Source organism: Bacillus sp. TE8-1 (assembly GCF_008368855.1).
Classification (GTDB): domain Bacteria; phylum Bacillota; class Bacilli; order Bacillales; family Bacillaceae_G; genus Bacillus_A; species Bacillus_A cereus.
In genome coordinates, this window is the sequence record NZ_QPET01000015.1 from 1 (window position 1) to 57671 (window position 57671).

Sequence of the window (57671 nt, forward strand, 5' to 3'; positions counted from 1 at the left end):
ACTTCCTTATGTTAACATCTTCGTTTTTCGATGTCAACTAAGTTTTTTAATTTCTTTTTTGTCGTTTTCTGCGTTTCCGCATCAGCGACGGTTATTAATATATCATGGTGAAAAATGAAATGCAACACCTTTTATAAACTTTTTTTAAAACTGCCCACATTTCTTTTTTTATATCATATACTTAAACGAAATATCTCTTTCATGTATGAGCAATTCCTACATATATTTTATATAAAGTTACTCTATCAAAAGACGTTTCTTTCTATAATAAGCGTTTTATTCATATAGCATATCATACAGGGAGGAATATATATGGACTATACCGATTTATTAATCAAACTAGGTCTCTCGGCTATTTTAGGATTTGCCATTGGTTTAGAACGTGAATTAAAACGGAAACCACTTGGTTTAAAAACGTGTTTAGTTATTTCTATTATTAGTTGCCTCCTAACGATTGTTTCTATTAAAGCAGCTTATAACTTACCACATACCGATCATATGAATATGGATCCACTTCGACTTGCCGCTCAAATTGTATCAGGAATTGGTTTTTTAGGTGCTGGCGTAATTTTAAGAAGAGGCAACGATAGCATTGCAGGGCTCACGACTGCCGCTATGATCTGGGGTGCTTCTGGTATTGGTATTGCTGTTGGGGCCGGATTCTATATTGAAGCGATATTCGGAATGTGTTTCCTTATGATTAGTGTCGAACTTATACCACTCGCGATGAAATATGTAGGCCCTAGATCATTTCGTCAACGTGATATCGCTGTGAAACTTGTTGTACGAAATATGGACAATATCCCAATCGTAATTGAAGAAATAAAAGAAATGGATATAAAAGTTAAGAATATGAAGCTTAAAACATTAGAAAACGGTTCTCACTATTTACATCTTAAACTGTCCATTGATCAAAAAAGACATACTGCTGATGTTTACTATGCTCTCCAGCATCTTGAAAGTGTCCAACAAACTGAAGTGGAAAGTATGTAACGTAAAACAAACTCTCTTTAATTAGAGAGTTTTTCTTTTTTCTATAATGGCAACAATGAATGTAGTCCTACAAAGTAAGGAGGAATAGGCAATTGAAATCCCGTCCGAATTTAGTAGATACATTTCGTGATTCCATTATTTTTCGTTTAATTTGTTTTATTATTGTACTGACTGCTTTTTCCGGTTTTCTTATACATAGATTAGAACCTTTTCATTTCACTACATGGTTTGACGGAATTTGGTGGTCAATCGTTACCATTTTTACAGTTGGATATGGCGACTTTGCTCCCCATACAACGATAGGAAAACTAATAGGTATAAGTATTATTTTATTAGGAACTGGCTTTTGTTCTTATTATATGGTGCTGTTTGCTACTGAAATGATTAATAAACAATATATGAAAATTAAAGGTGAAGAAGCCGCTACTTCTAACGGTCATATGATTATCGTTGGCTGGAATGAGCGCGCAAAACATGTTGTAAAGCAAATGCACGTATTACAACCAAACCTTGATATCGTTTTAATTGATGAAACACTTTCTTTACTCCCAAAACCATTTCATCATTTAGAATTTATAAAAGGTTGTCCGCATCACGATCAAACTTTATTAAAGGCCAATATTGCAACGGCACACACCATATTAATAACAGCTGATAAAGAAAAAAACGAAAGCTCAGCGGATACACAGTCCATTTTAAATATTTTAACTGCAAAAGGGCTCAACCCAAACATTCACTGCATCGCTGAACTTCTTACTTCTGAACAAATACAAAATGCAACGAGAGCTGGCGTGTCAGAAATTATAGAAGGAAATAAATTAACGAGCTATGTATTTACCGCTTCTCTTTTATTCCCTTCCATTTCAGGTGTACTATTTTCACTTTACGACGAAATCTCTGATAATAAATTACAACTGATGGAGCTTCCCCCATCCTGCACCGGACAAACTTTTGCCAATTGTAGCTATACTCTTTTAAAGCAAAACATTCTCTTACTAGGTATAAAGCGCGACGAACAATATATGATTAATCCAGTTCATTCCTTTGTTCTCATTGAAAGCGACATACTCATTGTTATTCACCATTAGTAAAATGACGCTCTAATTCTTGCATGAGCACTTTCCCAATATTGATATATTTTCTTTTCACATCTCCATCTGGATCTTTCGGCTCAGCAAATTGATCCATTCCACTTGTTCCAGCTGTTAAAGTATTCACATTATCATCTAGTTCGTCTTGATATACGTGCGAAAGAATATACGGCGTTCCAAGACGAACTATTACGCCTGGTACATCTAGTTCTCCATCAATGGCTGTAAATGGAACTCTTAAAAATTGATACCCATCTTCTTCATCAATTTTGTAATCGAAGCATCCTTTATCATAATCCCAATTACCACCAATGCTATATCCAAGTGGTTTCATAATCTCTTCTAACTTATATAACGCATATGTACGTCCTTCTAAATTTGATTGAATCGGAATCAAGCCCATCCCTCCTAGACTTTTCCTTTAGCATACCCACTTTAGTTTGAATATACTGATGAACTTTTCGATAAAATAATAAAAAGCGACCGGAATCCGGTCGCTTTTTATTATTTTAAACGCTCTTCTAATTCTGCTTTTAATTCTTCAAATCCTGGTTTACCAAGTAAAGCAAACATGTTTTTCTTGTATGCTTCTACTCCAGGTTGGTCAAATGGATTCACGCCTAATAAGTAGCCGCTCATCGCACATGCTTTTTCGAAGAAGTATACAAGGTAACCGAATGTGTACTCATTTAATTCAGGAATATTTACGATTAAGTTTGGTACTCCCCCGTCGCTATGTGCAAGTAATGTACCTTCGTATGCTTTTGTGTTTACGAAGTCTACAGTTTCACCAGCAAGGTAGTTTAATCCGTCTAAATCGTTTTCTTCTGATTCGATTGTTAGTTCATGTGTAGATTTACCTACTTTAAGAACTGTTTCAAATAAGTCACGACGCCCTTCTTGAACGTATTGACCTAATGAGTGTAAATCAGTTGAGAAGTTTGCTGAAGATGGGAAAATACCTTTTTGATCTTTTCCTTCACTTTCACCAAATAACTGTTTCCACCACTCAGCGAAGTATTGAAGTGCTGGCTCATAGTTAACAAGCATTTCAATTGTTTTTCCTTTATTGTATAAAGCGTTACGAACTACTGCGTATTGGTAAGCTGGATTTTCTTCTAGTTCTGATGTTCCGAAGTCATCATGACCAGCAGCTGCACCTTTCATCATCTCTTCAATATTTAAGCCACTTACTGCGATTGGTAATAAACCAACTGGCGTTAATACAGAGAAACGACCTCCAACATCATCTGGAATAACAAATGTTTCGTAACCTTCGTTATCAGCTAATGTTTTTAATGCACCACGCGCTTTATCTGTAGTTGCATAAATACGTTTGCGAGCTTCTTCTTTTCCATACTTTTCTTCTAATAACTTACGGAAGATACGGAATGCTAGTGCTGGTTCTGTTGTTGTACCTGATTTGGAAATAACGTTAATAGAGAAGTCTTTACCTTCTAATACGTCCATTAAATCTTTCATGTAAGTGGAGCTAATGTTTTGTCCAACAAATAGCACTTGTGGAGTTTTACGTTGTTCTTTAGAAAGCGTATTGTAGAAAGAATGGTTTAACATTTCGATTGCTGCGCGTGCTCCTAGGTAAGAACCACCAATACCTACAACAAGTAAAATGTCAGAGTCATTTTTAATTTTTTCTGCGCATTTTTGAATGCGAGCGAATTCTTCTTTGTCATATTGAAGCGGAAGGTCTACCCACCCAAGGAAATCGTTCCCAGCTCCAGTTTTTTCGTGGATTGCGTGATGTGTTACTTTCACTGCATCACGTAAATAAGTGATTTCATGTTCACCGATGAAGGATAACGCTTTAGAATAGTCGAACGTTACATGTGTACTCATCTTTTTCCCTCCAATTATGGATATGTATTTCTGTATTCACTTTAGCGAAACTGAAGTTGTAAATCAAGCGATTCAAACATTGTAAACGTAACCAATATATATTTTTTAGAAAAAGTTCATTTTTTGCATAAAAATTCGCATTTTTCGGTATAGATGTATATACATCTTCTTTCAAACATTTTTTATGTATAAAAACAACATAACTACCCCATTCTATAAAAGAGTTAATTAACTCATCGCTTGCTCATGCTTCACAATTAAGGGGGGCTTTTTCATGAGTACTTTACAACGTATCGCATTAGTCTTTACTGTAATTGGCGCTGTGAACTGGGGACTAATCGGGTTTTTCCAGTTTGACTTAGTAGCAGCCATTTTCGGTGGACAAAATTCAGCTCTTGCACGTATTATTTACGGCATCGTTGGTATATCTGGGCTTATCAACCTTGGTTTACTGTTTAAACCATCTGAAAATCTTGGTACGCACCCAGAAACAAACGAAATTCGATAATCAGTATGTCCTTTCACCTCCGACATACGAATATGATTGCATGCAATCATATTTGCAAATATATATCATAAGATAAAGTAAAAGAGGAACGCTCATATGCGTTCCTCTTTTACTTTGTTAACTCGGACTCTTCAATCCATTCTGCCAACTTTTCTCGCAGCGTATTAAATCCGTTTTCAGATGGGTTCGGTATAAGAATCCTTCCTTGTTTTCTTTTCGCCGCTTTTAACGATAAACTCATTTTTCTGTGCTCTTCATCAATTGAAAGTACCTTTACTTCTACTGTATCGCCGACCTTTAAAAAGTCATGAATATCCTTTACATATCCATTTGTAATTTCAGATATATGCACAAGTCCTTGTGTTTCTGCATCTAACGCTACAAACGCACCGTAATCTTGAATTCCAGTCACTTTCCCTGTTACAACCACTCCTGTTGTATATTGTTCTGACATATGAAACACTCCCATACGTTTACCATTCTCTCTACAATTATAGAGAGCAAAGCAGATATATTTATTTTAAATATCCGATTGGTTAGTACACATTCTAGATAACAATATCTAGAATGTGCATACCTTATATTAGTAAATTATACCACTATGACAGAACTCATTCAAAATTCATGAAAAATTTCCCTTAAAGAAGTATAATTCTCCAATATTGGGATAGACTACTAACACATGGCTTTCTAGTATTCCCCCCCTTTTATGGACAAAACGTATTACGTTTTGTCCTTTTTTTATTTTCAACAAACCGTTCCATTCTCTTCATTGCTTCCATAAGTTGTTCAAGCGACGTCGCATAAGAACAACGAATAAACCCTTCACCACTTTCGCCAAATACGCTACCAGGGACAACAGCTACTTTTTCTTCCAGCAATAACTGTTCTGCAAATTCCGCTGAAGATAATCCTGTTGAAGATATAGAAGGGAAAACATAAAATGCTCCGCCCGGCACATGACACGTTAAGCCCATTTCATTGAAAGATGTCGTCATAAAATTACGACGCTTCTTATAACTATCTCTCATCCGAATTACTTCATCATTCCCCGCACGTAACGCTTCAAGTGCTGCGAACTGAGACATCGTCGGTGCACACATCATGGAATATTGGTGAATTTTGAGCATCAATTCTGAAAACTGAACAGGAGCTGCAATCATACCGAGACGCCATCCTGTCATCGCAAATCCTTTTGAAAATCCTGAAATTAAAATCGTATGCTCGCGCATATTTTTAATACTCGCGAAACTTGTATATGCTTCGTCGTATACAAGCTCTGCATAAATTTCATCAGATAATACAATTAGATTGTACTTCTCAACAATCACTGCTATTTCTTCAAGCTCGAATTTATTTAGCATTGCACCTGTCGGGTTATTTGGTGAACAAAGTAAAATCGCCTTTGTTTTCGCTGTAATAGCTGCTTCAATTTGTTCTGGTTGTACTTTAAACTCGTTTTCTAGCTTAGTCGCCACAGGAACAGGAACTCCTCCAGCTAATGTCACAAGTGGTGCATAAGAAACGAAGCTTGGTTCAACAATGAGCACTTCATCATCAGGATTTATAATGGCACGCATCGCTACATCTAACGCCTGGCTCGCTCCAACTGTAACAATGATTTCATCACTTGGATCATAAGATACTGCAAATTGTTTTTTTAGATACTTTGCTATTTCTTGACGGAGCTCCAATAATCCTGCATTTGCTGTATATGACGTATACCCTTGTTCCAAAGAACGAATACATGCTTGCCTTACATTCCAAGGAGTAACAAAATCCGGCTCTCCTACCCCGAGGGAAATAACACCTTTCATATTTGCTGCTAAATCAAAAAATTTTCGAATACCAGATGGTTTTAAAGATTCTGCTGATCTAGATAGTTCAAATTGCTTCATGGTGTCACCACAATTCGCTTATCATCATCGTCTTTTTCATAAATAACGCCCTCATGTTTATACTTCTTCAAAATGAAATGAGTAGTTGTAGAAACGACAGATTCAATTGTTGCTAATTTCTCAGAAACAAACATCGCTACTTCCCCCATCGTTTTACCTTCTAATGTAATAGAAAGATCATATGTCCCTGACATTAAATAAACGGATTTCACTTCTGAATAACGATAAATTTGCTCAGCAACCGCATCAAACCCAACGCCGTGCTTTGGCGTAACTTTCACATCGATCATTGCCGTTAAACCTGTATGTTCTTTCACTTTCGTCCAATCGATATGTGTTACATAATCCACAATAATCTTTTCATTTTCTAATCTCGCAACCATCTTCTTTACTTCTTCTACTTCTATATTTAACAGCTTCGCTAATGTATCTACAGATAATCGACTACTCTTTTCAAGACAAGCTAATAATTCTAATTCTTTTTCTGTCACCATATAAATCATCCTTCCTTTTCGTTTGTGTCTAAATTATACAAATACCCTTTCCAGTTTGAAAAGAAGATTTTTCTATTGAATTATGTCAAAATAAAGTGAAACTTTAATCAGTGGAAAAATGCGTGATAAAGCGAAAGGGGATGGAACCGTGAAACCAAAAATTTATATTGCTGAACCAGTTCCGACATTTGTAGAAAACTATTTATCAGAACACTGTGATTATGAAAAATGGGATCAAAATGAGAAAGTACCTCGTGATGTTCTATTAGAGAAAATACAAGATAAAGATGGGTTATTAAATTTTGGATCTGCTATTAATGAAGAATTACTGACAGTGGCTCCTAACTTAAAAGTAGTGAGCAACATTTCTGTTGGTTACGATAATTTTGATTTACAAGCGATGAAAAATCGAAAGGTTATCGGAACGAATACACCATATGTATTAGATGATACAGTAGCTGATCTCGTTTTCGCCCTTATGCTATCAGCTGGGCGCCGCGTTTGCGAACTCGATTCTTACGTAAAAAATGGTGAATGGAACGCTGAAATCGGAAAAGAACACTTCGGACTAGATGTACACCATAGCACAATTGGTATTATCGGTATGGGCCGAATTGGAGAAGCCGTTGCAAAACGAGCAAAATTCGGATTTGATATGAATGTTCTTTACTATAACCGCCGTCGTAAAGAAGAAGCTGAACAAAAATTCGATGCTACATATTGTGATTTACAGACGCTACTGAAGCAGTCTGACTTTATTGTTCTTCTTACTCCATTAACAGATGAAACATATCACCTTATCGGAGAAAAGGAATTTTCATTAATGAAAGAAACAGCAATCTTCATTAATGCTTCTCGGGGGAAAACAGTAGATGAAGAAGCGTTAATCCATGCTTTAACAGAAAAGAAAATCTTTGCAGCAGGCATCGATACTTTTACACAAGAGCCAATTCAAAAAGATAATCCACTCTTATCATTACAAAATGTTGTGACTTTACCGCACATCGGATCTGCAACATTAAAAACTCGTCAGCAAATGGCCATGACCGCCGCTGAAAATTTAGTTGCAGGATTACAAGGAAAAACACCGCCTAATATTGTGCGCGGGTAATACTGAATAAACGAAAGGCAAGATGACATCGTCATCTTGCCTTTTTTTGTTAACATATTTTCTTCTTCCTTGGAGATGATATGAACAAAAATCAATGGAGTGACAAAAAATGAATCATAAATATACTTGTCCTTATTTCACTTTTTCCACTCGCGGCACTACTGTTCATTACGAATTGTATGAACATGATAATAAAACAGAACGCCCTACTTTCGTACTCGTTCACGGCTTTTTATCTTCCTCATTCAGTTACCGCCGTCTCATTCCTTTACTAGCGAAGGAAGGAACAGTCATTGCTCTTGATTTACCACCGTTCGGAAAAAGTGATAAGTCTCATCTGTTTAAGTATTCTTATCACAATTTAGCAACGATTATTATTGATTTAATTGAACATTTATCTCTCTCAAACATTGTATTAGTTGGGCATTCTATGGGTGGGCAAATTTCTCTCTATGTAAACCGTATACGTCCTGAACTCATTTCAAAGACGATTTTACTATGTAGCTCGAGCTATTTAGCGCGCGCAACCTTACCTTTACTATACTCTTCTTATTTACCGTTCTTTCATTTATACGTAAAGAACTGGATTATTAGACGCGGCATTGTTCATAACTTAATGAATGTCGTTCATGATCACTCATTAATTGACGATGAAATGAAAAAAGGTTACTCCGCTCCTTTTTATGACAACCGTATATTTCCCGCTTTAACTCGCATGATACGAGACCGTGAAGGTGACTTATCTTCAACTGAATTACAAAAAATTGAAACACCTATCCTACTCATTTGGGGTGAAAAAGACCGCGTCGTCCCTGTACATGTAGGTCATCGTCTACACAAAGATTTACCGAATTCAAAATTTATTTCTTATGAAAATACAGGACATTTACTACCTGAAGAAAAGCCTGAACATGTTTATGAAGAAATTATCGCTTTTTCCGCGCAATAAAATGAAACTTTAATCAGCCCCCACCTAACTTCTTTGCTTCCGTTGAATTTTGAGGTGAGGGTCTTACTCCCCAGCAAATAGCGGGATAATATAAAAAAGGCTGTCGGAAATTCCGACAGCCTACAATGAACAACTTCCGCCTTCTTTTATTACAAGTAATTCCACAGCTAACTTCTCACATTTTTCAAGCGCAGGTACTTCCTCAAAAGACATAAAGTATATATGTTGAATCTTCTTTGCGATGTATTTTGAATCATCAAACACACTTGCGACGTTCACAACATCGCTCGCTTCTGTTTCATAAAACTCCGGTCCCATTTGAAACGGATCCCAATTCTTCACAACCTCTATCATCTTTTCATATGTACCCATTCGCTTCCCGCCTTTTCACTTTTTAATACTTTTCTTTATCCTATCACATCAGCTATTCTATAAGAAGAGAGAGAACTTTCATAACTTATTGGTTTTACAGAAGAAGGGAGCAAACTTATGCAACTATTTCATAAAGCAATCAATCGACGTGGAACGCATAGTATAAAATGGGATACATATAAAAACGAAGAACTTATCCATGCTTGGATTGCTGATATGGATTTTGAAGTACCAAAACCAATTCAAACTGCCTTAAAACAACGAATCGAACATCCGATTTTTGGCTATACACTTCCTCCCGAAAATATTGGGAATATTATTTGTAACTGGACAAGACAACAATACGACTGGGATATTCAAAAAGAATGGATTGTCTTTAGCGCCGGAATCGTTCCAGCTCTTAGTACGAGCATACAGGCTTTCACAAAAGAAAACGAATCCGTTCTCGTACAACCACCTATTTATCCTCCATTCTTCGAAATGGTCACAACAAACAACAGACAGTTATACGTGAGTCCATTACAGAAACAAAATGATACATATGTGATAGACTTCAAGCATTTAGAAAAGCAGTTTCAGCAAGGCATCAAACTCATGCTTCTTTGTAGCCCTCATAACCCAATCGGGCGCGTTTGGACGAAAGAGGAGCTTTTGCAGCTCGGATCGTTATGTACTAAATATAACGTAATCGTTGTGGCGGATGAAATTCATTCCGATATTATTTACGCAGATCATACACATACACCATTCGCTTCTTTATCTGAAGAATTAGCAGCTCGCACGATTACTTGTATGGCTCCAAGTAAAACATTTAATATCGCTGGATTACAAGCATCGATTATTATCATTCCTAACGAAAAACTGCGTCAAGCCTTTACATCTATCCAATATAGACAAGGCTTCCACGGATTAAATATCTTCGCTTATACAGCGATGCAAAGTGCCTATACAGAATGTAACGATTGGCTAAACGAAATTCGATTATATATAGAAGATAATGCTCAATTTGCTTGTGAATATATTAAAACTCACATACCTGCTCTTTCCGTAACGAAGCCAGAAGGTAGCTTTTTATTATGGATTGATTGTTCTCGTCTAAAGCTTTCTCAAAACGAGCGTACTGCATTACTTGAGGAAAAAGGAAAAATCATTGTTGAACCTGGTGAGAAGTACGGATTAGGCGGCGAAGAACATATTCGAATTAACATCGGCTGTCCAAGATCTGTTTTAGAAGAAATTTTAAATAGACTGCGCCATACGTTTTCATAATAAGAAAGGAGTCTGTCCCCTAATGATTCTTGGACAGACTCCTTTGTCATATTTTGTCGGTAAGTCGATATATTTCAAGTTACGGTCGATATATTCCAATAATCGCTGATATATTTTCAATTACATTTCACAAAGAAAGCTACCATTCACGGTAGCTTTTACTTTTTCTTCATATCCGATGCTTTTTTTACAATTACGCCACAAGCAATTCGATCCCCTGATTTACCTGTCGGTTGAGTCATACCATCATCAGGGTTTTCTGTAATAATAATAGACGCTCCATCTTTTCTATGAATCGTCGTTTTTCCTTCTTCAAGTGTGATGTGTGGGGCATTAATTTCCGCCTTAATCTTTCCAGAACCATCTGCAACTACGTTCGGTAAATCACCGTTTTCTGCACCCTTCGGATTAAGAAGACCATGTTTTTTATCATCTGGATTAAAATGATTTCCAGCTGATTCAAAACGAGGTGCTTTACACTCTCCAATTTCGTGTACATGTAGTCCGTGCGGGCCTGGCGTGAAACCTTCCCCTTTAATCGTAATTTTCACTCCACTTGTTTGCTGAACTACTTTCGCAGTCCCTACTTCATCTCCTGAAGCATTATGTAATTTCACTTCAATTTCTTTCGGCTTTCCTTGGTCACAACCTGCCATCAGAAATAATAAACAACAACTGAAAAAAAGCCGTTTCTTCATTTTATTCCCTCCAAAATATATTCTGCCCTTAGATTGTCCGAGCATAGAGGGAAACATACAAAAATGCATTACTGTTTCTTTTCAGCTAATAGTTTTTCTTCAACTTTCTGCAATCGCTCTGCTTCTCTTTTTGATACACGAATAAACATGCGCCACGTGGCAATAGCACCGATAATAAATAGAACGCAAACAATCCCTGGAATAATATATTCTGTTTTATCTTCCGGAAAATATAAAGGCATCATATAGAACACTCCTTATTATAGGATTTATAAAACATCAGAATTTTCTGTTATATCATTTTAAATTATAGTGGAACCTATCCATATTCTCAAGGGGCGTTCTGAAAGCAAATGATTTCTTTGACTCCTTCTCCTACTTTCCTTACTATAAACTTGAGGTGAAAAATATGAGAGAAACATTTGAAATTGGCGAAATCGTTACTGGTATTTATAAAACAGGAAAATACATTGGCGAAGTTACAAATAGCCGCCCTGGCAGTTACGTCGTAAAAGTATTAGCTGTTTTAAAACATCCGGTGCAAGGTGACTTACATAACGTAAAACAAGCTGACGTACCATTTTTCCATGAAAGACGCGCTTTAGCTTTCCGTGAACAGACGAACATTCCAGAGCAAATGGTGAAAAAATATGAGGGAGAAATTCCGGATTATACCGAGTCACTAAAATTAGCATTAGAAACTCAAATGAATTCATTTTTTGAAGATGATTCACCTTTTGCAGAGCGTAGTCTAGAAACATTACAACAGTTAAAGAAAGACTACAAACTCTAAAAAACAAAACGACCAAATTACATAATGTGCAATTTGGTCGTTACTGTGTGCTCACTTTCTTTAACACTTTTGAAAAATCAACGAGTTCTCCTAATGTTGGAGGTGCTGGCTTTACTAAATACTCTTTATCTTTTTCTACTAGTTTAAAAATATTGTACGTCGTCATCGCATCATCAAGCGCACAATGATGCTTCCCTGTCCCTACTTTTCCATACGCCTCAATTGCTTTCCATAATCCTGTTTGATTTCTTTCTCCAAAAAACTTCTTATACTCAAGCGATAAATCACGACACTGTCCGAAGAATGGAAAAGCTATCCCTGCCATCTCACAATTATGCTTCAGCACTTTCATATCCATATTTCCCCACGTTACAATTGTCGGTTTACATTTCGTTTCGTATTCTGCAAGCTTCTTAACGAGTTCAGGAAATGAAATCCCTTTATCTACGACTTCTTGTTTTATTCCCAAAAACTTCTTACATCGATCCGTTAAAGAGGGAAATGTTTTCGGCCTGACATGTGATGAATACGTATCTTCTACCTTACAGCCAGCAACTGAAACGAGTCCTACCTCAATAATCTCTGGAAAAAATCCTTTCGGTTTCTTTCTATGCTGGGGCATCGTAAACTCAAAGTCTAAAAATAAAAATCGTTGTTCATCCATACGATCCCTTCCTTATCATTTTTGTCATTCCTTTCTATTTGACACTCCTACACGAACAAGCTCGAATGCTAATTCCATTTTAAATATTCAGATTGGATGTATCTTATATATATGTCAAATGCCCACAAATATTTTAAAAAATAAGAAAAAATGACCTATGCAGAAAATATGACAAAATCTCTCCTTTCATTTACATCCGCAGTTTTTCTACTTTATAATGACGTTATGTGTGTTTCATCTAGTTAATATTTGACACACTAAGAAAAATGAATGAAAGGAGATGAGATCTTTGCACGAAACAACGCAAGAACTCGCTAACTGGCAGTATTATTTTGCTATCGCAGTCTTTTTAATTACATATGCCATTATTATTTCTGAAAAAATTAATCGCGCTGTCATCGCACTTCTCGGTGCAGCATTCATGGTAATTGTGGGGGTCGTCGATTTACATAACGCCTTTACGAAACATATTGAATGGGGAACGATTACGCTACTCATCGGTATGATGATTTTGGTGAACATTACGAGTAAATCAGGTGTTTTCCAATACGTTGCCATTAAAGCAGCAAAAGGGGCACAAGGAAATCCAATTAAAATTTTAATTTCCCTTTCCCTACTTACCGCGCTTGGCTCCGCATTTTTAGATAACGTTACAACTGTACTTCTTGTTGTTCCAGTTACTTTATCTATTACGCGCATACTGCAAGTAAATCCTGTTCCTTATTTACTTTCTGAAATTATTTTTTCAAATATAGGAGGAACAGCAACATTAATTGGTGATCCACCTAATATTATGATTGGTTCTGCAAATAAGCATTTAGACTTCAATGCTTTCCTATTGAATCTAGCACCAATCGTAATTATTATTATTGCAGTTACAGCGATAATACTTTACTTCATGTATCGCAAACAATTAATTGCTGATCCTGTACAAGTTAAAAAATTAATGAGCTTAGATGAAAAACAATACATTAAAGATCCAGTATTAATGAAAAAATCTTTAACGGTACTTGGACTTACAATTGTAGGTTTCATGACTCATTCTATTTTCCATATCGATGCCGCTATTATCGCCTTAACTGGTGCTACTGTACTTATGTTAATTGGTGTGAAAGAGCATGAAATTGAAGAAGTATTTGCAAGCGTAGAATGGGTAACAATCTTCTTCTTCGCAGGGCTATTCGTACTTGTTGGAGGACTTATCGATATCGGTCTTATCAAAATGTTAGCTCAAAAAGTAATTGGTATAACAGGCGGAGATATTTCTTACGCATCCATCCTTATTTTATGGGTATCTGGTATCGCCTCTGCAACAATTGATAACATCCCATTCGTTGCAACAATGATTCCACTTATTAACGATATGGCAGTTGGGCTAGGCTTATCACCATCTGACGCACAAATCGATGTATTATGGTGGGCATTAGCACTAGGTGCTTGTCTGGGCGGAAACGGAACATTAATCGGAGCTTCTGCTAACGTAATCGTTGCAGGTATAGCGAGCCGCGAAGGACATAAATTTAGTTACATGGACTTCCTAAAAGTCGGTTTCCCAATTATGATCGTTTCATTAATCATTTCTCACATTTATATTTATTTACGCTACCTTATGTAGTAAAAAAAGCGCTCTGATAATCAGGGCGCTTTTTTACTTATATCTAAAATATATCGACTTATCAACAAAACGAAAAATCTACTCTTTATATCTCACCGGTTCATTCCGAATAATAAATAAATGAATCGGTAAGAACACCGAAAATGTGATTACATGAATAATCGTAAATAATATAGAGTTCGTTCCGTATCTGTCTAAAATAGCGTAGATAAGATAAATGGACAATACAATCGATACAGCTGTTGCTAGTAAACTTATAATTGGTACGAAATTAAAAATAAAACATGCAACGTATATACCGAATACTTTCCACCCTGCCTCTTCTTTCAAAAAATCTGGTAATTTATCTTTCGCTAAGTCACCCCATGTCTTACTATTCAAAAACGGAATAAACGCAAGCACCCCGTCCGTTGCACCATCATTTTTCGCCATCGAATAAAGTGCAAAAGCCGTTAACAAATATGAAATAATTGCCCAAATCAATATAACAAGAATAAACGCAAAACTAAGAGCAAAGAAACCTGCTAATACGCCTTGATCCTCCATCTTATCCTCTCCTCTCTACTTTCAACATATTTCATTACATTGCAAGTTATGTTTTAAAATTTATCCAAACTCTTTGTATAATAAGAGAAGAAAGAGAATAAGAGAGGAGCAACACTTATGCATCCATTTGTAAAAGCATTACAAGAGCATTTCACAGCTCATCAAAATCCTGAAAAAGCAGAACCTATGGCTCGTTATATGAAAAATCACTTCCCATTTCTAGGTATTCAAACACCGGAAAGACGCCAATTATTAAAAGACATCATTCAAATACATACTCTCCCAGATCAAAAAGACTTCCAAATTATCATACGTGAGCTTTGGGACTTGCCAGAACGTGAATTCCAAGCGGCCGCACTTGATATGATGCAAAAATATAAAAAGCATATAAACGAAACTCATATCCCCTTCTTAGAAGAACTGATTGTCACAAAATCTTGGTGGGACTCTGTCGATAGCATCGTCCCTACATTTTTAGGCGATATCTTTTTAAAACATCCAGAATTAATTTCTGCCTATATTCCAAAATGGATTGCATCAGATAACATATGGTTACAACGTGCCGCTATTTTATTCCAACTAAAATATAAACAAAAGATGGATGAAGAACTTCTTTTCTGGATTATTGGACAACTACATTCTTCAAAAGAATTTTTCATTCAAAAAGCGATTGGCTGGGTCCTTCGTGAATATGCAAAAACAAATCCGGATGTAGTTTGGGAATACGTTCAAAACAATGAGCTCGCTCCATTAAGTAAGCGTGAAGCAATTAAGCATATTAAAGAAAATTACGGAATAAATAATGAAAAAATAGGCGAGACTCTATCATAGATAGACGCGTTCCTCTATTGAGATTTAAAAAAGAACGTGTTAGAATATGTTCATTATTATTAATATAAGTAGCGATGACGGACTTATAAGTACTTGCATAAAAAGCGATTCAGGGATAGTGAAAGCCTGAAGCCGCAAGGAAACGGCAGTCCCGAGCAATACATGATAAAGTGGATGCACCTTTTGTGTATCAACTAGGGTGGAACCGCGGGCAAACGCTCGTCCCTAGGCAAATAAGCCTTGGGATGAGCGTTTTTTTATGTTCTTTTTAGCATATACTGCTCATTTCCAAAGTATCAGAGTATGTCATCGCCAATACGTTAACTTTCAAAAGGAGGATTTTCTTATGTATTCAATGGAACAAGTTGTAAACTTAGCGAAACATCGCGGTTTTGTTTTCCCTGGTTCTGAAATTTACGGTGGTCTTGCAAACACTTGGGATTACGGTCCACTTGGAATCGAATTAAAAAATAACGTTAAAAAAGCTTGGTGGAAAAAATTCATTCAAGAATCTCCACACAACGTTGGTTTAGACGCAGCTATTTTAATGAACCCTAAAACTTGGATCGCTTCTGGTCACGTTGGTAACTTCAACGATCCAATGATTGACTGTAAAAAATGTAAAGCTCGTCACCGTGCTGACAAATTAATTGAAGATGCTTTAGATGCAAAAGGCATCGAAATGGTTGTTGACGGTCTTACTTTCGACCAAATGGCTGACTTAATGAAAGAACATGAAGTAAAATGTCCTGATTGCGGTAGTGAAGAATTCACTGAAATCCGTCAGTTCAACTTAATGTTCAAAACATTCCAAGGTGTTACAGAGTCTAGCACAAACGAAATCTTCCTTCGTCCTGAAACAGCACAAGGTATTTTCGTAAACTTCAAAAACGTTCAACGCTCTATGCGTAAAAAGCTTCCATTTGGTATCGGCCAAATCGGTAAGAGTTTCCGTAACGAAATCACGCCTGGTAACTTCACATTCCGTACACGTGAATTCGAACAAATGGAACTTGAATTCTTCTGTAAGCCTGGTGAAGATTTAGAGTGGTTTGCATTCTGGCGTGAAACTTGTAAAAACTGGTTACTTTCACTTGGTATGTCTGAAGAGAGCATGCGTCTTCGTGACCACGGTGAAGAAGAGTTATCTCACTACAGTAATGCAACAACTGACATTGAATTCAAATTCCCATTCGGTTGGGGCGAACTTTGGGGCGTTGCATCTCGTACAGACTTCGACTTAAAACGTCACATGGAACATTCAAACGAAGACTTTAACTATATTGATCCACAAACGAATGAGCGTTACGTGCCATACTGCATCGAGCCATCTTTAGGCGCAGACCGCGTAACATTAGCATTCTTATGTGATGCATATGAAGAAGAGCAATTAGAAAACGATTCTCGTACAGTTCTTCGTTTCCACCCTGCTTTAGCACCATACAAAGCAGCTATCTTACCATTATCTAAGAAGCTATCTGAAGGTGCTACTGAAGTATTCGCAGAATTAGCTAAAGACTTCATGGTAGACTTTGATGAAACTGGTTCTATCGGTAAACGTTACCGTCGTCAAGACGAAATCGGTACACCATTCTGTATCACATACGACTTCGACTCAGTTGAAGACAAAGCTGTTACAGTACGTGACCGTGACACAATGGAACAAGTTCGTATGCCAATTAGCGAACTAAAAGGTTTCTTAGAGAAGAAAATCCAGTTCTAATTATAAGAAAAAGAGGCTGCTCATAAGAGCGCCTCTTTTTTACTTTTCACGTTTTTCTTTAATTGCTACTGTACATCTTGATATACATAGTAAATCATCATTTTCATCAATAATACGAACATCCCAAACCATTGTCGATTGTCCTCTATGTATCGGTGTTCCGATCGCTGTTACAATTCCATCTTTCTTTGAGCGAATGTGGTTTGCATTAATTTCTAATCCGAAACAAATACATTTTTCTTGATCAATTAAATTATATGAACCAACACTTGCCACTGTTTCCGCTAATGCAACCGATGCACCTCCATGTAAAAATCCAAACGGTTGATGCGTACGCTCATCAACAGGCATCGTAGCAACTACCTTATCTTCTGTCATCTCTAACAACTCAATTCCAAGTGAATCCATTAAAGTTTTTGCCATATCGCTTCCCCCTTCTCTTACTTTAATTAAATGTATAATTTTACCTATTTATTTTCAAACTACTTATAACACTTATATAAGGAGGCTTCACCTAAATGAAACAGAAATTTTGTATATTACTGCTTATGTTCTCCTTGCTGACTATTGTACCAAATTGTGCAATAACAGCCAAAGCATCTAACCTGACAATCGATGTTAAGACTGTAACGCAAAAAGGTAAGAAACCTTATATAGAATATCAAATAAATAGGCCTTCTTTTCACAACTTTTCTGATTCTAAATTTCAAAATAAACTCAATTTATACTACAAAAAATCCACTGACAAATTTAAAAACAAATTAGAAAAAGAAGCAAAAAAATATTATAAAGAGACAGAAGGATCTATTACACCCTTTCATCCGTACGTAGCAAATGTTGATTATAAAGTCTCTTTAAACAAACCACCTTTTCTTAGCCTATATGTGAATTACTATCAATATACTGGCGGAGCACACGGTCTTTATACGTGGAAGGCAAATACATTTGATTTAAACGAAAAAAAGGTGCTGCACTTAGACGATTTATTTCAACAAAAGGATAAATATAAAGATGTAATCCGTGCAGAGATTGTACGACAAATTAAACAAAATGAAAGCATTTATTTTCCTGATGCAACTGAAAAAGTAATGAGTATGAAAAAATTTCACTTCTTTTTAGAGCCAGACAATCTCGTCATTTATTTCCCTTTATATGAGATTGCTCCCTATTCAAGTGGAATTCCGCAATTTCGTATTCCATATACGTTGCTAAGAGACTATTTAAAGCCTTCTTATCAAAATATTTTGATTGACAACAAGTAAATATTTTCGCTACGATAATGTTAACCTAAAAACAACAGGAGGTTAACATTATGAGAAGATTTCATGTTTTAGATTTAGCATTAGCTGCCATGTTCGTTGCTCTTATGGCCATCGGTGCAAATATTGTATCTTGGGCACCTTTCTTACAAGTAGCAGGCATCCCATTATCTATGCAACCATTTTTCGCAATTTTAGCAGGTCTTCTTCTTGGAAGTAGACTTGGTGCCTTATCCATGACTGTATATATGCTCGTTGGCTTAGCCGGCGCACCAATCTTCGCTAACTTCAAAGCTGGATTTGGAGCACTTTTAGATCCTACTGGTGGTTTTATTATCGCCTTTATTATTGTTGCTTACGTATCAGGAAAACTAGTAGAACAAAAAGAAAGACCAACTTTCATTACATTTGCAATTGCCTCTTTCACTGGAATTATTTTAACTTATATAATCGGTACTACTTACATGTACGGAGCAGTCAATATCTTTATGGGCGGTAATATGAGCTATAAAGCTGCTTGGATGATTATGATGTGGTTTGCAGTAAAAGATATTGCATTTACAATTATCGGTGCTATTATCGCACCTCGCATATACTATGCTGTGCGACGTTTCATAATAAAAAAATGAGTTATTTCAGTATACTGAAATAACTCATTTTTTATTATGACTCTTGATTCGCTTGTTCTTCTAAAATTTTCTTCATCATTGCAACCATGTCATCACGTAATTCTGGGTGTTGCAGGGCCATTTCAATTGTCGTTTGAACGAATCCTAGCTTTTCACCTACGTCGTAGCGCTTTCCTTCGAAATCGTAAGCAAATACACGTTGGATTTCATTTAAGCTTTGGATTGCATCTGTTAATTGAATTTCACCACCAGCACCGACATGTTGCTGTTCTAAGAACATAAAGATTTCAGGCGTTAAAATGTAACGGCCCATAATTGCTAAGTTTGAAGGAGCTGTACCTTGTGCTGGTTTCTCAACGAAATTGCGAACTTGGTAACGACGACCTTCTTGTTCTAATGGATCGATAATTCCATAGCGATGTGTTTCCGACTCTGGAACAGTTTGTACACCAATAACAGAAGAAAGTGTTTTTTCATACTCATCCATTAATTGACGTAAACACGGTTTCTCAGCTTGGACAATATCATCACCTAGTAACACTGCAAACGGCTCATCACCAATGAATTTACGCGCACACCAAACAGCATGCCCTAGTCCCTTCGGCTCTTTTTGACGGATATAATGAATATCTACCATTTTTGAAGAAGCTTGTACTTTTTCAAGCAACTCATATTTTTTCTTCTCTAATAAGTTTTGTTCTAGTTCAAATGCATTATCAAAATGATCTTCAATAGAACGCTTTGTTTTACCAGTAACGATAATAATATCTTCGATACCCGATTTCACTGCTTCTTCTACAATGTATTGGATCGTTGGTTTATCTACTATCGGTAACATTTCTTTCGGCATTGCTTTCGTTGCTGGTAAAAAACGTGTTCCTAATCCAGCTGCTGGGATTATCGCTTTTCTTACTTTTTTCATCACAAAATACCCTCTCTCCTGTCGGAATCAATAGCAATTATTTCCTACATAAAACAAAAGGGAGATTTCGCTCCCTTTTGTTCCTTACTACTTAAAATTACTTTGTATTATAAACGATTCATAATGTCTTCTTTAATAGTAAGTAACTTTTGTTCACTATTTTGTAAAGAACTATCTTTTACACCAAAGTAAAACTTAATCTTCGGCTCAGTTCCAGATGGACGTAGGCAGAACCATGAACCATCCTCTAATTGATATTTTAACACATTTGATTTCGGTAAGTGAATCTCTTCTTTATGTCCATCTTGTAAAGATGTAACGATGCTTGCTTTATAGTCTTCCACTGCTACGACTGTTAAGCCCGCTACTTCTTTCGGAGGATTCTCACGGAACGTTGCCATCATCTCTTGGATTTTTTCCGCTCCATCTTTTCCTTTTAACGTTAACGATACAAGGTCTTCACGGAAGAAGCCGTATTTCTCAAATACTTCTAATAGACCGTCATATAACGTTTTCCCTTGTGATTTGTAGTATGCAGCTACTTCACATGCAAATAGGACAGATTGTACTGCATCTTTATCACGGCAGAATGGGCGGATTAAATAACCATAGCTTTCCTCATAACCGAATTGGAATTCATATTGTCCGCTTTCTTCATACTGCCTAATTTTCTCACCGATAAATTTAAATCCAGTTAACGTATCAACTGTATCTAAACCGTATGCTTTCGCAATTGTACGGCCAATCTCAGACGTTACGATTGTTTTTAATACGACACCGTTCTCCGGAAGCGTTCCGTTTTCTTTCTTTTGAGATAGTAAGTAATCAAGCATTAATGCACCTGTTTGGTTTCCTGTTAATACTTGGAACTCACCATTATGATTGCGCACCGCTACACCTAGACGATCTGCGTCAGGATCAGTTGCGATTAATACATCTGCGCCTACCTTTTCACCGTCACGAATGGCATACTCAAACGCTGCGTGCTCTTCTGGGTTCGGTGATTTTACTGTAGAGAAGTTTGGATCTGGTAACTCTTGCTCTTTTACAACTGTTACATCTGTAAATCCAACTTCTTTTAAACCACGGCGTACAGAAATATTTGATGTTCCGTGTAATGGTGTAAAGACGATTTTTAAGTCTTTACCAACCTTTTGCACCATTTCTTTATTAATGATGACATTGTTCAATTCTGCAGCATATGCATCATCTACTTCTTGTCCAATAATATGTAATAAACCGTCAGCTTTTAATTGCTCTACATCAGCGACTTCAACTGTTAATTCATCTTCTACTGCATTTACGTAGCTAATTAACTCATCTGCTTCTTTTGGAGGTAACTGTCCACCATCTTCACCATATACTTTGTATCCGTTATATTCAGGTGGATTATGGCTTGCCGTAAGAACGATTCCACTTACTGTATGTAAATGACGAACTGCGAAAGAAAGTACTGGCGTTGGACGTAAGCTTTCAAACACATATGTTGTGATACCGCGTGCCCCAAGTGTAGCAGCAACTTCCATTGCGAACTCAGGTGATTTATGACGAGAATCATAGGCTACAACAACACCGCGTTTTTTCGCTTCCTCACCTAATTTTTCAATAAAGCTTGCTAATCCTTTTGTTGCTTTACGAACTGTATATACGTTTAAACGGTTCGTACCAGCACCAAGTTCACCACGCATACCACCTGTGCCAAACTCTAGATTTTTATAAAAGCTATCCTCGATTTTCTTCTCATCTTGCTTCATATTTTCTAGCTGTTCTTTTAATTCTGCATCTAATTGTGCGTAAGAAAGCCAGCGACTAAATTCTTGTTTCCAATTCATTCTTCTCTCTCCTCTCGCTCGTCATACCTTTATTATATGAAAAAAACATGCTGTATCTCAATATTTTATAAAATCTAGTAGGATTTTACTAGGAATATTTGTATACACTATTGTTAAATACTCCACTAAAGGGAATGAGGATTATGCACGAATGGGGCTTGTCAGAAGAGCTCAAAATACAAACAAAGCAAATGATTGAAATTGCTGAAAAAGAACTATCGATTATGAGGAACGCAATCGATAAAGAAGACGAATGTATTTTATGCAAAATGGAAGATATTCATCATATGTTAGCAAATGTACAAACATTGGCAGCTACATACTACATTCAGGCATATTTATCACCTTATACGGAAAGTTCATCTTTTATTACGACAGCTATCCAACATTTAAGCGCCAGAAAACATGGTGCTCTTATCGTTGTGGAACGAAACGAGACGCTTGAAGCTCTCATTCAAACTGGAACGACATTAAACGCTCATTTAACTGCACCATTACTCGAATCAATATTTTATCCAGGTAACCCTCTTCATGACGGTGCCGTTCTCGTAAAAAATAATCATATTGTCTCAGCTGCTAATATTCTTCCTTTAACGAAAAGTACAGAAGTTGATCCTGAGCTAGGAACACGTCACAGAGCTGCAATTGGCTTATCAGAAAAGAGTGATGCACTTATATTAGTTGTCTCTGAAGAAACGGGCCGTACTTCTTTTGCTTTAAACGGGATTTTGTATACGATTTCTTTATAAAGTGAAACTTTAATCAGCCCTCACCAATCGGGCTTTTACCAACAACCCCACCTAACTGCTTTGCTTTCGCTGAATTTTGGGGTGCGAGTCTTACTACCCGGCAAATAGCGGGGTAAACAAACCTATAAAAAGAAGACTGTTCCAAAATATTGGAACAGTCTTCACTTATACTCTTATTCTTCTCCGAAGCGCTCCACAAGTGTTGCAAGTGTACGTACCATTGCACCAGTTGCTCCAGCTGGACCTAAGTCGTGCGCGCCTTTTGTTTCTGATGTTCCAGCGATATCTAAGTGTACCCACGGTGTATCTTCAGCGAATTCGCCTAAGAATGTACCTGCCATAACCGCATGTCCTTCACGGCCTGGTGAGTTATTTAAATCAGCAAACTTACTGTTTCGAACGCGTTCTTTATCACGATCAAAAATCGGTAGTTGCCAAATTGGCTCATCTGTTTCCATAGAAGCCTCTAGCACTTGCTCAAATAACTCTTCATTATTTGTCATTGCGCCTGTCGTATAGTTTCCAAGCGCAACAATTACACCGCCTGTTAATGTTGCAACATCAACAAGGTAGTTTGCACCAAGTTTTTTCGCATACGTGATACCGTCAGCTAAAGCTAGACGACCTTCTGCATCCGTATTTAATACTTCAATTGTTTTTCCGCTCATAGATGTAATTACATCGTCTGGCTTAAATGCCGTACCACTTACAACGTTATCAGTTGAAGGAATAACAGCGATCACATTTTGTTCTGGGCGAAGTTCACCGATAATTTCCATCGCACCTAATACAGCAGCTGCACCGCCCATATCACCTTTCATACCGACCATGCCTTCACGTGGTTTTAAAGAATAACCACCTGTATCGTATGTAATACCTTTTCCAACGAATCCAATGACATCTGTCCACTCTTCTTTTCCTTTATAAATAAGAGCAATCATTTTTGGTGGCTCTACACTACCTTGGTTTACTGCAAGTAACGCACCCATACCAAGATCTTCCATCTCTTCTTTCTCAAGAACTTTATAGTCCATATCATACTTCTCCGCTAATTCAACAGCATACTCAGCAAGCTTTGTCGCTGTTAATACGTTTGGCGGCATATTTACAAGTGTACGAGCTGAATTTGTTGCACGTCCATGTACGTAGCCAACTGTTAATGCGGCTTCAATTTCTTGTGCATCTTCCGCTGTAATAGCCGTGAACTTCTCTAACTCTACACGATCCTTTTTATCTGATTTATACGTTTGTAATTCATATGTACCAAGGCCTTGTACCTCTGCTGCAATATGAGCGACATCAATCGCGTCTAATTTCTCTGTTACGAAAGAATCAAGTAAGATTGCTGCATCTTGTACTTTTGCTGCTTGCAGTGTTTTAAATGCCTTACCAAGAGCCGCACGTAACGTTTCTGTCGTGTAAGACTCTTTCTTGCCTAAACCAACAAAGTAATAACGTTTCACATTTGTTTTTCCTAAGCTATGTACTTTCGAAATGGCCTTTTTCTTCGTAGATAATTCTTTCTCTTCTAGTAAAACTTGTAATTGTCCTTCAAACGCTTTGTCCAGTTCTTGTACAAAACTACTCATTTTCTCTTCTTCAAATAAAGCGACAATTACTGCTTCGTGACCTGCTAATTCTTTTTGTACTTGAAACATGTTCAGACCCCCTAAATTTCTCTAACACCATTATAACTTTATTTTCGATAAAATGCGACAATTCTAACTACAGTTATATGTCGTGTAAAATCCCCTCCATTATGAAATAAGCCAAGAAAAAAAGTCTAGCGTAATTACGACTAGACTATCTTTGTTTTAAATATTGACCACGAAACACTTGCATCGTTTCGTCTTGATTTAACATCGTTAACTCTTCTTCTGTAAACTTACCATTTCCTACTTTTACTACGTACACATTTACTTTTTTCTTACCCCATTGGCTATAAACATCTTTCACCGTATCATAATATAGATCAAGACGGTTTCCTTTTATTGCACCGCCCTTATCAGCTACTACACCATACCCATAACCTGGTACGAATAAAATTGTTCCAATTGGGAATACGCGTAAGTCTGCTGCGATTGTGGAATATAAATCCCTTTTCGCCTTAACACCTGAATATGTAATACCATACTCCGGATGTCCCGGCCTCTTACCAGTTGACTCAATTCCCGACGTATAACCTGTTGCAGTCATTTCAATTGAACGATATTTAGACCAGTCGTTTGCCTGCTCTAAAGCATTTATCACTTCTTTACTCGGAGCAACATTTCTCTTAACTTCTGCTGCATGTACTTCTTTTGCACTCGTTCCCTCATACTTCTTTACAATCTCTAATAAAGAAACTCCTGTGAAAGCATTCCATGTTACGCATAATGCAATTGCAAGTAAACAAGTCATCATAATGCGAATACAATATCGTTTTAACATTTTTATATTCCACACTCCTTCATCGTTAATCATTCCCTATACCATGAAGGAATATGCAAAAAAATAATCTCCAACTTAATTGGAGATTAAAACATTTGATATCCGCTTTTCCGAAGTTTCTTGATTACGACTCCTGCTAAAGCAGCCCCTACTAATCCAGTAGATAGAATAAATACGTCTGCTTGTCCTAAGTGCGATACACTTGTCCCAAATGAAGAAAATGTTTCTTTCGGTCTTGAAAAATAATCCCACATACTCGCTTTATTAATAATAAGCATACAAACAATCGGATACACAATAACCATTACCCAAGTAGCTCGCAAAATCATGTTGAGTAAAAATCCAATTCCAAAGAACAAAATAAAGAATAACATCATTGAAATAAGTAGTACCGGTATACTCACTCTTTTCCCCTCTCCTTCGCACGTGCCGTAAATACGTGATAAGCTGTATAACCAAATGGTTCGCCTGGATTTAATGTTTTGTCCACTTCAAGATGTAGTTCTGATCTTCCTTCTAACAAATATTTAATAAGCACAGACGTATTCGGATCGTCTACAATCTTATCCGGATGTAAGAACGCCACTTCAGACAATTCTTTCTCCTGTATAATAATATTTTCTCCTTCAGGCTCCAAAAGAAAAATAATCATATTATCACTAATCTCATTACGAATAACACCCGATCGAACACCAATGATCCCCTTCACATGAGCGACAATGCCTGTCTCTTCTAACACTTCGCGTTTCACAGCTTCATCAACCGTCTCACCTTCATTTACAAAACCAGCTGGTAAAGACCATTTCCCTTTTAATCCACTGTATTTCTTCTTAACAAATAGCCACCTACCATCTTTTGTAGCTACTAAACCACTAACAGCTAGCCATACCTTCCCTCGTTTCTCCATGATGTAATAACCTCCTCTTTCAGAACGGACAGAATATTCTTTCTTTTTATATTATACTATATTTTTAATATGAAAAAAGCAGAAACAGCTCTTAGCCGTTTCTGCTTTTTCTAATATATATTAAAAGAACTTTAATTTACCTTTTTTAAGAACTAATAAAGGTCCACCTAATAAGAATAGGTAACGGTTATCGATTACTTTCTTCATGAAGGAAGCTTTCCAACCTGTTAACTTTTTACCCATAACAACGCCCATTGCATCGTCATGACCTAAAGAACATACAGATCCTTTATTATCAAATGCGAATTTCTTCATTTCGCCTTTACCACGAACTAATACAGTTAAGTTGTGTGCAATATTGTAACCTTGTTGAATTGCGATTTGTGCTGTTGGTGGGTATGGACGGTTAATTTCTTCATTAATGATTAACGCTGCGTCACCAACCATGAATACATCTTCGTATCCTGGAGCATGCATGTACTCATCAACTTTTACACGTCCGCGCATTGCTTCAAATCCAGACTCTTCCACAATACCGTTACCACGAACACCTGCAGCCCAAACTACTGTTTCAGACTTAATTAATTCAGTGTCATCGCCATTCGCAACGATAATACCTTCTTCAGTTGCTTCTTTAATTGCTGTACCGATGCGGAATTCTACACCTTTTTTCTCAAGTTGTTTTACAGCGTATTCTACTAACGCTGGATCGAAACCTGGAAGTGCTGTTGGAGCAGCTTCTACACAGATGATACGTGCTTTTTCACGTGGTACATTGTACTCTTTGCAAAGTTCAGGAACACGGTTTGCAAGCTCACCTACGTACTCGATACCAGTAAATCCAGCACCACCAACAACGATTGTTACTAACTCATCGCGTTGTTCAGTTGCATATTTAGAGAAACTAGCTTCCATATGCTCACGAATTTCACGAGTTGCATTAATGTTAGCGATTGAGAATGCATGCTCTTTTAATCCTGTAATTCCGAATGTTTCTGATTCGAAACCAAGACCAATTACTAAGTAGTCATACTCTAACTCGCCGTCTTTTAAGATAATGCGTTTTTCAGCAGCTTTAATTTCTACTACTGTGTCTTGTACAAAGTTCACTTTATTTGTATCAATAACGTCTTGAATATCTAGACAGATTTTTTCATCTTGTAATGTACCAGCTGCGCTCTCGTGTAACCAAGTCGCTTGGTAGTGATAGCTGTTGTTGTTTACTAGCGTAATTTCAGCTTCATTTACAGATAATGCTTTTTGCAGACGAACAGTCGTAATCATCCCGCCATAACCTGCACCTAAAACTACGATTTTTGGAGTCTTCACCAAATCACAACCCTTTTCTTTATATAATAGTAATGAAAAATAATACCAAGTACTAAAAACTCTATTTGTCAAGAATGTGGAATTTATCACATTCTATATCATAACAAAACGCAGTCAAAAAATCGTACGAATTTTGTCATAGAAATTTAACATAATACTTCCCTATATTAGTCGGTTTTATTCCAGAATTCAAGCGTCTGGAGAATTATCAATATTTTAAAATAACATAGCGTTTTCAAGGGTTTTTTAGCCTTTTTTTCATGTATTTTCCTTTCTGTATATTTTATACAATAAAAAAGAACCTATGCGAAAACTTACACACAATTCAGTCGTTTTCAGAAGTATTATGAACTCAAATATGCTATCATTTATTTGAAAGTATCATCATTTGCAGGATTTTCTTGTACATATGAACAATATATGAAATCAATATCAAAATTCCATCTATAGGGGGAATGAAAGTGGCAGAAAATCAAAAAGTTTACGACATAACAATTATTGGTGGTGGTCCAACGGGACTGTTCACAGCATTTTATGGCGGTATGAGACAAGCAAGTGTAAAAATCATTGAAAGCTTACCTCAACTTGGAGGACAATTATCCGCACTCTACCCTGAAAAATACATTTATGATGTAGCTGGATTCCCAAAAGTGCGCGCACAAGAATTAGTTGATAACTTAAAAGAGCAAATGAAGAAATTTGACCCAACCGTTTGTTTAGAAGAAGCTGTCGATACGCTTGAGAAACAAGCTGACGGTATATTTAAACTTGTTACGAATAAGCAAACTCACTATTCTAAATCAGTTATTATTACTGCTGGCAATGGTGCTTTCCAACCACGCCGCTTAGAATTAGAAGGTACAGCGAAATACGAAAAGAAAAACTTACATTATTTCGTTGATGATATGAATAAATTTGCTGGTAAGCGCGTCGTAGTATTTGGCGGCGGCGATTCAGCTGTTGATTGGACAATGATGTTAGAACCGATCGCTGAAAAAGTTACAATCGTTCATCGCCGCGATAAATTCCGTGCGCATGAACATAGCGTCGAAAACTTAATGAATTCTCGTGCAGAAGTAAGTACACCGTATGTTCCAGTTGAACTCATTGGTGATGACAAAATTGAACAAGTCGTTCTTCAGCACGTAAAAACTGAAGAAAAAGTTATCATCGATGTTGATGACGTAATTGTAAACTATGGCTTCGTTTCTTCTCTTGGCCCAATTAAAAACTGGGGCTTAGATATACAAAAAAACAGCATCCTTGTAAATTCAAAAATGGAAACAAATATTCCTGGCATTTACGCTGCTGGTGACATTTGTACATATGAAGGAAAAGTAAAACTCATTGCTTGCGGCTTCGGTGAAGCACCAACAGCAGTAAACAATGCAAAAGCTTACTTCGATCCAAATGCAAAACTTCAACCAATGCATAGCTCAAGCATGTTTTAATATGTAAAAATAAAAGCTCCTTCCATACGTGGAAGGAGCTTTTATTTTATATACCACGAAAGCACACTGAATTCGATAAACTATCGAACTCAGTGTGCTTTTCGTCTAAAAAAATTATTGTTTTCTTCTTCTACCTAATACGAATAATACTCCGCCAACTAAGAATGAAATTCCAGCACCAACTGACATCATCCATGGAGACGCTGCCCCTGTTTTCGGTAATTCTCTTTCTGTTTTTACTTGCGGCTCTTTAATTAATTTTTCCAATCTTACTTCTGGTTTCACTTCTGGCTCTTTCGGATCCTCCGGTTTCACTTCTGGTTCTCTTTCGGATCTTCCGGTTTCACTTCTGGCTCTTTCGGTTCTTTCGGCTGGTTTCACTTCTGGTTCTGTCGGTTCTTTCGGTTCTTTCGGTTCTTTCGGTTCTTTCGGATCTTCCGGTTTCACTTCTGGTTCTTTCGGATCTTCCGGCTTCACTTCTGGTTCTTTCGGATCTTCTGGTATCTTAAAATCTTCTTTTGTTTTCGGTAAAATTGTAACTGTAGGCTCAAGTGGTGGATTTATTCTATCGTCCACTATCGCTCTATTTGTTATCCCTTTACTTGGTGCTGCTTTTACCTTCGCTTTAAAAATAATACTACGTTCTTTTGTATCTGTAATTTCTAGATACTTCGCTATTACTTTTCCAAACTCCATTTTTAACTCTACTGGATTTGGTTCAGCCCCTTCAAATCGAATACTATCTTGCACGTACTCTAAACCGGCTGGAATTTCATCTTCTATCTTTACCTCTGCTATTTTTCCGTTTTCTACCGTATTTTCAAAGCTAATTCGGTATTCGATTTCTTCTCCTAGCTTCGGTTCTTTATTACTTACTGTCTTCGTTGCTTTTACCTTACCATCTTTATATTGTGGCTTTATTGTCGCTGTCGGTTCCATAACTGGATGATTTGGATCATCTACGTGAATAATCGCTTTATTTGTTATTTCCTCTCCAACTTTTACTGATTCTTTTACCTTTACTTTAAAGATGATACTTCTTTCTTTCGTATCCGTAATTTCTGGATACTTCACTGTTACTTTTTCATTTTCAACTTTAAGTTCTGTTGGTACAGGCTTATCACCTACAGCCTTCAGACTATCTTTCACATACTCTAAACCAGACGGAATTTCATCTTCAATCTTTACATCAACTAACTTCCCGCCATCTACTATGCCGTTAAAAGTAATTCGATATTCGATTTCTTCCCCTAGCTTTGGTTCATGATTACTTACTTCTTTCCTTGCCTCTAGTTTCCCATCTTTATATTGCGGTGTAATTGGTACAAGTGACTCAATCGGTGGATTTGTCGGATTATTATCATCCACAACCGCCTTGTTTATAATTTCTTTTCCTACTTGTACCGTTTCTTGTACTTTCGCTTTAAAGATGATACTTCTTTTTTTCGTATCCGTAATTTCTGGATACTTTGCTGTTACTTTTCCATTCTCTACTTTAAGTTCCACCGGATGTGGTTCCGGCCCATCAGACTTTATACTATCTTGTACGTATTCTAAACCGGCTGGAATTTCATCTTCTACCTTTACCTCAGTTAGTTTTCCGTTCTCTACCGTATTTTCAAAGCTAATTCGATATTCTACTTCTTCTCCTAACTTTGGTTCATGATTACTTACTGTTTTTTCTACTTGTAATGCACCATCTTTATATTGAGGCTGAATAGAGATATTCGGTTGCTCTGGTGGATTTATTGTATCTTCCACAATCGCCTTGTTCACAATCTCTTCGCCTACTTTAGCTTTTTCTTTCACTTTCACTTTAAAGACGATACTTCTTTCTTTCATATCCGTAATTTCTGGATATTCCGCAAGGACGATTCCGTTTTTCACTTTCACATACAACGGTTTCGGATTCTCTCCCTCGGCTCTTTCACTACCTTCTACAAACTCTAAGCCAGTTGGTAATTCATCCTTAATCTTCACCTTCGCTACTTTTCCATGCTCTACTACGTTACGGAAAGTAATTCGATACTCTACTTCTTCTCCTAATTTTGGAGCTGGATTATTTACTGTTTTCTCAGCTTTTAGTTTTCCGTCCTTATACTCCGGCGTAATAATCGCTTCTGGTTTTTGCGGAGGATTCTTCGGATTGTCATCATCCACAATTGCCGTATTCACGATTTTCTTACCGACTTTTGCTACTTCCGTTACTTTCACTTTAAAGCTAATACTACGCTCAGCTGTATCAGTAATATTTTCATACTTCGCTGTGATTTTTCCAGCTTCTTCTTTTAGCTCTACTGGATTCGGTTCATTACCTTCTGATTTTAAACTATCCTTCACATACCCTAAGCCAGTTGGTAATTGATCCTCAATTTTCACTTCTGCTAGTTTTCCGTTTTCTACCGTATTTTTAAAACTAATTCGGTACTCTACTTCTTCTCCTAGCTTTGGATCTTTTTTGCTTACCTTTTTATCAGCTTTAAATTTACCAGCTTTATACTGCGGTGTAATATCTACTTCTGGTCGCTCTGGTGGATTTTTTGTATCATCAACAATTGCTTTATTTACAATTGCTTTGTCCACTTCAACAGAATCTTTCACCTTCACTTTAAAGATAATACTTCTTTCTTTCATGTCAGTGATATTTTCATACTTCGCACTAACCTTACCAGCTTCTTCTTTCAACTCTACTGGGGCTGGCTTATCACCTTCTGCTTTTAGACTATTTTTCACATACTCTAAACCAGACGGAATTTCATCCTCAATTTTCACTTCTGCCAGCTGTCCATCTTTCACCGTATTATTAAATGAAATTAGGTATTCGATTTCCTCACCTAGCTTCGGTTTATGATTATTCACCTTTTTATGAGCAGCAATTTTACCGTCTTTATATTGCGGTGTAATTTTCGCTGTCGGTTCAGTTATAGGGTGGTTCGGATCATCAACGTGGATAATCGCTTTATTTGTAATGTCCTTACCTATTGTAACCGAATCTTTCACCTTCACTTTAAAGACGATACTTCTTTCTTTCGTATCCATAATCTCTGAATACTTTGCCATTACCTTACCATTTTCTACTTTCAACTCCACTGGTTTTGGCTCTTCACCTTCAGCCTTTTCGCTTCCTTCTACAAACTCTAATCCAGCTGGAATTTTATCTTCTATCTTTACCTCTACTAGTTTTCCATCTTTCACCGTATTATTAAAAATAATTCGATATTCGATTTCCTCACCTAACTTCGGTTCACGATTACTTACTTCTTTTCTTGCCTCAATTTTTCCATCTTTATATTGTGGTGTAATCGATACATAAGGCTCTTCTGGTACATTCTTTGTATCATCCACAATCGCCTCATTTACGATTTCTTCTCCCACTTTTGCGCTTTCTTTTACCTTCGCTTTAAAGACAATACTTCTTTCCTCTGTATCTGTAATAGCTGGATACTTTGCCATTACTTTATTATTTTTCACATGTAGCTCTACTGGTTTCGGTTTAGAACCTTCTGCTGTGATGCTGCCTTCTACATACTCTAAACCATTTGGTAAGGCATCCTTTATATTTACCTCTGCTAGTTTCCCGTTTTCTATCGTATTTTTAAAACTAATTCGATATTCTACTTCTTCTCCTAGTTTCGGTTTATGATTATTTGCCACTTTCTGCGCAGCAATTTTACCATCTTTATATTGCGGAGTAATTTCCACATGAGGCTCTTCTGGCTTATTTTTTGTATCTACTACGATTGCTTTATTAACAATCTCCTTACCTATTTCTACCTCTTCTTTTACTTTCACTTTAAAGATAATACTTCTTTCTTTTGTATCGGTAATTTCTAGATACTTTGCCATTACCTTACCGTTTTCAAATTTCAATTCTACTGGACTAGGCTTAGATCCTTCTGCTTGTAAACTGTTCTCTACATACTCTAATCCAGCTGGAATTTCATCTTCTACTGTAACCTCTACTAGTTTTCCGTTTTCTACCGTGTTTTTAAAACTAATTCGGTATTCTACTTCTTCTCCTAATTTCGGTTTTTTATTGTTTACAAATTTCTCCGCTTTAAGCTTACCGTCTTTATATTCTGGCGTAATTGTTACTTCTGAAGTTGTTGGATCTTTTGTATCATCAACAACTACTTTATTGACAATGCCTTCACCAACCTTAAATTCTTCTTTTACTTTTGCTTTAAAGACGATACTTCTTTCTTCTAGATCCGTAATTTCTGGATATTTTGCGATTACTTTTCCATCTTTCACTTTCAGTTCTACCGGATTTGGCTTAGAACCTTCTGCTCGTAAACTATCTTTCACATACTCTAATCCATTTGGTAAATCGTCTTCTATTTTTAACTCTGCTAGCTTTCCGTTTTCTACCTTATTTTTAAAGCTAATTCGGTATTCCACTTCTTCTCCTAACTTCGGCGTTTCATTATTTACCGTCTTCTTCGCTTCCACTTTTCCGTCTTTATGCTGTGGAGTAATTTCTGCCGTCGGTGTTTCTGGCTCATTTTTCGTATCATCAATAATTGCTTTATTGACGATTTTTTTACCGACTTTCACTTCATCTTTTACTTTCACTTTAAAAGTGATACTTCTTTCTTCTGTATCCGTAATCTCTGGATACTTCGCCATTACCTTACCATTTTCCACTTTCAATTCTACTGGATCCGGCTTAGAACCTTCTGCTTTCACACTGTTTTCTACGTACTCTAAACCTTCGGGTAAAGTATCTTCTATTTTCACCTCTGCTAGTTTTCCGTCTTCTACCGTGTTTTTAAAACTAATTCGGTATTCTACTTCTTCTCCTAACTTCGGCGTTTCATTATTTACCGTCTTCTTCGCTTTCACTTTTCCGTCTTTATGTTGCGGAATAATTTCTGCTGTCGGTGTTTCTGGCGGATGTTTCGTATCGCTCACAATCGCTTCATTAACAATCGAATCGCTCACTTTACCTTTTACTTTCACTTTAAAGGTAATACTTCTCTCTTTTGTATCTGTAATCTCAGGATACTTCGCCATTACCTTACCGTTTTCAAATTTCAATTCCACTGGAGCTGGCTTAGCACCTACTGCTTTTACACTATCTTTCACATACTCTAATCCATTTGGTAAATCATCTTCTATCTTTACCTCTGTTAGCTTTCCATGTTCTACCGTATTTTTAAAGCTGATTCGGTATTCCACTTCTTCTCCTAACTTCGGCGTTTCATTATTTACCATCTTTTTCGCTTCAAGTTTTCCATCTTTATACTGAGGAATAATTTCCGCAGTCGGATTAACTGGCTTATTTTGCGAATCATCAATATTTGCTTTATTAATGATTTTTTTACCGACTGTTACTCCTTCTTTTACTTTCACTTTAAAAACGATACTTCTTTCTTCTGTATCCATAATTTCTGGATATTTTGCCATTACCTTACCATTTTCAAATTTCAGCTCTACTGAATCTGTTCCGGCACCTTCTGCTTTCAAACTATTTTCTACATACTCTAAACCTTCTGGTAAAGTATCCTCTATTGTCACGTCTGTTAGCTTTCCGTTCTTTACCGTATTTTTCATACTAATTCGGTATTCTACTTCTTCTCCTAACTTCGGTGTTTCATTATTTACGCTTTTCTTCGCTTTAATTTTTCCATCTTTGTGTAATGGTGTAATTTTTGCTTCTGGTTCTTTCGGATGCTTCATATCATCAACAATTGCCTTATTAATGATTTCCTTACCTACTTCCGCTTCTTCCTTCACCTTTACCTTAAAGACAATACTTCTTTCTTTCATATCCGTAATATTTTCGTATTCAGCAATGACTTTTCCATCTTTCACACTTAACTTTAATGGAGCTGGTTTATCACCTTCAGCCTTTTCACTGCCTTTTACATACTCTAAACCGTTAGGAATTGTATCCTCTATCGTTACCTTTTCTAGTTTTCCGTTTTCTACCGTATTTTTAAATCTAATTCGGTATTCTACTTCTTCTCCTAGTTTTGGTGATGGATTATCTACTGTCTTCTTCGAATCAATTATTCCATCCTTATATTGCGGAGTAATTCTTTCTTCCGGCTCAATCGGTGGATTTTTCGTATCATCAACAATTGCTTTATTGACAATCTCTTTATCTACTTTTGCTTCTTCCTTCACCTTTACTTTAAAGACGATACTTCTTTCTTCCATATCCATAATATCGATATACTTAGCTTTAACTATTCCATTTTCAACAGCTAATTCTACTGGTCCAGGTGCTTCTCCTTCGGCCTTGATACTATTTTCTACATATTCAAGACCTTTTGGAATTGTATCTTCCACTCGCACCTCTTCTAGTTTTCCGTTCTCAACCGTATTATGAAAACTAATGCGGTACTCGATTTCTTCGCCTAGCTTCGGTTTCTTATTATTAACTACCTTTGTAGCAGCAATTTCACCTTTTTTACTTTGCGGTGTAATAACAACCTTTGATTCAACAGGCTCATTTTTCGGATCTTTTGCAATTGCTTTATTTACGATTGCTTCCCCTACTTTTGCCGAATCTTTTACTTTCACTTTAAAAACAATACTTCTTTTTTCTGTATCCGTAATTTCTGGATACTTTGCCATTACTTTTCCGTCTTCCACTTTTAGTTCTACTGGCTCTGGTTTTATACCTTCAGCTTTCAAACTATCTTTCACGTATTCAACACCTTTAGGTAGTGTATCTTCTACTAGCACCTTTTCTAGTTTTCCGTTTTCTACCGTATTATAAAATGTAATTCGGTATTCTACTTCTTCTCCTAGTTTTGGTGTTTGATTCGTTACGCTTTTTTCAACATCCACTTTACCGTATTTATAATCCGGCGTAATCTTTTCTTCTGGATGCTCAGTTTGTCCATTCGGCTCACTCACAACCGCTTTATTAACAATCGTTTCTCCGGCTTTTGCCTCTTCTTTTACTTTCACTTTAAAGGCAATGCTTCGCTCTTTTGTATCCGTAATCTCTGGATATTTTGCGATTACCTTACCATTTTCTACTTTTAACTCTACTGGATTTGGCTCAGCACCTTCAGCTCTCTCACTGCCTTGAACAAATTCTAAGTTAGCTGGAATTTCATCTTCTATTGTAACTGCATCTAGTTTTCCGTTTTCCACCGTATTTTGGAAGCTAATTTGATATTCAACTTCTTCTCCTAGCTTCGGCTTCTTATTTGTTGCTTTTTTCTTTGCAGCAATTTTACCGGCCTTATGCTGTGGTGTAATCTTCTCTTCTAGATTCTTTGGTGGATTTGTTTTATCTCTAACGGTTGCTTTATTAACAATTTCTTCACCAACTTTTGCAGTTTCTTTTACTTTTGTTTTAAAGACGATACTTCTTTCTTCCATATCCATAATTTCTGGATACTTTGCAATTACTTTTCCATTTTCAAACTTCAGCTCTACTGGCTCTGGTTTTGCACCTTCTGCTTTCAAACTATCTTTCACGTATTCAAGATTGCTTGGTAATTCATCTTCAATCGTCAATACATCTAGACGTCCATCTTTTGTCTTATTTTTAAATGTAATACGATACTCTACTTCGTCACCTAGTTTCGGTGTTTTATTAGATGCTATTTTTTTAGCTTCTATTTCTCCAGGGATCTCTTTTGGAGTCGTAACCGTAATATCTGCATCATCTGCAGTTTCATAATTTACCTCGGTACTATCTTGTCCCTTTACAACAACGATATTTTTTACTGTTGTATCTGATTGTACAGAAGCTTTCACTTTTACTTTGAATGTTATAATGGCACTTTCACCAGGCTTTAAAACACCGCCGTCTTTAGCATTAGCACCTTCACCAACACGGAAATCAATTTGATTATTTACAAACTCTGCCTCATCATCGCTTGCATCATCTGTTTTATTTCCTGTATTACTTCCAGAAATATATTGTATAGATCCCGGAACATACTCTAAACGTTCATCTAATTTATCAAAACCTTTTACATTCGATACCGGTGCTTGGTTATTTTTCGTATCATTTTTCACTTCAATTTGATACGTAAACTCTTCACCAGCTTTAATTTCCTTAACTTCTTTACCGGTACTATCTAATGCCTTTTTATCAACTTGTAAGTTTGGAGCATTATGCTCTGTAACGAATGTGGCGTTATTTAATACGTAAATATCACCGCCACCACCATATGCTCTAAAACGCATTTTTCCTTCTTTCAAATCATTCTTTACTTGAGTCGGTCCTTCAAGATGATACGTATGAATGTCAGTACTGAATGAATTTGTCCAATCCGGTTTATATCCTGGATATTTTTTTGTAACAAACTCGTTAGTACCATCTACTTGTACTTCTGTCATAGACGAATCATTCGCATCATTGTCTTTACCGTTAATATTTTTTATCTTTATATATCCAGCACCAAAATCATATTCTCCATAATCATATGCATATCCATCTTTCTCAGCTGGATCACCTTGCGATGAAAAATAACTAAATTTCGCCTTAAAAGCACCTTCTTTTGGTGTGTTTATTTTATTAACACTAATATCTGTCCAGGCTGTGCTTTTTTGAGAGACTAGCCCTTCCCAAATCTTCATGTCTTTTACTGTTTCTTTATAGTTTTCATAAACTAATATAAGATTCCAGTTACCCCAGTAATAACCGCCACCTGTTACATCTTTAATTTGTGGCACATTTGCAACTGTCAACGTTTGAGAAATACCTTGCTGTGCAATTACATTTGTTACGTCAGCATATGCAACATATCCTGCGCCACTACCTGAGTAATTAGAAATATAAGGTAGGTAATCCGCTTTTCGTATGCTATCAGCACGCACCTCTGCATATTCTTTATTTCCCATTTTCATTTTGACTGGTTGTCGTACATCATTATCACTAACTCTTTGATTAACATTTGTACTAGTTACAGTTCCCATTGCAGCTGTCCAAAACAAATACGCCTTTTTTACTTTACTTCCAGCAGGAATGTTAGGAAATGCGCCTGTTGACGAATTAAAAGTACTATTATCGTTATCAACGTCCACTGTCATTTTGTTCGTTTTATAACCCATACTTTGTCTGCCGTAATGGTCAGTTGTCAAACCAAGTGTCACATTACCAGTCTGTACTAAATTACCAGCAGCAATTGTAGAATACAGTGGATCTCCAAACCCTTGTTTATCTCCTGTTTGGATTTGAACCTTCGAAGCATTTTCTGACGCAGCTTGTACTTCTGCAACACTCTGCTTTACTGCCTCTTTTTCTGGCTGTTTCTCAGCTTCGGTTACTGTTTGTTTTGATGGTTCTGTTTTTGATGTAGGGTTATTTTCATCTTCTACAGATACTTGTAGCTTTTCATCAACTTTTTTAATTGTATTATTAGCTGATGGGCCAACTTCTTTCTTACTACTGTCAGCCTCCTCATCGGCATTAGCTGCTACCTTTTCTTCAGAAGGGATTCCCTCAACATCTACAGACATGTTTCCTATTTGTACTTGATCTTTTTGCACACTAATCTTTTGTTTGTATTCTTTATTAAAATGCTGCGTGCGGCTAGCCTTTATTAGCACCGTCATTTTTTCGTGTGATTTTAAATCTCGAATTTTAAGATTAGAAGAAAGAAGTTTTCCTCCCTTATCTTTTTCTTCTACATAGAAATCCGCTACTTTATTTTCAGGTAACTTCTCTCCGTTTACTTTGACAGATTGCGAGAGGAACGTAATTTTATTTTCATTACTTTGTTTAAGCACCAATTCTTGAATTGGTGTATCTCCCGTATTTTCAATCGTATATTGAAATACGTGCTCCCTCTTAGCTACTTCCCCCCTATATATTTCGGCATTTACTTGCTCTGCCTTAATTTTCACATCATTTCCTTGTAACTCATCCCAGCTTTTTTTATTTATCTCTGCAAAAGCACTGGGTGAAGGCAATATGATGGATAGGAGAAGTGTGATCATTGTTACGACATTAAAACACTTCAATACTTGTTTCATATTTTCTACCTTTCTCCTTTCTATATGCTTGCTATCCGTCTACTTAATTTCGTAGCCGTATACATAGCAATATATATCCACTCGCAACAATCCGACCTACGAAAATGTATCGTTGAAATCCCAATGTCAACAATATAAATCTCATAGAATATTACTATTTTAATTTATCAAAAATAGCATATATACATATCGGACACTTATACAAACCTTCACCATTTTTTAACATAGTAAAAAATGCCCTATTGTATAGGTTTATATAACAGTTAAAGGATACATAAAAATCTTAACATACTCCCAAATCTATTTGTACACGAAATAGAAATTTTACCATTTTTTACTTATTTTTTATTTATAATTAAAATTTTCAAAAAAAACTTCACATATAAAAATATGTTATATTAAAACCAAGAACGAATGTTCTTATTTTAAAGGAGGAATTTTCATGATTAACGAGCCCATTATAATGAAAAAAGAAGCTTTCCAAGCAATCGGCGTTTCAGTTACGACGACTAACGAAAGAGAGGCATCTACTAAAGGAAAAATCCCAGAGCTTTGGAACCGCTACTTCCAAGAACAAATGATGCATCACATCCCAAACCAAAAAACGAAAGCAACATTTGCTTTCTACTCAAACTACGAATCAGATGAAACTGGTACATATACATTCACAATCGGTACGCCCGTTTCTTCATTAGAAGACGTTCCTGAAAATATGACAACTTTAACAATACCTGCTGCTACATATGCGGTATTTACAACGAGAAAGGGACCAGTTGCTGAAGTCGTTTGCGAAGCTTGGGAATATATTTGGCAATGGTCGAAAGAAAATAAACGTGCCTTCACAACAGACTTTGAGCTTTATGACGAAAGAGCATTAGACCCAAATCATGCACAATTGGATATTTATATTGCGTTAGCCTAAAAAAAGATGCCCATTCGGCATCTTTTTTTGTCGTTAAATAGCTACTGGGCAAATCCATTATTATTGTCTACAATGAGAAAGTGCAGTATAGAAATATTAGAAACTGTATAAAGTGAAACTATACTCAGCGGAGGGCATCTCCCATTGAGTATTAGCCCTAACCAATCGGGCGTTTACTGGTTTTTTAGTTTAAATTTGTCACATAGAAAGGAAGCAATATGGAGGAACTACAACAAAATAAAACTGCTTTAGAAGGAAGCGGAAAACCGTTATTAAAAAATACGAATTTCCTTTTTCTTTGGGCAGCTACTCTTTTTTCAAGCTTTGCTTTAGCCTTTTTTACTTTTTCACAAACGTGGTACATAGCAAAAACGTTAAACCTTGAAGCTTCACTCGGTGTTGTTTTCGTAGCCCTTAGTGTTCCAAGGCTTATTTTTATGATTGTCGGCGGCGCTGTAGCTGATAAATTCCCGAAAAAAAACATTATGTTTTACTCCAATATCATTCGAGCGATTCTTGTCGCAACCATTCTCACATGGTTTATCGTTGGTGATGTAACGCTATATACATTTGCTTTATTCGCTTTATTCTTTGGACTTGCTGATGCTTTCTTCTGGTCAGCAGATGGATCTATCTTACCGGAATTGGTAGAAAAAAGCCGGTTAACACAAGCGAATTCACTTACACAAATGACGAACCAAGCATCGGTCATCTTAGGCCCTGTACTTGGCGGAATTCTCATTAAATTTACGAACTATGAGACAATCTTTTCCATTACGATTTTATTACTGATTGTCGCTGCCATACTCGTTCAAAAAATACAATTTACGATGCCAGAACAAAAAGATACAGATAAAGGTATGTTCACTTCCATTAAAGAAGGAATCTTATATGTAAAGGAATCGCCATTCCTTTCAACTTTCCTTATTTGTAGCGCTTTTTTAAACTTATTTTTAATCGGTCCGATGCAAGTTGGTTTCCCGCTTTTTGTTAAAAACGTTCTGCATGGTGATTCGCTCCAGTTTAGTTACTTAGAGGCATCTGTAGGCGGTGGAATGGCAATCGGTGCTATCATTGTCGGTTTAAAAAATATTAATCGTAGACGCGGTCTATTTTGTATTATCATGATGCTATTGTCTGGTATATTCTTCTTAGCCATCAACTTTAGTACCGTACTTTGGCAAGCACTATTAGCTGGCATGTTTTACGGTATTACAATCGCAATGGCGATTGTACCGCTTATGGCAATGATTCAATCGACAGTCAAAGAAGAAATGATGGGACGCGTAATGAGTTTACTTATGCTATCATCAATGGGCTTTATCCCGCTCTCTTATGCATTCACATCCATTGCACTTGCAATAGGAATTCCAATCGTAACCGTTATGAAAAGTGGTGCAATAGCTGTTATCGTCTTCGTACTATTTGTAGCGATTCGTGTTCCAGTTGTAAGGAAGTTCGATTAACTAATTAGAGTCATGTATTATACACATGGCTCTTTTTTGAATGGATCAAATAGTGATATTCCCTTACTTCTCCTTAATGCTGCTCCCCATTCTAATCCAATCTCTAAAAATAAATTTCGCACTGTACTGTATAAAAGTGCCCCCAATGTCTTTACGAATTTCCCCATATTTATATGCTCTTACAACACTTTTCACACGCCAAATTAAATTTCCATACACTTCTTCGTCAGCTAATATTTGCTCTAGTAAAACACCTTGTTCTAGTAACCCGCTCTTTTTATATGCAAGCTCGACCTTACTCCAAAATATATTAATTTTCTTCGGATTACTCGTCATCGGCACCAGTGCGTATATAAAAGGCTTCGGTATATCATGACGGCAATACGTCTCATCAAGCTCGTACGTTCCTTTTCTTTTCTCTTTTATTTGTGGAATGTTTTTAGAAAGAATTGTTTCCCCAGCGCTTGTTTGCTCATTTTTACTACAGCCAGTTGCATTATCCTCAATTTTACAAGCGGACATTTGCATACGGTCATCCATGCGGTCAATCGCAGATGTAAGAAATACATATAAGTTCGCACTATACCCGCCGCGCTTATGTCTCTCTTTTGTTGCAACACGCTTTATAATTCCTAGTTCCTCTAACTTTGCAATTGAACGGCGTACTGTACGAATACTCTTTCCAACATTCGTCGCAATCGTCCCCATTAATGGACAAGCGACTCCTACTGTTTTTTGTTTCTCATTCACCGCATATTTTCCTAAAAAATGAATAATGATAGAATCAGTTTTATTCAATTGAAATCGGTAGCACTTCAAAACTTGTTTTTGATATGTATTAAACTCTTCTTTACTTCGAAATTCACTATATGGTTTCATTAAATTATATAAGCTTCCCATTTATATCACCTCTTTATAAGTAAGAGGCAGGAAGCGAAATTGGCGTGATAGTTAATATTTTTTAATGGAGATGAAAATATGATCGTAATTAGCGCTTGTTTAGGTGGTATCGCTTGCCGTTATGACGGGAATGACAATCTTGTTTCAAAAATAGAGGAGCTACTACAAAAAGAAGATACAGTCCTCATTTGTCCTGAAGTATTAGGGGGATTACCAACGCCTCGTCCTTCCGCTGAAATTATTGGCGGGAATGGCGATGACGTTTTAGACGGAAAAGCGAAAGTGATGACAAAAGATGGCGAAGATGTCACAGCAGCTTTCGTAAATGGTGCTTATAAAGCATTAGAACAAATTAAAAATTTAAACCCAGAATATATTATTTTAAAAGAACGCAGCCCATCTTGTGGTAGTTCTACGATTTACACTGGAGAATTTAACGGTAATAAGCAAACTGGTTTCGGAGTGACAACTGCTTTATTTAAAAGACACGGATTTAAAGTCATTTCAGAAGAAGAATTTGAAAACAAAAAAAGGAATTGACCCTGTTCGTCAATTCCTTTTTATCTGTCTTATTTCACACTTAGTTTTTCTTTCACTTTCGCTGGAAGCTCGTCTTTTTTCACTTCTTCCCAAGCTGTTACACCTTTTTTATCTGAGTGGTATACGCGTAGGAATGCTTCTTTACGAAGATTTTTTGGAGCTGTGAATTCTAATTCTTTTACTTCTCCACCTTTATCGAATCCTTTTAATTTATACTCGAAATATTTATGTGGCTCTCCGTTATCAAACTTCTCATTTTTTTCAATTCCATCAGTTGTAATTTGAACGTAGTACTCATCTTTACCCATACGGTTTAAATCACAACCAACTAACAAGCTTGCGAATACAACTAAAATACTAAATAGTGCAATGTATTTTTTCATTTCCTTCACCTCATATGTTTTTTCTTATATTCTTATCTTAAAGCCCAGAGCTTAAAGAAGAAATTCAAAAACATGACATGAACATTACACTTTTGTAAGATAATAATTATTTCTTCACTTTAGAAATCGTCATCCCGTCACCAATTGGAACGAGTACAGATTCTAAATGCGAGTGGTTTGCTATCATTTCATTAAACTTCTTCATAACTTCTGTATAACGTTTTTATTTCACACTCTCATCAGCTATACTACCGCCAATAACGTCTTTCACGCCAATTTCGCCACTTATCACGTAATTTTCTTATACCATTTATTACGCCTTCTATTATGCATTCCATTATAATATTTATCACAAGGTATCTTATACATCTAAAAATAGAACCTATAACATACTTCAATACAAATTCAAAAACATCTTCCAGCATATATCCCCCTCTTTCTATCCTTCCATTATAACTAGAAAAAGAGAACTTAAAGCTCAAATAAATGATAAAGAAATTAGAAGTCAATAGATGAAAAAGGATTTCTAAATGATGAATTGAATATATATTTATTGTTCTCTAACTTTTGAACGAAAGTTTTTTACATATGTTTCATTCTGTCCTAATTTAAAGTTTTCGAGAGGAGAAATGATATGAACTCTATTTTATTAGATGTTCCGTTACAAATAGAAACAGACAGACTCATTCTTCGAGCACCACTTCAAGCTGGTGAAGGGGATATAGTACAACAAGCTATTAAAGATTCCATTAATGAATTAAAGCAATGGTTGTCTTTATTTCAGTCCATTCCTACTGTTGAAGAAACGGAGATTCTTCTGAGAAATGCACATATAGATTTTTTGAAAAGAGAAAGCTTTCGCTATCTTATCTATCATAAAGAGACGAATGATTTTGTTGGAACAGCTAGCCTTCATCGAATTGATTGGAAGGTTTCTAAATGTGAAATTGGATACTGGATTAACACGCAATTTAGTGGCAGTGGATATATGACAGAAACAGTAAGTGCGTTAACAAACCTTGGATTTCAGTTATTCAAATTTAGAAGGATTGAAATACGATGTGAATGTAATAACACGAAAAGTCGTGCACTCCCTGAAAAACTAGGCTTTGAACTTGAAGGGATATTACGTAATGAAGATTTTTCAGCTGACGGCAAACAACTAACTGATACTTGCATCTATGCAAAAATAAAGTGAAATATTGATTAGCCTTGGTAATCGGGCTTTTACGGCAAAAGAAAAGACCTTTCTAACGATTTTATTCTATCGCTAAAAAGGTCTTTCTCTATTTCTGCTAAAAACTTAGCACTCTTCTGGCTTACCAGCATTCGATGCTGTACGGAAAGATGATCCACATCCGCATGATGCGATTGCGTTTGGATTGTCGATTGTGAATCCGCCGCCAAGCATAGATTGTTTATAGTCAATTTTTACTCCTTTAACAATTGGAGCACTTTCTGTATCGATAACAAATTCAACACCGAAAAACTCAAGAACTGTGTCGTCTTCTTTTGGTTCTACTTCAAATCCTAAGCCGTAAGAAAGACCGCTACATCCGCCGCCGTGTACAGCAAGGCGCACATACTTCTCTCCATCTTCAGCATCTTTTAACATATCTTTAATTTGAAAAGCTGCTTGTTCTGTTACTTCAATCATGAAATACACCTTCCTTTCTGTTCTTAGTCCATTATACATCTTTACGCTTCTATCTTGTACTCATACACTCCGCGGCAAATTACTTCCGCAGGTCCTTTCATCAACACGTTTCCTTCTTCAGTCCACGCAATCATTAAATCGCCGCCAGCTAAATGGACTGTAATTTCCTTACCACGTTCCATCTTTCCATTTAAAATAGCAGCTACAACTGCAGCGCACGCTCCTGTTCCGCAAGCTTGCGTTACACCAGATCCACGTTCCCAAACGCGGAAGTTCATCTCGTCATCATTCAAAATTTCGATAAACTCAACATTTACTCGCTCTGGAAACATTTCATGTGTCTCGAGAACTGGTCCAAGTGTTGTAAGAGGTGCTTTTTCTACATCATCAACAAAAATAACCGCATGTGGATTTCCCATTGAAACAGCTGTAAATGCATAACGATGATTATTGTATAAGAAGTTTTCACGAATAAATGGTGTTTCACCTTCACCAAGCATCGGTATTTCTGCACGTGTTAGACGCGGTGCTCCCATATCGATTTTCGCTAATGTCACGACACCATCTTCTACTGTTACTTCAGCCGTTACAATACCAGCCAACGTTTCAATTGTAAAAACTGTTTCTTCTACTAGTTTATGCTCATACGCATATTTCGCTACGCAGCGTAAACCGTTACCACAGCTCTTTCCTTCAGAACCATCATTATTAAACATGCGCATTTTCACCGGAGCTACGTCTGAAGGGCAAATTAAAATCATCCCGTCTGCTCCAATACCAGTATTAATATTTGAAACCTTTTCGGCCACAAGGGCTAAATCTTCTTCAGGAATTTGCTCTTCAAACATATTTACATATATATAACTATTGCCAAGACCATGCATTTTTGTAAAAGAAAATTGGCTCATTTATATTCACTCCAAAAATAATTTGTTATGTTAAGTATAAAATGCATGCTTTTAGAACACAATATGAATGTCCCCCGTTTCTCATATTTGACAACGTTTGGCGATGAGCCACTCTTACACAATTTGTGTAAGAAAAAAGCCCTTCTAAAAAGGGCCTTTTTTTATTTATTCCACTATTTTCGATTGGGGAGAGCTAATAATTAATATTAGCCCTTCCCAATCGAAATCACATTTTATCTAATAAAAAAGGTGCTGCTAATTCGCAACACCTTAAAACATTGGATTTTCATCCAAATACTCATATACATTATTAACAAGCTCTTCTACTGTTGCACCTTGTACAACTTCACCATTTACAAGTGCAAACGGTCCTTCAAAACAAATACCACAATATCCTAGACAACCATACTCCATTACATCTAAATTCGGATCTTTTTCTAATTTTTCTAGAGCTGCTTGTGAACCACTTGCAAGGTTACCTACACAAAATTCAATTAATGGTTTAATCAAAATTCTCCCCCCTGTACTACAAAACAAATTACCTTTTCACTTTATCTATAAGAAGAAAACTAAGCTGTTTCTTGTTGTTTTCGTTACACAGTCTAAACTATTTAGTTACTTCATTATTTCACTTCAAAGTAGATGACTTCTTCTATATAACATGCTACTTCCAATGAAATAGTAACTACAAAGGAAAAACAGTTTATTTTACTTTTCTTCTTATTGTACAACAGAGTATTCATTCATGCATTGTTATTTGTTCACAAATTCGATATAATTTGATTGAGTAAAGTCAAAATATTTTATTAATATAAAATTTTATGATTAGGGGATATTTCAACAGAAAAGGGGTAATCCATCATGAAACACCTCGTAATACTAGGTGGCGGCTACGGTGGAATGAGAATTCTGCAAAGGCTACTTCCAAGCAACCAACTTCCAGATGATGTACAAGTGACATTAATCGACAAAGTACCATATCATTGCTTCAAAACTGAATATTATGCATTAGTTGCGGGTACTATTTCAGAAACGCATATTCGTATACCGTTTCCTGAACACCCACGCCTCAATATTCAATACGGCACAGTAACAAATATTGACCTCGAAGAAAAAGCTGTTCATCTCGATGGCGGCGAAGCAATCCAATATGATGACTTAATTATCGGACTTGGCTGTGAAGATAAATATCATAACGTTCCTGGGGCTAGGGAATATACACATAGTCTACAATCAATTGAACAAACACGTAAAACATATGAACAATTAAATAGTCTAGAACCAAATGCAACAGTAGCTGTTGTTGGTGCTGGCTTAAGTGGCGTTGAAGTAGCAAGTGAACTTCGTGAAAGCCGTTCTGATTTAAAAATCTATTTATTTGATCGAAAAGATAGAATTTTATTCCCGTATCCAGAGAAATTAAGTAGATACGTAGAAGAATGGTTCGTAAAACATAAAGTTAATATTATACGAAACTCTAACATTACAAAAGTGGAACCAAATATTGTGTATAATCACGATGAACCACTTGAATGTGATGCAATTGTCTGGACAGCTGGTATTCAAGCAAATGAAGTTGTTCGAAACCTTCCAGTTGAACAAGATGGTAGCGGACGGGTTGTCTTAACGAAATATCACAATATTCCAAACAACGAGCATGTTTACGTTGTAGGAGATTGCGCAGCACTTCCACATGCACCATCTGCCCAACTTGCTGAAGGTCAAGGAGAACAAATTGTCCAAATATTATTAAAACGTTGGAATAATGAACCACTCCCTGATGAACTACCTGTTATTAAATTAAAAGGTGTTCTAGGATCTCTTGGTAAAAAACACGGATTTGGTTTACTCGCAAACCAACCGTTAATGGGACGTGTACCGAGATTATTAAAATCTGGTCTTCTTTGGATGTACAAATATCATAAGGGTTAATACTTTACAGGCTGTCTACTATGTAGGCAGCCTCTTTGCATCAGTTTTTAAAAATTATCAGACACATCTTTCTCAATATTTATAATGATTTATTTTTCATTTTTATATTAAAAACTACGGATAAACAGTGTATGCTATTTGTAAGTTGTTTTATTATTTCCTTGAAGACCGAATTCATTCGGTCTTATTTTTTATGTGATAAATACTTTTGTAGGAGGCATTACATTCCACTTATGAACTTATCGAAACTAAACAATCGAATAGAAGCGAAAAAGAAAGAGTTAATCTATCTCGTTGAACGATACGGATTGACTCATGATAAAGTGATTTCTTTCAGCCAAGAATTAGATCGTTTACTTAACTTATTAATAAAACTCAAGACGAAGAAAAAACGTTGCTCTTTATAACCGTTATCTTCTCTTTTTTGATACGATATAACTAGAATCAGAAAGGAGCGATTTATGTTTATATTAAAAAACGTTATATATAAAGATATACTACACATTCCTTATTTACAGATTCAAAAAGAAAAGATTACTTGCATTATCGGTGAAAGCGGAAGCGGAAAAAGCACGTTGCTTCGCATGTTAAACGATTTACAATCTCCAACATCCGGCACAATTGAATATAACGGAAAATTAATTTCTGATTATCATCCTATTCAATTACGTCGTGACGTAGTTATGCTTGGGCAAACTCCACCTATTTTTGATGGAACCGTTAAAGACAACCTATTAATGGGACTTCGTCTTTCTGAAAAACCATTTCCAAATGATGATGCCCTGCGGAGTGCATTACAAACCGTTAGCTTAGACAAGCAATTAGAAGATAGCGCCTCCTCACTATCTGGCGGTGAAAAACAAAGACTTGCCTTTGCACGTATCGTACTTATGGATCCGCCTGTCTATTTATTAGATGAACCTACTTCAGCATTAGACAGTGATACAGAACGCCGCGTTATGAAACAATTTACTGAACTAGCACGAAAAAAGAAAAAAACAATTATCTTCATCACACACTCACAACAACTTCCAGAAGAAATTGCAGACGACATTATTGAGATTAGTAAAGCAAACGGTGCAACTAGAAAGGAAGTGCTCTCTGTTGAAGGGCGTTATTGAACTCCAAATTTGGCAACTTGCAGCTGCCTATATTTTCATTCTTATTTTGATTGGACTTGTAAAATTAAAAGGAATACCTCGCGAAAAACAAATCGCGCTCGCAACATTCCGTATGACGATTCAGCTCGTACTTGTTGCATATGTCCTTACATACGTATTTGAAAACAGTAATCCATTTTATACAATTGCTCTCATTACTTCTATTACTACCTTTGCAATTTTTAATATTTATAAACGAGTTAACATCCCAATGTCTAAAGAATTAAAACGAGTAGCCGCCCTTTCCATGGTCGCCGGATCAATTGGGCCACTTCTACTATTTATCTTTGTTATTATCGGACATGATCCGTGGTATGCTCCGCAATATATCGTCCCTATTACAGGAATGTTAGTTGGGAATGCCATGACTGGTGTTTCTCTCGGCGCAAATACGTTCTTAAACAATATGAAATCGCAAAGAGGTCAAATTGAAGGTGCACTTATGCTCGGCGCAACACCGAAAGAAGCAGCTGCTCCGCTCATTCGAGACGCTTTTGACTCTGCTATTTTACCGACAATCAATTCTATGGTCGGAATGGGGATTATAAGCTTACCAGGCATGATGACTGGTCAAATATTATCCGGTGTATCACCATTCACAGCCATTCAATATCAAATCGCCATCATACTCGGTATTTCTGGAAGTACTGCCTTTGCTGTCATTATCTTTTTACAGCTTGGATATAAAACGTTCTTTAATAAGCGATGTCAATTGAAAGAAATTGACTATGGTGCACGGTGAATCGTGCGTAGTTCACGATGAATGAAATTATATTAACGATTTTTTCAATATATCTATCATAACTTGCAATATATCAACGATTTTTCAAATATATCTATCATAACTCAGAATATATCAACGATTTTGTACGAAATATCGATTTACCGACAAAAAGTGACATAATAAAAAGAGGAGGCTATTCGCCTCCTCTTCTATTTACTTACGCCTTCTTAACGAACTGTGATTTTAACTTCATAGCTCCGAAGCCGTCGATTTTGCAATCGATATCGTGATCGCCATCAACTAGACGGATACTCTTTACTTTCGTACCGATCTTCACAACTGAAGAAGTTCCTTTTACTTTTAAATCTTTAATAACAGTAACTGCATCGCCGTCTTGAAGAACGTTTCCGTTCGCATCTTTTACAACTTTCGCACCATCATTATTTTCAGCTTCTGCTTCTTGGCCCCACTCATGAGCACATTCTGGACATACGAAAAGAACGCCATCCTCATACGTATATTCTGAATTACATTTTGGACAATTTGGTAAAGTAGCCATAAATTCATTTCCTCCGTTCATTATTTATACGTAAAAATCAAAATTGATGTTTACATCTCGATAAATAAAATTTGTATAGCATTTCTTTATAGTGCCATAGTCTCACGTTATTGACAACCCTACCTCAAATTCTCATTTTTTATTGTATTTTACAAAATTTCAATTTGTATGCCGTTTTTCTATTTGCTCTTCTACTAATTTTAAAAATCTTCGTTGTGCATTTTTATTTTTTACGAGCAATCGAACTCTTAGCTTACTTTTTAAATATGAGCGAACTTTGTAGTTCGTAATAAATAACTTTCGATACTTCTCGTCTTCATATATCATTCGAAACCATTCATACTGCTGCAAGTAACGTATGTTAGCATCAATCTTTTTCATGTGTAAACCCGTACTTAAACTAATCGATCCTATTAGAGCTTCTATTAATGCTGAAATTATTTCTCTCCCCCCTAATAAACAAAAGAAGAACCTTCACAAGATTCTTCTTTTCAAAATGAACGAGTTCCCTCTAGAAACCCAAATTATTTTCTTCAATGTAAATTTGATATTCTTCCACTTCTTCTTCACTTAACTTCTTATTATTTTCATATACCTCTTGCCACTCGAAATCATCTTCATCGAAATAAACAGCAAATTTAATTTTCACGTTTTTCTTCTCTGTATAATCATAACCAGTAAACTCTACTACGTCATAATCTTTTTCTTTCTTCACAAACTTCCAAGTTGGATTATCAGTCATAATCTCTAAAGTAACCCCTTCTCCACTTGAACGAACAACGTTTTTAATATTCGGCTCAGTTGGTAAAAAGGACAGCCCGAACGCAGCTAATCCATACACAATCCCGACTATAATCTGTAAACCAATCATACCAGCAATACTCACGCCGCCCTTTGATTGTAAGAAATACGCCTTCTCATGATCAGACGCATCTTCTCCCTTACGAAAAACACGAACAGCCTGCTTATAATATAAACGGTTTCCTTGCCATCCAGTAAATATCATCATTCCTAATTGAAGAGCTAAACTAAATGTTACATAAATCCCATCTGGAATATCTATAAAAGGGGGTATAACTATACTAGGTATAGCCAATAACGCAAATATAATAAATAACTTATACATTTTACGATAAGCTAACCAAAAAGTTGGGAAGAAAAAGGCTACCCAATTCCATGTATTCCCTTGCGCTGGATTTTCTACTTTACCCCACTTAAAGTCATAATAAGCTGTATTCTTTTGAACAACTTTATGTAATTCTTGTGGAGAAATCGTTTCTTGTAAAACCGTGTCCTTCACGTACATCATCCTTTTCTTATTTCTATATACATTTATTGTATATGGACAAAATGAAGGAATCTAACAAAAAGTACACATATTTCATAAAAGTGAACGGAAATCGAATATATTCCGACAATTATCCGTTTCTTATTTCATTTTACTTTTAAATATATTAGAATACTTATGAATGATACGTTTAATACACTAAGTTAATCATTTTGTATATTTGATAATAAAAATGTTTCACATGAAACTATTTATATTTTGTATTACCTTGCCTCTACACAATGCGTATAAAGCCCTTTCTACTTACTACAAAATACGAAAGACGCCCTTTTCAAAAAGGGGCCTTTTTATGGTTGAAAATTCAATAATAAATAAAACGAATTATTTAATAAATGAATCCCAATTGGAACGAGTAAATTCTTTGTTTTCTTATATGTGTATGCTAAACATATACCCATACCCAAAATATATAAAATACTACCTACTGTAAGGGGATGGCCAAAACTAAATATGAAAGCACTTATAACGGCACTAGTAAGTGTAGAGAAGCGCTGAGATAATTTCATAAAAAACATACCTCGAAATACAATTTCCTCCCAAATAGGCGCAAAAATTGTGAGCACAACTACGTATAGAATGATTTCACTTGTAGTAGGTTCTGTTACTATATTAGATTCATCCACACCAAGCCCATGTGGTAAAACTACATTTAATACCGCAAGATACATAAGCATTACAATCGTTGTCATTACTATTGTTACATAATGTTTAAAATTATTGAATTGTAATGATTTTATTAAATGTAAGCAGCAATTTCTTGCCGGTGCATACATTACGATAATCATACAAAACGTGAAAGGTGGAATAAGATGATCTACATACCATGGGTATAAGGAAGAATCATATAAAAGGTTCAAAAAACCAATTCCATGCATGACCCTAAAAATAATTACTAGAGTGCTAATTACTTGGCGCATACTCATTTGTTCATTCTTTTCTTCATATGTAACTAATTCTATATTCATCCTATCCCCCCAGTATAATTAAACCTTTTTAACCATTATATACCAAATAAAACATAAAAAAAGACAATACCTCAACTGTATTGTCCATTTTCTTCCCTACCATTTCTCTCTACACGTCTCAATTAAATGCAGTAAGTACCTCTTCGTCATATCTGCTCTTCTCCACCTTGAGAGCATTCGCTTTTCTTTTGGGTTCTGCCGTATTCTCGCTACTTCTTTTAATAAAAGCTCCCATTCTTCCGCTGAACGTTCTGACAAGTATTGCAATCCTCTATCTTTTGAAACGATTGTTTTATGATCTAGTGTATATAAAATACGTCCCATCGTAACGATAGCTGATTCTACCCACTCTTCTATAAAAAATAAATATGGCTTCTTCGCCTTTTCACTCCAGTACTGTTCTACGTTATATTTCATTGTATTTACTACATCATTCCATTTTATTTGCAGCGGAAGATCTTCTGCTTCTTTTCCTGTAACTGTAATGCCTTGATTTTTCAACGTCCACCATGTGACCGCATTAATGTCCCAATGACCAACATTAGCTTTACCATCTGCACAATACACGTACTCGTTCATTTCATCATTGTATTTCCCTAAGTCAGCAAGCGGAATATACATACCGTCCATTCTTTTACCTAGTGTATTATCACTAAGTTTATTATGTAGTTCCACAAGCTGCTGTTTTTCAGCTTCATTCACGGAATCATTTATCACTGTAACAAAATCAACATCGCTCGTTTCCTTATGAAATGCACCTAGTGCGATGGATCCGTAAATATATACCCCGACTATTTTTTCATCCAAAAAAATTTCTTTTAATTCTACTGTGTACCGCTCCATTAACCGTTGTACTTCCGTTGGTAACGCATGCTTCACTCCATTTTTCATATCTATCCCTCCAATAAAAAAAGCCTTTGCAAATTCGCAAAGACTTCTTGTTTTATAAATATTTCTCGATTTCTTCGTAAACATCCTTCAAACGAGGATTTCCTTCTCCAACAATTTCTCCATTTACAAGAACGACCGGATAAAATAAATTTTCTTCCACTACTCGCTCTGCGAATGCTTTTTTATCTTCATCTTCTTGTTCTTCTTGGAAATCAATATACTCGAAATTAAATTTATTTTCTTGTCCTTCATATTTACGACCAATTGCCGCTTGTAACCATTCAAACGTTTCTGTTGAAGATGGCATTCCGACGCAGCTCGCACAAATTACTTTCGTCCCATACACTTGAACATTAACCATTTCTTCTCCCCCACTTCTTGTCCCAACAGTATATTCAGATGTCTTATTACATAAGCACATCATTTTACAAACTTATTCCATACCCCTATACTGAAAAAACACGATACAATATTTCGACAATAAAACAAGAAGAGAAAAAATAGATTTTCCCCTCTATCTTGATTATAATAAAACTGATGAAAGGAGTCGATAAAAATGGAAAACCCACATATGCAAGAACAAGTATTAGAAGTATTAGATAAATTACGTCCATTCTTACTTCGCGATGGCGGAGACGTTGAATTAGTAGACATTGAAGAAGGTATCGTAAAACTACGCCTTATGGGTGCATGCGGAAGCTGCCCAAGTTCTACAATCACACTAAAAGCTGGTATCGAGCGCGCGTTACTTGAAGAAGTACCAGGCGTTATCGAAGTAGAACAAGTATTTTAATCTAAAAGCGGAAGCGGCTCGTTCAAAGTCACTTGCTAAAAGGAGACCAAATTTGGTCTCCTTTTTTTATTCAAATCACATTTATCTGTTAACATCATAAAACAAAATTGGAAATCCTTCTCAAAAAATGCGATAATTAATACTATATAGTGAATCGTTCACACATATACAGTAAAAAAACATAGGGGGACGACAGATGCCAAAAATGGGGAACACTTTTGTAACAACTCAAGAACTAGAAAAGAAAAAAGAGTATTTATTAGGCCTTTCATCCGTTATACCAACATGGAATACAAGCTATCAATTTTTATTTAAAGAAATCCAGCAAGAATTATTGGGTAAAGTAAATGAAAAGCTCGAAAGGCATCAATTCGTTTTAAATATATGTACAGATCAACAGGTAGGGGCATAATGTATTACATAAAATTGTGGTATATAAAAAAGAGACCTCACTCGGTCTCTTTTTTATATTTTTAAGATAACCAATCTAATTTTCTAATCCCGAGCTTATCTACCGGTAAACGAAGTGAGCCATAAAAATGCTTCATAAATTGCTCTGAGCGGTTCACATCGTGTAAAATGGCTTCTAAGCGATCTCTATATATGCTTTTTTGTTCTTCGTTTCCAGTTTGGTAATATCGTTCGACCGTTTCAAAATAGTGAAGCGGGAACAGGAGCCTTGCAAATAATAAGCGCCAACCAAATGAGGACAGCGAGTAATTTCGTTCATAATCTGTAACAAATTGAACGATTGTTTGATCCCAGTCTTTCTTTTTTTCAATCATCATATAGCGAATCCATTCTGCTATATCTCGAGTTGGGTGATCATACACCCAATCAAAAGGAAGTTTGAGACGCTTCGTTTGATGCCATAATAAAGGTGTGAATCGTTCTTGGCAAATTGTCGCTGCATCCGTTAGTTGCGGCGTATCATCCATTTCTGTATCAACAACATATTGAATGGCATTTTCTGCAACTCCTAAGTAATACGGGAAGGATTCAATAAACAATTGATCGAATACGTCTGTAGGGTGGTTCATCACTTGTGATTGCCAAAACTTTTCTAACTGATCGAGTCTCTTTTCCCATAACGCTTTCCATTCACCAATGCGGCTTAATTGCTCGATTTCTTCTGGAAAGAATGCACCTCGTTTATGGAATATAGAAAGTTCACTTCCTAATGACGTAGCATGTCGTTCTAACGCTCGCATACCTTTTAATAAGCAGTAATTTTGTTCTTCTATCTCACTTACATAGTAGCCGTGTATAGTTGGAACGAAAGTCGCTACAGTTATATCCCCTTGCTGGTTCATATAGTCACTGAGCTTTTTCATCTCTACAAGTACTTCTTCCTCCATTTCTCCAATTGGAACAAGTACATAAATTTTGTTGCGAATCCAAAAGCTTTTATAGGGGCCAAGGGGGATTAATTCTTTAACATGCATGTGATAATGCTCATAAATATGCTGAATCATCGCAGTCGCCACCTATGGTTTTTCTTTATATATATGAGCTTGTGCTCGCCTTTCATTCCTATGCACAGGATAAAGCAACGAAACGTATACAAATACTAAAAAGAAAAAAAGGTGATAAACATGAAAGAATCAAATCAACTACAAGAAAGAGCATTACAACTATTACAAGAACGCGGTGTAACAATTGATGATATTGCTGAACTTGTTCATTTTCTTCAAAAAAAATATCATCCAAATTTAGAGATGTCAGAATGCCGTTACAATGTAGAACGTGTACTATCAAAACGTGAAGTACAAAACGCACTGATTACTGGTATCGAGCTTGATGTCCTTGCTGAAAAGGGAATGCTAAGTGAACCGTTACAAGATATTGTAAAACGTGATGAAGGCTTATACGGAATTGATGAAGTTATCGCACTTTCTATCGTAAACGTGTACGGCTCTATCGGTTTCACGAACTTTGGATATATTGATAAATTAAAACCTGGTATTTTAGAATACTTAAATGATAAATCAACTGGAAAAGTGCACACATTCCTTGACGATATCGTTGGCGGAATTGCTGCCGCAGCTTCAAGCCGTTTAGCGCACCGAGCTGAGCACTCAGAATAATAATGTTTTCTAGGCCGTCAGTTTCATGCTGACGGCCTTTCGTATTCCATAAGCATAAATTCTCTTCCGCGACTCAAAAAAATAGTCCCTTGTTTAAATCCGATATTTTTATATAACGTAATCGCTCTTGTATTAAATGTTGCTACGCTTAATCGAAACATTTTTGCATTAAACTCTTTCGTGGCAAACGCTATTCCAGCTTGGAAGAATTCTTTCCCTATTCCCTTCCCAGTTAACGCCGGCTTCATGCCAAGTCCGATATCAATCACATCTTCTCCACCATATAAATTAGCATCTCTTCCACCTGGCACTTGTGCATTTGCTCCAAAACAAAAATAACCGATGAGGTCTCCTTGATCGTCACAACAGCCATAATACGTTCCATCTAATAGCTCTTCTATTACTTCTTTCTCGCCTGAAAAACTATATAAACTATAAGGTTCCTCGTACGTCCAAGTATTTATCTCATTTGCTTCTTCCTCTGTTAACTTATGTATATCCACTTTCTCTTTCCCCCTATTATATTTCTATTAACAATATTCGATATTCATCTTATAATTCATCTTTCTCAATATATTTTTTAATTTCTCGCTTTATTTTTATGGAAGATTTTTCTTATTATGTTACGATTAAACAGAATCATTACAAATAAGGTGGTGACAATTTGAATTACTTTTCTTATCTCTCCTCGGAAGAACTGCAAAATTTTTTCTATAAAGAACCTCTTAGTTTTTCAAAAAATATAGGGAAAGAACAACTAGCTTACGCACTAGGTGCCACACTATATACTCCCGGCACGAAAGAAACGATTGCGGAAGATATAATTAGAAAGAAACATGTGGATGCTACCTCAATTATTCTTTGTCTAGAGGACGCTATCAGCGATGAGGAAGTAAAACTTGCAGAGCAAAACATCGTCGTTCAAATACAGCAAATCGCTAACTTAGTCAGTGCCAACATACTAAACCAAGCAGACATCCCACTTCTTTTTATTAGAGTTCGACAGCCAAGTCAAATGAAGACAATTGTTACTGAATTAGGTAGTGCTGTTCATTGTTTATGTGGTTTTGTCTTTCCAAAATTCACACCGATTAACGGAAAGACTTATATCGATCAGCTTGCATATATAAACGAGTTATACTCATTATCGCTATATGGCATGCCGATTTTAGAATCACCCGAAATTATGTATAAGGAAACACGGGCAGAATCATTATTACAAATAAAAAATTTACTAGATTCTTATCACGATTACATCTTAAATGTACGTATTGGTGCTACTGATTTTTCAAGTATATTTAGTATTCGGCGCAATAAATACACACCTATCTATCATATTACTGTTGTCCGTGATTGTATTTCAGACATTATTAACGTTTTCTCAAGGGCAACAAATGAATATATTATTTCAGGATGTGTATGGGAATATTTTTCTAATGATCATGAAGAAGGGCTTATTCAAGAGGTATCACTTGACCATGCAAATGGCTTAATCGGAAAGACAGTTATTCACCCATCTCATATTAAAGTTGTACAGGCAATGCACATTGTCACAGTGGAAGATT

The 57671-nt window shown here is 36.2% G+C and carries 56 protein-coding genes and 3 pseudogenes (1 of these 59 running past the window's edge); 26 read left to right on the plus strand and 33 right to left on the minus strand.

Features of this window, described 5'->3' with window-relative positions:
- The first annotated feature begins 312 nt into the window (after positions 1 to 312).
- A complete protein-coding gene (locus DN404_RS15720) occupies positions 313 to 993 on the plus strand; it encodes an MgtC/SapB family protein (protein ID WP_000386676.1) in 681 nt (226 codons plus the stop codon).
- A 92-nt stretch (positions 994 to 1085) separates the two neighbouring features.
- Positions 1086 to 2081: a potassium channel family protein gene (locus DN404_RS15725; RefSeq protein WP_149215202.1), complete on the plus strand. Its 996-nt coding sequence runs from the start codon at positions 1086 to 1088 to the stop codon at positions 2079 to 2081.
- On the opposite strand, the gene DN404_RS15730 is transcribed toward DN404_RS15725, so the two are convergent.
- Together DN404_RS15730 and DN404_RS15735 are read right to left on the minus strand one after the other, a co-directional pair.
- On the minus strand, positions 2068 to 2481 hold the full coding sequence (locus tag DN404_RS15730) for a YugN-like family protein (protein ID WP_000612334.1): 414 nt from the start codon (positions 2479 to 2481) through the stop codon (positions 2068 to 2070). The genes DN404_RS15725 and DN404_RS15730 overlap by 14 nt on opposite strands.
- Before the next feature lie 107 nt (positions 2482 to 2588).
- Complete coding sequence (locus DN404_RS15735; protein ID WP_000103654.1) at positions 2589 to 3941, minus strand: glucose-6-phosphate isomerase; 1353 nt, start codon at positions 3939 to 3941, stop codon at positions 2589 to 2591.
- Positions 3942 to 4215: 274 nt separating this feature from the next.
- Here DN404_RS15735 and DN404_RS15745 point away from each other — a divergent pair, with 274 nt between their 5' ends.
- A complete protein-coding gene (locus DN404_RS15745; RefSeq protein ID WP_000105788.1) occupies positions 4216 to 4449 on the plus strand; it encodes a DUF378 domain-containing protein in 234 nt (77 codons plus the stop codon).
- A gap of 109 nt (positions 4450 to 4558) precedes the next feature.
- Here DN404_RS15745 and yugI read toward each other — a convergent pair whose 3' ends face one another.
- The 3 genes from yugI to DN404_RS15760 form a co-directional block, all read right to left on the minus strand.
- Positions 4559 to 4903: a S1 domain-containing post-transcriptional regulator GSP13 gene (gene yugI / locus DN404_RS15750; RefSeq protein WP_000003764.1), complete on the minus strand. Its 345-nt coding sequence runs from the start codon at positions 4901 to 4903 to the stop codon at positions 4559 to 4561.
- 253 nt (positions 4904 to 5156) lie between these two features.
- Positions 5157 to 6347, minus strand: coding sequence for an aminotransferase (locus DN404_RS15755; RefSeq protein WP_000808534.1), 1191 nt, complete (start codon positions 6345 to 6347; stop codon positions 5157 to 5159).
- Positions 6344 to 6841: an Lrp/AsnC family transcriptional regulator gene (locus tag DN404_RS15760; protein ID WP_000255696.1), complete on the minus strand. Its 498-nt coding sequence runs from the start codon at positions 6839 to 6841 to the stop codon at positions 6344 to 6346. Before DN404_RS15760 ends, DN404_RS15755 begins: the two co-directional genes overlap by 4 nt.
- A gap of 118 nt (positions 6842 to 6959) precedes the next feature.
- On the opposite strand from DN404_RS15760, the gene DN404_RS15765 reads away from it, so the two are divergent.
- Together DN404_RS15765 and DN404_RS15770 are read left to right on the plus strand one after the other, a co-directional pair.
- Positions 6960 to 7952, plus strand: coding sequence for a 2-hydroxyacid dehydrogenase (locus tag DN404_RS15765; RefSeq protein WP_002041993.1), 993 nt, complete (start codon positions 6960 to 6962; stop codon positions 7950 to 7952).
- A gap of 109 nt (positions 7953 to 8061) precedes the next feature.
- Positions 8062 to 8901 carry an alpha/beta fold hydrolase gene (locus DN404_RS15770; RefSeq protein ID WP_001015860.1) on the plus strand — a complete coding sequence of 280 codons (840 nt, stop codon included), beginning with the start codon at positions 8062 to 8064 and terminating at the stop codon, positions 8899 to 8901.
- 120 nt (positions 8902 to 9021) lie between these two features.
- Here the strand turns inward: DN404_RS15770 and DN404_RS15775 are convergent, their stop codons facing one another.
- Positions 9022 to 9273: a YugE family protein gene (locus DN404_RS15775; protein ID WP_000537636.1), complete on the minus strand. Its 252-nt coding sequence runs from the start codon at positions 9271 to 9273 to the stop codon at positions 9022 to 9024.
- A gap of 117 nt (positions 9274 to 9390) precedes the next feature.
- On the opposite strand from DN404_RS15775, the gene DN404_RS15780 reads away from it, so the two are divergent.
- Positions 9391 to 10542 carry a MalY/PatB family protein gene (locus DN404_RS15780; protein WP_149215203.1) on the plus strand — a complete coding sequence of 384 codons (1152 nt, stop codon included), beginning with the start codon at positions 9391 to 9393 and terminating at the stop codon, positions 10540 to 10542.
- A 158-nt stretch (positions 10543 to 10700) separates the two neighbouring features.
- Here DN404_RS15780 and sodC read toward each other — a convergent pair whose 3' ends face one another.
- Complete coding sequence (sodC, locus tag DN404_RS15785) at positions 10701 to 11240, minus strand: superoxide dismutase [Cu-Zn] (RefSeq protein ID WP_006922350.1); 540 nt, start codon at positions 11238 to 11240, stop codon at positions 10701 to 10703.
- 68 nt (positions 11241 to 11308) lie between these two features.
- Positions 11309 to 11485: a hypothetical protein gene (locus DN404_RS30570; protein ID WP_000982757.1), complete on the minus strand. Its 177-nt coding sequence runs from the start codon at positions 11483 to 11485 to the stop codon at positions 11309 to 11311.
- Between the two features lie 164 nt (positions 11486 to 11649).
- Here DN404_RS30570 and kapB point away from each other — a divergent pair, with 164 nt between their 5' ends.
- The gene (gene kapB, locus DN404_RS15790) at positions 11650 to 12033 is read left to right on the plus strand and encodes a kinase-associated lipoprotein KapB (protein WP_001209342.1); all 384 of its coding nucleotides are present in this window, start codon (positions 11650 to 11652) and stop codon (positions 12031 to 12033) included.
- 40 nt (positions 12034 to 12073) lie between these two features.
- On the opposite strand, the gene kapD is transcribed toward kapB, so the two are convergent.
- Positions 12074 to 12697, minus strand: a complete 624-nt coding sequence (gene kapD, locus DN404_RS15795; protein WP_000344356.1) for a 3'-5' exonuclease KapD — start codon at positions 12695 to 12697, stop codon at positions 12074 to 12076.
- 289 nt (positions 12698 to 12986) lie between these two features.
- Between kapD and DN404_RS15800 the strand changes: the two genes are divergently transcribed.
- Entirely contained in the window at positions 12987 to 14312 is a 1326-nt protein-coding gene (locus DN404_RS15800) for an ArsB/NhaD family transporter (protein ID WP_000545207.1), read from the plus strand.
- A gap of 78 nt (positions 14313 to 14390) precedes the next feature.
- Here the strand turns inward: DN404_RS15800 and DN404_RS15805 are convergent, their stop codons facing one another.
- Positions 14391 to 14858 (minus strand): hypothetical protein, encoded by a 468-nt coding sequence (locus tag DN404_RS15805; protein ID WP_000390061.1) that lies wholly within the window; start codon positions 14856 to 14858, stop codon positions 14391 to 14393.
- A 117-nt stretch (positions 14859 to 14975) separates the two neighbouring features.
- Here DN404_RS15805 and DN404_RS15810 point away from each other — a divergent pair, with 117 nt between their 5' ends.
- Together DN404_RS15810 and DN404_RS15815 are read left to right on the plus strand one after the other, a co-directional pair.
- Positions 14976 to 15689 carry a DNA alkylation repair protein gene (locus DN404_RS15810; protein WP_149215204.1) on the plus strand — a complete coding sequence of 238 codons (714 nt, stop codon included), beginning with the start codon at positions 14976 to 14978 and terminating at the stop codon, positions 15687 to 15689.
- A 346-nt stretch (positions 15690 to 16035) separates the two neighbouring features.
- Positions 16036 to 17412, plus strand: a complete 1377-nt coding sequence (locus DN404_RS15815) for a glycine--tRNA ligase (RefSeq protein WP_000287147.1) — start codon at positions 16036 to 16038, stop codon at positions 17410 to 17412.
- A gap of 39 nt (positions 17413 to 17451) precedes the next feature.
- Here DN404_RS15815 and DN404_RS15820 read toward each other — a convergent pair whose 3' ends face one another.
- On the minus strand, positions 17452 to 17835 hold the full coding sequence (locus DN404_RS15820) for a hotdog fold thioesterase (protein ID WP_001140612.1): 384 nt from the start codon (positions 17833 to 17835) through the stop codon (positions 17452 to 17454).
- Between the two features lie 95 nt (positions 17836 to 17930).
- On the opposite strand from DN404_RS15820, the gene DN404_RS15825 reads away from it, so the two are divergent.
- Positions 17931 to 18674: a DUF3298 and DUF4163 domain-containing protein gene (locus DN404_RS15825; protein WP_149215205.1), complete on the plus strand. Its 744-nt coding sequence runs from the start codon at positions 17931 to 17933 to the stop codon at positions 18672 to 18674.
- 50 nt (positions 18675 to 18724) lie between these two features.
- Complete coding sequence (locus DN404_RS15830; RefSeq protein ID WP_149215206.1) at positions 18725 to 19300, plus strand: biotin transporter BioY; 576 nt, start codon at positions 18725 to 18727, stop codon at positions 19298 to 19300.
- A 34-nt stretch (positions 19301 to 19334) separates the two neighbouring features.
- Here DN404_RS15830 and galU read toward each other — a convergent pair whose 3' ends face one another.
- Together galU and DN404_RS15840 are read right to left on the minus strand one after the other, a co-directional pair.
- Entirely contained in the window at positions 19335 to 20222 is an 888-nt protein-coding gene (galU, locus tag DN404_RS15835; protein WP_002097988.1) for a UTP--glucose-1-phosphate uridylyltransferase GalU, read from the minus strand.
- Between the two features lie 107 nt (positions 20223 to 20329).
- Positions 20330 to 22054 (minus strand): phospho-sugar mutase, encoded by a 1725-nt coding sequence (locus DN404_RS15840; protein WP_001104221.1) that lies wholly within the window; start codon positions 22052 to 22054, stop codon positions 20330 to 20332.
- Positions 22055 to 22197: 143 nt separating this feature from the next.
- Between DN404_RS15840 and cdaS the strand changes: the two genes are divergently transcribed.
- Positions 22198 to 22803, plus strand: coding sequence for a sporulation-specific diadenylate cyclase CdaS (gene cdaS / locus DN404_RS15845; RefSeq protein WP_000545252.1), 606 nt, complete (start codon positions 22198 to 22200; stop codon positions 22801 to 22803).
- 173 nt (positions 22804 to 22976) lie between these two features.
- Here cdaS and pepA read toward each other — a convergent pair whose 3' ends face one another.
- From pepA to DN404_RS15870, 5 genes are all read right to left on the minus strand, one after another.
- A complete protein-coding gene (gene pepA / locus DN404_RS15850) occupies positions 22977 to 24461 on the minus strand; it encodes a cytosol aminopeptidase (RefSeq protein WP_000487944.1) in 1485 nt (494 codons plus the stop codon).
- Positions 24462 to 24606: 145 nt separating this feature from the next.
- Positions 24607 to 25233: a 3D domain-containing protein gene (locus DN404_RS15855; protein WP_006922360.1), complete on the minus strand. Its 627-nt coding sequence runs from the start codon at positions 25231 to 25233 to the stop codon at positions 24607 to 24609.
- Between the two features lie 86 nt (positions 25234 to 25319).
- Complete coding sequence (locus DN404_RS15860; protein WP_086388951.1) at positions 25320 to 25637, minus strand: YuiB family protein; 318 nt, start codon at positions 25635 to 25637, stop codon at positions 25320 to 25322.
- On the minus strand, positions 25634 to 26140 hold the full coding sequence (locus tag DN404_RS15865) for an NUDIX hydrolase (protein WP_000415315.1): 507 nt from the start codon (positions 26138 to 26140) through the stop codon (positions 25634 to 25636). The genes DN404_RS15860 and DN404_RS15865 overlap by 4 nt, the downstream gene beginning before the upstream one ends.
- 120 nt (positions 26141 to 26260) lie before the next feature.
- Complete coding sequence (locus tag DN404_RS15870; RefSeq protein WP_000856612.1) at positions 26261 to 27469, minus strand: NAD(P)/FAD-dependent oxidoreductase; 1209 nt, start codon at positions 27467 to 27469, stop codon at positions 26261 to 26263.
- Between the two features lie 461 nt (positions 27470 to 27930).
- On the opposite strand from DN404_RS15870, the gene DN404_RS15875 reads away from it, so the two are divergent.
- Positions 27931 to 28920, plus strand: coding sequence for an NAD(P)/FAD-dependent oxidoreductase (locus tag DN404_RS15875; RefSeq protein ID WP_000829785.1), 990 nt, complete (start codon positions 27931 to 27933; stop codon positions 28918 to 28920).
- A 114-nt stretch (positions 28921 to 29034) separates the two neighbouring features.
- On the opposite strand, the pseudogene DN404_RS15880 reads toward DN404_RS15875, so the two are convergent.
- A pseudogene (locus DN404_RS15880) lies at positions 29035 to 38871 on the minus strand (isopeptide-forming domain-containing fimbrial protein).
- A gap of 442 nt (positions 38872 to 39313) precedes the next feature.
- Here DN404_RS15880 and DN404_RS15885 point away from each other — a divergent pair.
- Both DN404_RS15885 and DN404_RS15890 read left to right on the plus strand, forming a co-directional pair.
- Positions 39314 to 39793, plus strand: a complete 480-nt coding sequence (locus DN404_RS15885; RefSeq protein ID WP_000606648.1) for a GyrI-like domain-containing protein — start codon at positions 39314 to 39316, stop codon at positions 39791 to 39793.
- 218 nt (positions 39794 to 40011) lie between these two features.
- The gene (locus tag DN404_RS15890) at positions 40012 to 41259 is read left to right on the plus strand and encodes an MFS transporter (protein ID WP_000391940.1); all 1248 of its coding nucleotides are present in this window, start codon (positions 40012 to 40014) and stop codon (positions 41257 to 41259) included.
- Positions 41260 to 41276: 17 nt separating this feature from the next.
- Here the strand turns inward: DN404_RS15890 and DN404_RS15895 are convergent.
- Positions 41277 to 42159: pseudogene (locus DN404_RS15895) on the minus strand (helix-turn-helix domain-containing protein).
- A gap of 78 nt (positions 42160 to 42237) precedes the next feature.
- Here DN404_RS15895 and DN404_RS15900 point away from each other — a divergent pair.
- On the plus strand, positions 42238 to 42699 hold the full coding sequence (locus DN404_RS15900; RefSeq protein WP_016123681.1) for a 2-thiouracil desulfurase family protein: 462 nt from the start codon (positions 42238 to 42240) through the stop codon (positions 42697 to 42699).
- A 29-nt stretch (positions 42700 to 42728) separates the two neighbouring features.
- Here DN404_RS15900 and DN404_RS15905 read toward each other — a convergent pair whose 3' ends face one another.
- Positions 42729 to 43082, minus strand: coding sequence for a YxeA family protein (locus tag DN404_RS15905; RefSeq protein ID WP_016123682.1), 354 nt, complete (start codon positions 43080 to 43082; stop codon positions 42729 to 42731).
- A gap of 106 nt (positions 43083 to 43188) precedes the next feature.
- Positions 43189 to 43338, minus strand: a pseudogene (locus DN404_RS15910) (methyltransferase); the annotation flags it as partial.
- A gap of 378 nt (positions 43339 to 43716) precedes the next feature.
- Between DN404_RS15910 and DN404_RS15915 the strand changes: the two are divergent.
- Positions 43717 to 44280, plus strand: a complete 564-nt coding sequence (locus DN404_RS15915; RefSeq protein ID WP_001084691.1) for a GNAT family N-acetyltransferase — start codon at positions 43717 to 43719, stop codon at positions 44278 to 44280.
- 105 nt (positions 44281 to 44385) lie between these two features.
- On the opposite strand, the gene DN404_RS15920 is transcribed toward DN404_RS15915, so the two are convergent.
- The 3 genes from DN404_RS15920 to DN404_RS15930 form a co-directional block, all read right to left on the minus strand.
- Positions 44386 to 44739 carry a HesB/IscA family protein gene (locus DN404_RS15920; protein WP_000573825.1) on the minus strand — a complete coding sequence of 118 codons (354 nt, stop codon included), beginning with the start codon at positions 44737 to 44739 and terminating at the stop codon, positions 44386 to 44388.
- Positions 44740 to 44780: 41 nt separating this feature from the next.
- The gene (gene dapF, locus DN404_RS15925) at positions 44781 to 45647 is read right to left on the minus strand and encodes a diaminopimelate epimerase (RefSeq protein ID WP_000077396.1); all 867 of its coding nucleotides are present in this window, start codon (positions 45645 to 45647) and stop codon (positions 44781 to 44783) included.
- Positions 45648 to 45917: 270 nt separating this feature from the next.
- Complete coding sequence (locus tag DN404_RS15930; protein ID WP_000595026.1) at positions 45918 to 46157, minus strand: YuzB family protein; 240 nt, start codon at positions 46155 to 46157, stop codon at positions 45918 to 45920.
- 351 nt (positions 46158 to 46508) lie between these two features.
- Between DN404_RS15930 and DN404_RS15935 the strand changes: the two genes are divergently transcribed.
- The 4 genes from DN404_RS15935 (at position 46509) to DN404_RS15950 (ending at position 49481) form a co-directional block, all read left to right on the plus strand.
- Complete coding sequence (locus DN404_RS15935) at positions 46509 to 47579, plus strand: NAD(P)/FAD-dependent oxidoreductase (RefSeq protein ID WP_000682079.1); 1071 nt, start codon at positions 46509 to 46511, stop codon at positions 47577 to 47579.
- A 233-nt stretch (positions 47580 to 47812) separates the two neighbouring features.
- Positions 47813 to 47986, plus strand: a complete 174-nt coding sequence (locus DN404_RS15940; protein ID WP_001054091.1) for an aspartyl-phosphate phosphatase Spo0E family protein — start codon at positions 47813 to 47815, stop codon at positions 47984 to 47986.
- A gap of 54 nt (positions 47987 to 48040) precedes the next feature.
- On the plus strand, positions 48041 to 48700 hold the full coding sequence (locus DN404_RS15945) for an ABC transporter ATP-binding protein (protein ID WP_000470312.1): 660 nt from the start codon (positions 48041 to 48043) through the stop codon (positions 48698 to 48700).
- The gene (locus DN404_RS15950; protein WP_000679254.1) at positions 48684 to 49481 is read left to right on the plus strand and encodes an ABC transporter permease; all 798 of its coding nucleotides are present in this window, start codon (positions 48684 to 48686) and stop codon (positions 49479 to 49481) included. The genes DN404_RS15945 and DN404_RS15950 overlap by 17 nt, the downstream gene beginning before the upstream one ends.
- Before the next feature lie 199 nt (positions 49482 to 49680).
- On the opposite strand, the gene phnA is transcribed toward DN404_RS15950, so the two are convergent.
- The 6 genes from phnA to DN404_RS15980 form a co-directional block, all read right to left on the minus strand.
- Complete coding sequence (phnA, locus tag DN404_RS15955; protein ID WP_000212737.1) at positions 49681 to 50022, minus strand: alkylphosphonate utilization operon protein PhnA; 342 nt, start codon at positions 50020 to 50022, stop codon at positions 49681 to 49683.
- Positions 50023 to 50181: 159 nt separating this feature from the next.
- Positions 50182 to 50463, minus strand: coding sequence for a hypothetical protein (locus tag DN404_RS15960; protein WP_033692727.1), 282 nt, complete (start codon positions 50461 to 50463; stop codon positions 50182 to 50184).
- Positions 50464 to 50533: 70 nt separating this feature from the next.
- On the minus strand, positions 50534 to 51331 hold the full coding sequence (locus DN404_RS15965) for a DUF2628 domain-containing protein (protein WP_114555937.1): 798 nt from the start codon (positions 51329 to 51331) through the stop codon (positions 50534 to 50536).
- Positions 51332 to 51657: 326 nt separating this feature from the next.
- Positions 51658 to 52335 (minus strand): CPBP family intramembrane glutamic endopeptidase, encoded by a 678-nt coding sequence (locus tag DN404_RS15970; RefSeq protein WP_149215208.1) that lies wholly within the window; start codon positions 52333 to 52335, stop codon positions 51658 to 51660.
- Positions 52336 to 52431: 96 nt separating this feature from the next.
- Positions 52432 to 53226, minus strand: coding sequence for a nucleotidyltransferase domain-containing protein (locus tag DN404_RS15975; RefSeq protein ID WP_149215209.1), 795 nt, complete (start codon positions 53224 to 53226; stop codon positions 52432 to 52434).
- 52 nt (positions 53227 to 53278) lie between these two features.
- The gene (locus DN404_RS15980) at positions 53279 to 53587 is read right to left on the minus strand and encodes a YuzD family protein (RefSeq protein ID WP_098202490.1); all 309 of its coding nucleotides are present in this window, start codon (positions 53585 to 53587) and stop codon (positions 53279 to 53281) included.
- A 195-nt stretch (positions 53588 to 53782) separates the two neighbouring features.
- Between DN404_RS15980 and DN404_RS15985 the strand changes: the two genes are divergently transcribed.
- Positions 53783 to 54019: a NifU family protein gene (locus DN404_RS15985; protein WP_000431159.1), complete on the plus strand. Its 237-nt coding sequence runs from the start codon at positions 53783 to 53785 to the stop codon at positions 54017 to 54019.
- Positions 54020 to 54215: 196 nt separating this feature from the next.
- A complete protein-coding gene (locus tag DN404_RS15990; RefSeq protein WP_149215210.1) occupies positions 54216 to 54431 on the plus strand; it encodes a carbonic anhydrase in 216 nt (71 codons plus the stop codon).
- Between the two features lie 61 nt (positions 54432 to 54492).
- Here DN404_RS15990 and yutH read toward each other — a convergent pair whose 3' ends face one another.
- A complete protein-coding gene (yutH, locus tag DN404_RS15995; RefSeq protein ID WP_000614215.1) occupies positions 54493 to 55494 on the minus strand; it encodes a spore coat putative kinase YutH in 1002 nt (333 codons plus the stop codon).
- Positions 55495 to 55614: 120 nt separating this feature from the next.
- Here yutH and DN404_RS16000 point away from each other — a divergent pair, with 120 nt between their 5' ends.
- Positions 55615 to 56106, plus strand: coding sequence for a phosphatidylglycerophosphatase A family protein (locus DN404_RS16000; protein ID WP_000665103.1), 492 nt, complete (start codon positions 55615 to 55617; stop codon positions 56104 to 56106).
- A 23-nt stretch (positions 56107 to 56129) separates the two neighbouring features.
- Here the strand turns inward: DN404_RS16000 and DN404_RS16005 are convergent, their stop codons facing one another.
- Positions 56130 to 56609, minus strand: a complete 480-nt coding sequence (locus DN404_RS16005) for a GNAT family N-acetyltransferase (RefSeq protein ID WP_149215211.1) — start codon at positions 56607 to 56609, stop codon at positions 56130 to 56132.
- 161 nt (positions 56610 to 56770) lie between these two features.
- On the opposite strand from DN404_RS16005, the gene DN404_RS16010 reads away from it, so the two are divergent.
- Positions 56771 to 57671: the 5' portion of an HpcH/HpaI aldolase/citrate lyase family protein gene (locus DN404_RS16010; RefSeq protein WP_149215212.1), read on the plus strand. The gene runs 203 nt beyond the window's last position; 901 of the gene's 1104 nt are visible here — the first part of the coding sequence; its start codon is at positions 56771 to 56773; its stop codon lies off the right edge, out of view.

What these genes read in the sequence shown, in the direction of transcription:
- DN404_RS15980 (WP_098202490.1), bottom strand. Translation starts at nt 53,587, where the DNA reads ATGGTTAATGTTCAAGTGTATGGGACGAAAGTAATTTGTGCGAGCTGC.
- DN404_RS16000 (WP_000665103.1), top strand. Translation starts at nt 55,615, where the DNA reads ATGAAAGAATCAAATCAACTACAAGAAAGAGCATTACAACTATTACAA.
- kapB (WP_001209342.1), top strand. Translation starts at nt 11,650, where the DNA reads ATGAGAGAAACATTTGAAATTGGCGAAATCGTTACTGGTATTTATAAA.
- DN404_RS15900 (WP_016123681.1), top strand. Translation starts at nt 42,238, where the DNA reads ATGATCGTAATTAGCGCTTGTTTAGGTGGTATCGCTTGCCGTTATGAC.
- DN404_RS15985 (WP_000431159.1), top strand. Translation starts at nt 53,783, where the DNA reads ATGGAAAACCCACATATGCAAGAACAAGTATTAGAAGTATTAGATAAA.
- DN404_RS15970 (WP_149215208.1), bottom strand. Translation starts at nt 52,335, where the DNA reads ATGAATATAGAATTAGTTACATATGAAGAAAAGAATGAACAAATGAGT.
- DN404_RS15745 (WP_000105788.1), top strand. Translation starts at nt 4,216, where the DNA reads ATGAGTACTTTACAACGTATCGCATTAGTCTTTACTGTAATTGGCGCT.
- DN404_RS15770 (WP_001015860.1), top strand. Translation starts at nt 8,062, where the DNA reads ATGAATCATAAATATACTTGTCCTTATTTCACTTTTTCCACTCGCGGC.
- DN404_RS15935 (WP_000682079.1), top strand. Translation starts at nt 46,509, where the DNA reads ATGAAACACCTCGTAATACTAGGTGGCGGCTACGGTGGAATGAGAATT.
- DN404_RS15975 (WP_149215209.1), bottom strand. Translation starts at nt 53,226, where the DNA reads ATGAAAAATGGAGTGAAGCATGCGTTACCAACGGAAGTACAACGGTTA.
- phnA (WP_000212737.1), bottom strand. Translation starts at nt 50,022, where the DNA reads ATGGCTACTTTACCAAATTGTCCAAAATGTAATTCAGAATATACGTAT.
- DN404_RS15990 (WP_149215210.1), top strand. Translation starts at nt 54,216, where the DNA reads ATGCCAAAAATGGGGAACACTTTTGTAACAACTCAAGAACTAGAAAAG.
- DN404_RS15720 (WP_000386676.1), top strand. Translation starts at nt 313, where the DNA reads ATGGACTATACCGATTTATTAATCAAACTAGGTCTCTCGGCTATTTTA.
- DN404_RS15885 (WP_000606648.1), top strand. Translation starts at nt 39,314, where the DNA reads ATGATTAACGAGCCCATTATAATGAAAAAAGAAGCTTTCCAAGCAATC.
- DN404_RS15965 (WP_114555937.1), bottom strand. Translation starts at nt 51,331, where the DNA reads ATGATGTACGTGAAGGACACGGTTTTACAAGAAACGATTTCTCCACAA.
- DN404_RS15915 (WP_001084691.1), top strand. Translation starts at nt 43,717, where the DNA reads ATGAACTCTATTTTATTAGATGTTCCGTTACAAATAGAAACAGACAGA.
- galU (WP_002097988.1), bottom strand. Translation starts at nt 20,222, where the DNA reads ATGAAAAAAGTAAGAAAAGCGATAATCCCAGCAGCTGGATTAGGAACA.
- DN404_RS15765 (WP_002041993.1), top strand. Translation starts at nt 6,960, where the DNA reads ATGCGTGATAAAGCGAAAGGGGATGGAACCGTGAAACCAAAAATTTAT.
- DN404_RS15760 (WP_000255696.1), bottom strand. Translation starts at nt 6,841, where the DNA reads ATGGTGACAGAAAAAGAATTAGAATTATTAGCTTGTCTTGAAAAGAGT.
- DN404_RS15830 (WP_149215206.1), top strand. Translation starts at nt 18,725, where the DNA reads ATGAGAAGATTTCATGTTTTAGATTTAGCATTAGCTGCCATGTTCGTT.
- sodC (WP_006922350.1), bottom strand. Translation starts at nt 11,240, where the DNA reads ATGAAGAAACGGCTTTTTTTCAGTTGTTGTTTATTATTTCTGATGGCA.
- DN404_RS15820 (WP_001140612.1), bottom strand. Translation starts at nt 17,835, where the DNA reads ATGGCAAAAACTTTAATGGATTCACTTGGAATTGAGTTGTTAGAGATG.
- DN404_RS15865 (WP_000415315.1), bottom strand. Translation starts at nt 26,140, where the DNA reads ATGGAGAAACGAGGGAAGGTATGGCTAGCTGTTAGTGGTTTAGTAGCT.
- DN404_RS15815 (WP_000287147.1), top strand. Translation starts at nt 16,036, where the DNA reads ATGTATTCAATGGAACAAGTTGTAAACTTAGCGAAACATCGCGGTTTT.
- DN404_RS15735 (WP_000103654.1), bottom strand. Translation starts at nt 3,941, where the DNA reads ATGAGTACACATGTAACGTTCGACTATTCTAAAGCGTTATCCTTCATC.
- DN404_RS15855 (WP_006922360.1), bottom strand. Translation starts at nt 25,233, where the DNA reads ATGTTAAAACGATATTGTATTCGCATTATGATGACTTGTTTACTTGCA.
- DN404_RS15780 (WP_149215203.1), top strand. Translation starts at nt 9,391, where the DNA reads ATGCAACTATTTCATAAAGCAATCAATCGACGTGGAACGCATAGTATA.
- yugI (WP_000003764.1), bottom strand. Translation starts at nt 4,903, where the DNA reads ATGTCAGAACAATATACAACAGGAGTGGTTGTAACAGGGAAAGTGACT.
- cdaS (WP_000545252.1), top strand. Translation starts at nt 22,198, where the DNA reads ATGCACGAATGGGGCTTGTCAGAAGAGCTCAAAATACAAACAAAGCAA.
- kapD (WP_000344356.1), bottom strand. Translation starts at nt 12,697, where the DNA reads ATGGATGAACAACGATTTTTATTTTTAGACTTTGAGTTTACGATGCCC.
- dapF (WP_000077396.1), bottom strand. Translation starts at nt 45,647, where the DNA reads ATGAGCCAATTTTCTTTTACAAAAATGCATGGTCTTGGCAATAGTTAT.
- DN404_RS15920 (WP_000573825.1), bottom strand. Translation starts at nt 44,739, where the DNA reads ATGATTGAAGTAACAGAACAAGCAGCTTTTCAAATTAAAGATATGTTA.
- DN404_RS15945 (WP_000470312.1), top strand. Translation starts at nt 48,041, where the DNA reads ATGTTTATATTAAAAAACGTTATATATAAAGATATACTACACATTCCT.
- DN404_RS15775 (WP_000537636.1), bottom strand. Translation starts at nt 9,273, where the DNA reads ATGGGTACATATGAAAAGATGATAGAGGTTGTGAAGAATTGGGATCCG.
- DN404_RS15810 (WP_149215204.1), top strand. Translation starts at nt 14,976, where the DNA reads ATGCATCCATTTGTAAAAGCATTACAAGAGCATTTCACAGCTCATCAA.
- DN404_RS15840 (WP_001104221.1), bottom strand. Translation starts at nt 22,054, where the DNA reads ATGAATTGGAAACAAGAATTTAGTCGCTGGCTTTCTTACGCACAATTA.
- DN404_RS15805 (WP_000390061.1), bottom strand. Translation starts at nt 14,858, where the DNA reads ATGGAGGATCAAGGCGTATTAGCAGGTTTCTTTGCTCTTAGTTTTGCG.
- DN404_RS30570 (WP_000982757.1), bottom strand. Translation starts at nt 11,485, where the DNA reads ATGATGCCTTTATATTTTCCGGAAGATAAAACAGAATATATTATTCCA.
- DN404_RS15890 (WP_000391940.1), top strand. Translation starts at nt 40,012, where the DNA reads ATGGAGGAACTACAACAAAATAAAACTGCTTTAGAAGGAAGCGGAAAA.
- yutH (WP_000614215.1), bottom strand. Translation starts at nt 55,494, where the DNA reads ATGATTCAGCATATTTATGAGCATTATCACATGCATGTTAAAGAATTA.
- DN404_RS15755 (WP_000808534.1), bottom strand. Translation starts at nt 6,347, where the DNA reads ATGAAGCAATTTGAACTATCTAGATCAGCAGAATCTTTAAAACCATCT.
- pepA (WP_000487944.1), bottom strand. Translation starts at nt 24,461, where the DNA reads ATGTTTCAAGTACAAAAAGAATTAGCAGGTCACGAAGCAGTAATTGTC.
- DN404_RS15940 (WP_001054091.1), top strand. Translation starts at nt 47,813, where the DNA reads ATGAACTTATCGAAACTAAACAATCGAATAGAAGCGAAAAAGAAAGAG.
- DN404_RS15825 (WP_149215205.1), top strand. Translation starts at nt 17,931, where the DNA reads ATGAAACAGAAATTTTGTATATTACTGCTTATGTTCTCCTTGCTGACT.
- DN404_RS15905 (WP_016123682.1), bottom strand. Translation starts at nt 43,082, where the DNA reads ATGAAAAAATACATTGCACTATTTAGTATTTTAGTTGTATTCGCAAGC.